This is a genomic window from Gordonia sp. UBA7599, from assembly GCA_002477755.1.
Taxonomy (GTDB): domain Bacteria; phylum Actinomycetota; class Actinomycetes; order Mycobacteriales; family Mycobacteriaceae; genus Gordonia.
Genome location: DLKD01000046.1, coordinates 1 through 55,133, shown reverse-complemented (window position 1 = coordinate 55,133; position 55,133 = coordinate 1). Strand labels below are relative to the sequence as shown.

At 65.3% G+C, this 55,133-nt stretch carries 41 protein-coding genes, 5 pseudogenes and 1 other annotated feature; of the genes and pseudogenes, 26 read left to right on the top strand and 20 right to left on the bottom strand.

Annotated elements, in window-relative coordinates; all coding sequences use genetic code 11:
- Positions 1–1,323 (top strand): annotated as a pseudogene (locus B4L26_RS06395) (DUF3367 domain-containing protein); the annotation flags it as partial.
- Here B4L26_RS06395 and B4L26_RS06390 read toward each other — a convergent pair.
- A complete protein-coding gene (locus B4L26_RS06390) occupies positions 1,280–2,566 on the bottom strand; it encodes an acyltransferase family protein (protein ID WP_409563370.1) in 1,287 nt (428 codons plus the stop codon). The pseudogene B4L26_RS06395 and the gene B4L26_RS06390 overlap by 44 nt on opposite strands.
- 56 nt (positions 2,567–2,622) lie before the next feature.
- Between B4L26_RS06390 and B4L26_RS06385 the strand changes: the two genes are divergently transcribed.
- Genes B4L26_RS06385 through vapC form a run of 3 tightly spaced genes read left to right on the top strand, consistent with a single transcriptional unit; the run spans position 2,623 to position 4,238 of the window.
- The gene (locus tag B4L26_RS06385) at positions 2,623–3,633 is read left to right on the top strand and encodes a DUF3068 domain-containing protein (protein ID WP_290717190.1); all 1,011 of its coding nucleotides are present in this window, start codon (positions 2,623–2,625) and stop codon (positions 3,631–3,633) included.
- A gap of 15 nt (positions 3,634–3,648) precedes the next feature.
- Positions 3,649–3,852 (top strand): type II toxin-antitoxin system VapB family antitoxin, encoded by a 204-nt coding sequence (locus tag B4L26_RS06380; RefSeq protein WP_290717188.1) that lies wholly within the window; start codon positions 3,649–3,651, stop codon positions 3,850–3,852.
- The gene (gene vapC, locus B4L26_RS06375) at positions 3,849–4,238 is read left to right on the top strand and encodes a type II toxin-antitoxin system VapC family toxin (RefSeq protein WP_290717186.1); all 390 of its coding nucleotides are present in this window, start codon (positions 3,849–3,851) and stop codon (positions 4,236–4,238) included. The genes B4L26_RS06380 and vapC overlap by 4 nt, the downstream gene beginning before the upstream one ends.
- 22 nt (positions 4,239–4,260) lie before the next feature.
- Here the strand turns inward: vapC and B4L26_RS06370 are convergent, their stop codons facing one another.
- Entirely contained in the window at positions 4,261–6,294 is a 2,034-nt protein-coding gene (locus tag B4L26_RS06370; RefSeq protein ID WP_290717184.1) for a TPM domain-containing protein, read from the bottom strand.
- Between the two features lie 30 nt (positions 6,295–6,324).
- Between B4L26_RS06370 and B4L26_RS06365 the strand changes: the two genes are divergently transcribed.
- Together B4L26_RS06365 and B4L26_RS06360 are read left to right on the top strand one after the other, a co-directional pair.
- Complete coding sequence (locus tag B4L26_RS06365; RefSeq protein ID WP_290717182.1) at positions 6,325–7,824, top strand: phytoene desaturase family protein; 1,500 nt, start codon at positions 6,325–6,327, stop codon at positions 7,822–7,824.
- Positions 7,825–7,893: 69 nt separating this feature from the next.
- Positions 7,894–8,367, top strand: a complete 474-nt coding sequence (locus B4L26_RS06360) for a hypothetical protein (RefSeq protein WP_290717179.1) — start codon at positions 7,894–7,896, stop codon at positions 8,365–8,367.
- 3 nt (positions 8,368–8,370) lie between these two features.
- On the opposite strand, the gene B4L26_RS06355 is transcribed toward B4L26_RS06360, so the two are convergent.
- From B4L26_RS06355 to B4L26_RS06315, 9 genes are all read right to left on the bottom strand, one after another.
- Positions 8,371–9,489, bottom strand: a complete 1,119-nt coding sequence (locus B4L26_RS06355; RefSeq protein ID WP_290717177.1) for a DUF475 domain-containing protein — start codon at positions 9,487–9,489, stop codon at positions 8,371–8,373.
- A 47-nt stretch (positions 9,490–9,536) separates the two neighbouring features.
- Positions 9,537–12,788 carry a tetratricopeptide repeat protein gene (locus tag B4L26_RS06350; protein ID WP_290717174.1) on the bottom strand — a complete coding sequence of 1,084 codons (3,252 nt, stop codon included), beginning with the start codon at positions 12,786–12,788 and terminating at the stop codon, positions 9,537–9,539.
- A gap of 88 nt (positions 12,789–12,876) precedes the next feature.
- Positions 12,877–13,788, bottom strand: a complete 912-nt coding sequence (locus tag B4L26_RS06345; protein WP_290717172.1) for a DUF6745 domain-containing protein — start codon at positions 13,786–13,788, stop codon at positions 12,877–12,879.
- 275 nt (positions 13,789–14,063) lie between these two features.
- Positions 14,064–14,483, bottom strand: a complete 420-nt coding sequence (locus B4L26_RS06340; protein WP_290717169.1) for a hypothetical protein — start codon at positions 14,481–14,483, stop codon at positions 14,064–14,066.
- A gap of 92 nt (positions 14,484–14,575) precedes the next feature.
- Positions 14,576–16,717 carry an AAA family ATPase gene (locus tag B4L26_RS06335; RefSeq protein WP_290717167.1) on the bottom strand — a complete coding sequence of 714 codons (2,142 nt, stop codon included), beginning with the start codon at positions 16,715–16,717 and terminating at the stop codon, positions 14,576–14,578.
- Between the two features lie 6 nt (positions 16,718–16,723).
- A complete protein-coding gene (locus B4L26_RS06330; protein ID WP_290717165.1) occupies positions 16,724–17,161 on the bottom strand; it encodes a T3SS (YopN, CesT) and YbjN peptide-binding chaperone 1 in 438 nt (145 codons plus the stop codon).
- 104 nt (positions 17,162–17,265) lie between these two features.
- Positions 17,266–17,679: a hypothetical protein gene (locus tag B4L26_RS06325; protein WP_290717163.1), complete on the bottom strand. Its 414-nt coding sequence runs from the start codon at positions 17,677–17,679 to the stop codon at positions 17,266–17,268.
- Positions 17,680–17,921: 242 nt separating this feature from the next.
- The gene (locus tag B4L26_RS06320; RefSeq protein WP_290717161.1) at positions 17,922–19,016 is read right to left on the bottom strand and encodes an inositol-3-phosphate synthase; all 1,095 of its coding nucleotides are present in this window, start codon (positions 19,014–19,016) and stop codon (positions 17,922–17,924) included.
- Positions 19,009–19,611: a PadR family transcriptional regulator gene (locus tag B4L26_RS06315; protein ID WP_290717158.1), complete on the bottom strand. Its 603-nt coding sequence runs from the start codon at positions 19,609–19,611 to the stop codon at positions 19,009–19,011. The genes B4L26_RS06320 and B4L26_RS06315 overlap by 8 nt, the downstream gene beginning before the upstream one ends.
- A 175-nt stretch (positions 19,612–19,786) precedes the next feature.
- Between B4L26_RS06315 and B4L26_RS06310 the strand changes: the two genes are divergently transcribed.
- The 3 genes from B4L26_RS06310 to B4L26_RS06300 all read left to right on the top strand — a co-directional run bounded on the left by B4L26_RS06310 (position 19,787) and on the right by B4L26_RS06300 (position 24,107).
- Positions 19,787–20,218, top strand: coding sequence for a DUF5318 family protein (locus B4L26_RS06310; protein WP_290717155.1), 432 nt, complete (start codon positions 19,787–19,789; stop codon positions 20,216–20,218).
- A gap of 67 nt (positions 20,219–20,285) precedes the next feature.
- Positions 20,286–22,517, top strand: a complete 2,232-nt coding sequence (locus tag B4L26_RS06305) for a transglycosylase domain-containing protein (protein ID WP_290717153.1) — start codon at positions 20,286–20,288, stop codon at positions 22,515–22,517.
- 45 nt (positions 22,518–22,562) lie between these two features.
- Positions 22,563–24,107 carry a glycosyltransferase 87 family protein gene (locus B4L26_RS06300; protein WP_290717151.1) on the top strand — a complete coding sequence of 515 codons (1,545 nt, stop codon included), beginning with the start codon at positions 22,563–22,565 and terminating at the stop codon, positions 24,105–24,107.
- Between the two features lie 79 nt (positions 24,108–24,186).
- On the opposite strand, the gene B4L26_RS06295 is transcribed toward B4L26_RS06300, so the two are convergent.
- The 3 genes from B4L26_RS06295 to B4L26_RS06285 form a co-directional block, all read right to left on the bottom strand.
- Positions 24,187–24,765 carry a GNAT family N-acetyltransferase gene (locus B4L26_RS06295; protein ID WP_290717199.1) on the bottom strand — a complete coding sequence of 193 codons (579 nt, stop codon included), beginning with the start codon at positions 24,763–24,765 and terminating at the stop codon, positions 24,187–24,189.
- 142 nt (positions 24,766–24,907) lie between these two features.
- Positions 24,908–25,297: a DUF1304 domain-containing protein gene (locus B4L26_RS06290; RefSeq protein WP_290717149.1), complete on the bottom strand. Its 390-nt coding sequence runs from the start codon at positions 25,295–25,297 to the stop codon at positions 24,908–24,910.
- 1,119 nt (positions 25,298–26,416) lie between these two features.
- Positions 26,417–27,910: a hypothetical protein gene (locus B4L26_RS06285; protein WP_290717147.1), complete on the bottom strand. Its 1,494-nt coding sequence runs from the start codon at positions 27,908–27,910 to the stop codon at positions 26,417–26,419.
- A 148-nt stretch (positions 27,911–28,058) separates the two neighbouring features.
- Between B4L26_RS06285 and rpsF the strand changes: the two genes are divergently transcribed.
- The 4 genes from rpsF to rplI all read left to right on the top strand — a co-directional run bounded on the left by rpsF (position 28,059) and on the right by rplI (position 29,716).
- Positions 28,059–28,340, top strand: a complete 282-nt coding sequence (gene rpsF, locus B4L26_RS06280; RefSeq protein WP_290717145.1) for a 30S ribosomal protein S6 — start codon at positions 28,059–28,061, stop codon at positions 28,338–28,340.
- Between the two features lie 130 nt (positions 28,341–28,470).
- Positions 28,471–28,971: a single-stranded DNA-binding protein gene (locus B4L26_RS06275; RefSeq protein ID WP_290717143.1), complete on the top strand. Its 501-nt coding sequence runs from the start codon at positions 28,471–28,473 to the stop codon at positions 28,969–28,971.
- A gap of 19 nt (positions 28,972–28,990) precedes the next feature.
- Positions 28,991–29,245 carry a 30S ribosomal protein S18 gene (gene rpsR, locus B4L26_RS06270; RefSeq protein ID WP_290717141.1) on the top strand — a complete coding sequence of 85 codons (255 nt, stop codon included), beginning with the start codon at positions 28,991–28,993 and terminating at the stop codon, positions 29,243–29,245.
- A gap of 18 nt (positions 29,246–29,263) precedes the next feature.
- On the top strand, positions 29,264–29,716 hold the full coding sequence (rplI, locus tag B4L26_RS06265; RefSeq protein ID WP_290717139.1) for a 50S ribosomal protein L9: 453 nt from the start codon (positions 29,264–29,266) through the stop codon (positions 29,714–29,716).
- Positions 29,717–29,882: 166 nt separating this feature from the next.
- Here rplI and B4L26_RS06260 read toward each other — a convergent pair whose 3' ends face one another.
- The gene (locus B4L26_RS06260; protein ID WP_290717136.1) at positions 29,883–30,446 is read right to left on the bottom strand and encodes a hypothetical protein; all 564 of its coding nucleotides are present in this window, start codon (positions 30,444–30,446) and stop codon (positions 29,883–29,885) included.
- Between the two features lie 605 nt (positions 30,447–31,051).
- Between B4L26_RS06260 and B4L26_RS06255 the strand changes: the two genes are divergently transcribed.
- The gene (locus B4L26_RS06255) at positions 31,052–34,504 is read left to right on the top strand and encodes a replicative DNA helicase (RefSeq protein ID WP_290717197.1); all 3,453 of its coding nucleotides are present in this window, start codon (positions 31,052–31,054) and stop codon (positions 34,502–34,504) included.
- Positions 34,505–34,775: 271 nt separating this feature from the next.
- On the opposite strand, the gene B4L26_RS06250 is transcribed toward B4L26_RS06255, so the two are convergent.
- On the bottom strand, positions 34,776–35,594 hold the full coding sequence (locus B4L26_RS06250) for a hypothetical protein (protein ID WP_006896694.1): 819 nt from the start codon (positions 35,592–35,594) through the stop codon (positions 34,776–34,778).
- Positions 35,595–35,790: 196 nt separating this feature from the next.
- On the opposite strand from B4L26_RS06250, the gene B4L26_RS06245 reads away from it, so the two are divergent.
- A complete protein-coding gene (locus B4L26_RS06245; RefSeq protein ID WP_306302654.1) occupies positions 35,791–36,495 on the top strand; it encodes a TnsA-like heteromeric transposase endonuclease subunit in 705 nt (234 codons plus the stop codon).
- Between the two features lie 77 nt (positions 36,496–36,572).
- Here the strand turns inward: B4L26_RS06245 and B4L26_RS06240 are convergent, their stop codons facing one another.
- Positions 36,573–36,761 (bottom strand): hypothetical protein, encoded by a 189-nt coding sequence (locus B4L26_RS06240; RefSeq protein ID WP_290717133.1) that lies wholly within the window; start codon positions 36,759–36,761, stop codon positions 36,573–36,575.
- A 111-nt stretch (positions 36,762–36,872) separates the two neighbouring features.
- Here B4L26_RS06240 and B4L26_RS06235 point away from each other — a divergent pair, with 111 nt between their 5' ends.
- The 8 genes and pseudogenes from B4L26_RS06235 to B4L26_RS06200 all read left to right on the top strand — a co-directional run bounded on the left by B4L26_RS06235 (position 36,873) and on the right by B4L26_RS06200 (position 47,000).
- Entirely contained in the window at positions 36,873–38,687 is a 1,815-nt protein-coding gene (locus tag B4L26_RS06235) for a DDE-type integrase/transposase/recombinase (protein WP_020173033.1), read from the top strand.
- 83 nt (positions 38,688–38,770) lie between these two features.
- A complete protein-coding gene (locus B4L26_RS06230; protein ID WP_223259049.1) occupies positions 38,771–39,742 on the top strand; it encodes a TniB family NTP-binding protein in 972 nt (323 codons plus the stop codon).
- A pseudogene (locus B4L26_RS06225) lies at positions 39,742–40,113 on the top strand (TniQ family protein); the annotation flags it as partial. The gene B4L26_RS06230 and the pseudogene B4L26_RS06225, both read left to right, overlap by 1 nt.
- A 480-nt stretch (positions 40,114–40,593) precedes the next feature.
- A complete protein-coding gene (locus B4L26_RS06220; protein ID WP_223291355.1) occupies positions 40,594–41,304 on the top strand; it encodes a hypothetical protein in 711 nt (236 codons plus the stop codon).
- Positions 41,305–41,367: 63 nt separating this feature from the next.
- A pseudogene (locus B4L26_RS06215) lies at positions 41,368–41,745 on the top strand (TniQ family protein); the annotation flags it as partial.
- Positions 41,746–42,291: 546 nt separating this feature from the next.
- A complete protein-coding gene (locus B4L26_RS06210; RefSeq protein ID WP_290717203.1) occupies positions 42,292–43,026 on the top strand; it encodes a hypothetical protein in 735 nt (244 codons plus the stop codon).
- A gap of 162 nt (positions 43,027–43,188) precedes the next feature.
- Positions 43,189–46,599 (top strand): helicase-related protein, encoded by a 3,411-nt coding sequence (locus B4L26_RS06205; RefSeq protein ID WP_006896687.1) that lies wholly within the window; start codon positions 43,189–43,191, stop codon positions 46,597–46,599.
- Positions 46,599–47,000 carry a hypothetical protein gene (locus tag B4L26_RS06200; RefSeq protein WP_006896686.1) on the top strand — a complete coding sequence of 134 codons (402 nt, stop codon included), beginning with the start codon at positions 46,599–46,601 and terminating at the stop codon, positions 46,998–47,000. Before B4L26_RS06205 ends, B4L26_RS06200 begins: the two co-directional genes overlap by 1 nt.
- Here B4L26_RS06200 and B4L26_RS06195 read toward each other — a convergent pair.
- Positions 46,991–48,261 (bottom strand): IS3 family transposase gene (locus tag B4L26_RS06195; RefSeq protein ID WP_290717124.1). Its coding sequence is split into 2 segments (ribosomal slippage): positions 46,991–47,976 and positions 47,976–48,261, totalling 1,272 coding nucleotides; the frame shifts between segments, so codons are not numbered across the junction. The genes B4L26_RS06200 and B4L26_RS06195 overlap by 10 nt on opposite strands.
- Positions 47,855–47,983 (bottom strand) — a sequence feature (AL1L pseudoknot). (Overlaps the previous gene by 129 nt.)
- Before the next feature lie 302 nt (positions 48,262–48,563).
- Here B4L26_RS06195 and B4L26_RS06190 point away from each other — a divergent pair.
- Together B4L26_RS06190 and B4L26_RS06185 are read left to right on the top strand one after the other, a co-directional pair.
- Positions 48,564–49,187: a TetR/AcrR family transcriptional regulator gene (locus tag B4L26_RS06190; protein WP_290717192.1), complete on the top strand. Its 624-nt coding sequence runs from the start codon at positions 48,564–48,566 to the stop codon at positions 49,185–49,187.
- Between the two features lie 121 nt (positions 49,188–49,308).
- Positions 49,309–52,350, top strand: a complete 3,042-nt coding sequence (locus B4L26_RS06185) for an RND family transporter (RefSeq protein WP_006896682.1) — start codon at positions 49,309–49,311, stop codon at positions 52,348–52,350.
- A 40-nt stretch (positions 52,351–52,390) separates the two neighbouring features.
- On the opposite strand, the gene B4L26_RS06180 is transcribed toward B4L26_RS06185, so the two are convergent.
- A protein-coding gene (locus tag B4L26_RS06180; protein ID WP_371308121.1) for an IS3 family transposase occupies positions 52,391–53,556 on the bottom strand; the annotation gives its coding sequence in 2 pieces (ribosomal slippage) (positions 52,391–53,269 and positions 53,272–53,556; 1,164 coding nt in all).
- A gap of 69 nt (positions 53,557–53,625) precedes the next feature.
- A pseudogene (locus B4L26_RS06175) lies at positions 53,626–53,892 on the bottom strand (transposase); the annotation flags it as partial.
- Between the two features lie 25 nt (positions 53,893–53,917).
- Here B4L26_RS06175 and B4L26_RS06170 point away from each other — a divergent pair.
- Positions 53,918–54,964, top strand: a pseudogene (locus B4L26_RS06170) (IS256 family transposase); the annotation flags it as partial.
- Positions 54,965–55,133: the final 169 nt, after the last annotated feature.

Sequence of the window (55,133 nt, the reverse complement as noted above, 5' to 3'; positions counted from 1 at the left end):
CTCGCGCCGGAGGCCAGTGCCGAGACAACCGCGCGGACCCCCAAGGGGGTTAAGCGCCGCAAACTGCCGCGCGATGCGAAGCAGGCCCGCCTGACGCTGAATCTCCCCGCCCCGCAGTTGGTCGAAAAACTGGTGCTGCGTGCACCGCGCGGGTACCCGGCGGCGCCCACCGAGGTGGCCGTCGACCTCGGCACCGGCGAGCAGATCCGTCGCGTCGGGCCCGACGGGGTCGTGCCGCTCGATCCCGCTGTCACCGACCGCATCGTTCTCACCGTCCGCCGCGCTGCCGATCTCATCAATGTCAACGATCTGGGCTTCGCCCGGCCTGCGCCGGTGGGCATCAGCGAGGTCGGGATCGTCCCCGCCGCTCCGATGCCCGTGCGCGACGACGCCATGCCGGTGGTGCTCGGATGCGACGCCGGGATGTCGCTGAGCGTCTCTGGGCAGGTCGTGCCGTTGCGCGCGGAGACGACGGTCGGCGCGCTGCGCGCGGGTGCCCCGGTGACCGCGGTCCCCTGCGGTCCGATCCACCTCGCGAGCGGCGAGCAGGAACTCACGGTCAATCCGAGCGGTGCCTTCTCCGTCAACCGAGTGCAGGTGCGCACCGATCGGTGGTCGAGTGCGCCGGCAAGCGAAGCGAGCCAGCGTGTATCGAGACCTACCACCCTCCGCTGGGACGCCACCCACCGCGAGGCGAAGGTCGACGCTGCACCGTCAACCCGCGTCCTCGTCATCCCCGAGAGCACCAACCCCGGATGGAAGGCCCGCCTCGACGGCACCGACCTGCAGCCGCTCACCGTCAACGGCTGGCAGCAGGGCTGGATCATCCCCGCCGGCACAAGCGGCACCGTCGCGCTCACCTATCCCCTCGACGGCCCTTACCGCTGGTCGCTCGGGTTGGGCTTGGCGGTGCTGGCCGTCGTGCTTGCGCTGGCCTTCGGAGGCGCACGATGGTCTCGATACGAATCCTCGCCTAGCGGCTTGGATCCACTCGACCACAGAAATAGCCCGACCGTTCTCGGCGCCGTCGCCTTTCTCGGCGCTTCTTGGCTGTTGGCGGGCTGGTGGGGATTGGCGTTGTCGACGGTGGTCGGCGCCGGAATGTGGCGGTGGACCACACGGAAGGACCAAGACCGTTACGGCGGCGCCCCCGTCGTCGCGGCGTTCACCCTGTTCTTCGCAGCAACGTGCGGTCTGGCCGCCGGACCGTGGAAGTCGCCGACCGGCTACAACGGCTTCGACTGGTGGGTGCAGGCCCTCGCACTGGCTGCGGTCGCCGTCACGATGTGGCGCTCGATTCTCCACCGAAACCTGTCGACCTAGCGACCGCAGGGGGAATTCCGCCCTCGGAGTGCCGCTCCTCGACAGGATTCAGGGTGCTCCCGCTCCGACCCACCGCCCAACGCCGCACCGGGTCCTCCACGAACGCGTAGCTCGCCGCCGCAATACCCACCGACAGCACGACCGTGATCACCCACACCAACACGAACGAACCACTGAACGGGATTATCCCGAACAACCCGAACACCACCGACAGCACCGCCACGTGCCAGATGAAGATGCCGTAAGACCAGCGCCCCAGCGTCGTCATCACCGACGATGCCAAGAATCGGAACGGACCATCGCCCAAAGCAAGGGGCGCCAGGATCGCGAACGCGCCGATCGCGCCGAGCAGGATCTTCGTCGCAAACCCCAGCGCGCTCAGCTCGCCCATCCCGACCGGGCCGGCCAAGGGCGTGCACGCCAAGCCGTACGCGAGCACGAACACCGCCAACATCAGCGGACGGTTCTCCGACCACCGGCACAGCGCGACCAGCGGCGCGGGCAACGGCACAACCGATGCACCGCTGCCGGCGCCGACATCACCCGAACCACTCCCGACAGCCCTCCGCCAAACCGTCAGCTCCGCCAGCAGCAACCCCGCGACGAACCACGGCAGGTGCCCGATCAACCAGTTCTGCGCCTCCACACCGTCGGGTGCGGGGATGTGTGCGGCGATCGGCCCCCACAGCAGACCAACCACTCCAAAGCCCAGCACCCCGACCACCCGCCACCGCGCACGATCCCCACGTAGCGACACCAACGACCACGCCAACACCGGTAGCAACGCGTAGAACAGCACCTCCACCGACAAGCTCCACATCTGGGTCAACCCCGCGGTCAACGACAACGGGACGAAGACCTGCGTCAGAGTCAGATTCGCCAACCACACCACCGGGTCGGACGTCCGAGCCTCCGGCAACAGCAGCAGCACCACGACGACCACCACCGTGTACGCCGGCCAGATCCGCCAGAACCGGTGCCGCACATAGCGGATCAATCCCGGCTCCGGCGCCAAGGCCCACGCGGCCAGCGCATGCGGCTGCCACAGCAGGAAGCCCGACAGTGCGAAGAACAATGCGACGGCCAGATCGAGTCGCCCGAGAACCGGCCCGACCACCGGCCACCCGACGGCCCCGGTCTGGAACGCCACGTGCGTGGTGAGCACGCCGACCGCCGCCACCGCCCGCATGCCCTCCATCTGCGGGTAGAAGCGTCGCTCTGAAGCCCTGCTCACGACTGTCATCTCGGGCGCCAATCTACCCGCGCCACCACAACACCCCGCCCGGTACGCTCACCACCGTGTCCGACTCCGCGACCAGCCGCTGGTCCACCCGCCAGCTCCTGCCCCCGACGCTGGTCTTCCTCGCGGCACTCTTTGCGACGGTCGCGATCGCTTCGCCGACGCTCCTCGCGCCCCAACTAGCGCGCGTCTCGCTGGATACCAGTCTGGTGACCACGTCGAAGTCGACGGCCCCCGCAGCCACCTTCGACCGCTGTTCCCTCGACCGTCCTACCGCCGCCGCGACGCCCCCGCGCACCCTGATCCGCAACCAGCGTGTCGTCGTCGTCCGCCCCGCCGACCGCACGACCGCGACCCTTCAGGCTGGCACCGCGATCCGTCGTGACGCTCCTGCGAGCACCGGGTGCACCGACCCGGTCCTGTCCGCCGTCGTCGACCGCGTCACCATCAGTCGTACGACCGCCGAACCCACCGGTGAATCATCAGTCCAGACCGATTCGACGCGCCCCACCACGCTCCTTCCCGACCGCTCGGGTTTCACCTACCTGTTCGGGCCGCGCCTGCGTGCCGACGACGGTCTGCGCTTCTTCGACCCGATCACCCGCCGCACCGTCGCGCTGCAGAAGCTCGGCGACGACACCGTCGAAGGCCTGTCGATCGTGCGTCTGCGCGCCGACATCCCCGACACCAATCTCGCCACGCTCCCCGCTGCCGACCCCCGCAGCCGCATCACCAAACCCGCCGTCTGGTTCGGCTGGCCCGGCGACACCCCGATCACCGCCGACGCCCATCAAGGCGGCCGCTACACCCTCTGGGTCGACAAGCGGTCGGGTCTCATCATCGACGCGGAGATCGCCGTGCGCCGCGATTACCGCGCCGCCGACCGGTCACTGCCCGACTTCGCGGCGACCTTCCGCTACGACGCCGCGACGCGCGCCTCCCTGGCCGATGCCGCTCGCTCGCAGGCCCGTCCGGCCTGGCTCGCGGGACGAATCGTGCCGCTCGTCGCGGCGCTCGTCGCCCTGGCCGCCATCGTCGGAACATTGGTAATTCAACGTCGACGCATGTAGGTGTATCGTTGGTGTATGACTCGCACCAACATCGACATCGATGAACAAGCCTGCGAGACCGTGATGCACCGCTACCACTTCGCCACCAAGAGGGAGGCAGTGAACTTCGCGCTCCGGTCCCTCGCCGACGAGCCGCTGAGCCTCGACGAGGCCCGCGACATGCGCGGTTCCGGATGGGACGGCGACCTTGACGACATGCGCGAGGGCCGCTTCGCGTGATCCTGGTCGATTCGTCGGCATGGATCGAGTTTCTTCGCGACACCGGCAGCCCGACCTGCAATCGTGTCTCGGACCTACTTGATGGCGACATCGCCGTGTGCGACGCCATCCGCATGGAGGTGCTGGCCGGCGCGCGAGACGAGACTCACCTACACAACCTCCGTCGCCTCATCGCCCGTGCGGTCGTACTCCCGACTACCCCGGCCCACTACGACGACGCCGCGGCGCTGTACCGCGGATGCCGGAGAAGCGGCGAGACTGTCGGCAAGTTGCTCGACTGCTTGATCGCGGCGCATGCGATCAGGGAAGACATCCCCGTGCTCCACGCGGACCAAGACTTTGCGGCCATCGCGCGCCACAGCAAGCTCAGCGTCGCTCAGGTGTGAGCTCGTACCGCCCGGACGGGGGCTAGAACCGCCCGCCGACACCGATCCGGCCGGAGCTTCCCGACCCGCCGAACGATCCCGGCGAACGACCGTCGTAGCTGTACCCGTCACCCCTGCGGCTAGGGAAGCCGCCGGTGTCGATGCGACCACCGCCGAGCCCACCGCCGCCTCCACGCAGGAAGCTGTCGACGAGGATGCCGCCGAGGACCGCACCGATCGCCGACGGATCGCCACCCTGTGCCGCGGGCTGCTCGGTGCGCTGCCACGACACCACGTCGGCCTGCGCGCTCATCAACGCTTGGTCGGCGAGGGCACCCGCGCGTCGGGCCTCGTCGACGGCTTCGACTGCCTCGCCCGCGGGACGCTTCTGTGCCGAGGCGAGGAGTCGTTCCGCCTCCGCCAGCCGAGTCCGCGCCTCGGTCTGCACTGCCCCGCGCCGCGTCGCGATGAAGTCGCGGGCGGCCGACACCTTTGCCGCAGCGGCCGCGGTGCCCGTCTCCCGCAATTCGACGTTGCGCTTGCGCAGGTTGGTCGCGGCGCGCCCGCTGTCGAGCGCCTCGTCGAGTGCGGTATCGGCGTCGACGAGGGTCGTGAACGATCCCAACGGATCGGTATCGGCATTGGCCGCCGCGTACTGCAGCGCAATGTGTGCGGTCTCGACCGCCGTGTCCAGGGCTGACGAGCGGTCCAACGTTCCCGCCTGCTCGATCTCGGCCGTCACCTCGTCGATCAGCGCGGGCAGTCGGGTAGCCGCCGTCGCGATGGATCCATCGGCATTGCCGATCGCGTCGAGCAATCGGCGCGCCTGTTCGACGGCCCCCTCGGCAGCACGGATCGCGGCGACCGCCGCACCTTGGCGACCCGCGGGCTTCTCGACGGCGTCGCGGCCTGCGTCGATGTTCTCCTCGGCGAAGACGATCTGCTTTTCCGCGAGCTCGACGTTGTGCGACACCGATTTCACCCGCTCCTCGCCGTGCTTGGCGATGAGCAGCGACAGTGTCGCCTCGGCGGTCTCCGTGCGCGTCTTGAGGTCGACGACGCTGCGCGTCAGGTCGTCGAGGCGCTCCGGTGCGTTGAGCAGCAGATTGCGCATCTCGTCGAAGGCCCGGACTTGACGGTCGAGCTCACCGTCGACGTCGTGGCAGGTGGTGATGATCTGCACGAGCATCGACCGGCGCTCATCGGCACTCTCGGTGATCGCATCGTCAAGGCGCTGGCGCAGCACGAACGAGTCGGCGATCCCCTTCTGCGCCGCCTCGACGGCCTTGCGGAACGGGGCGGTCTCCTGCTCACCGAACTCGTCGACGGCCAGCGCGAGCTCGTCGGTGCTGGTGCGCACGGCGTTGTCGGTGTCGGTGAGGATTTCCTTGGACCAGTCGTCGAGCACCTCGATCGACTGGGTGGACAGCTGGTCGACGGTGAGTTCGTCGGATGCGTTGCGCAGCGAGTCGAGCCGCTCCTCGGCCTCGTGCTGACGCCGGCGCCGCGAGTACAGGTAGGCCCCACCACCGACGACGGCTGCGGTGCCGCCGACTCCGGCCGCCACGTAAGTGAGCGTGTTCGACCCGTCCAGAGCACGGTCGATCCCGTTGGCGGCGGCGATCCCCGCCTGCGCCCACTCACCCTTCTTCAGGTTCGGCTCGACGTTCTTCGCAGCAATCGAATTGACCTTGTCCTGGCCCAGTCCTTCGGGGGCCGAGAGGTAGTACCGCCGCGCGTCGGTGGCGACGGCGAGCAGCACGTCGCGGTCGGTGAACTCGCTGGCGGTGATGACCTGATTCGCCCAGTCGGCGGCAGTGCGGTTGTCGAAGGTCTTCACGTAGACGACCCACAGGCTCAGCCCGCGCTCGTTGTAGAGACGGTCGATCGCGCGCTGCAGCTTGGTGCGTTCTGCGGCGTTGATGACCCCGGCGGGGTCGTGGATCTGCAGTTGCTCGGGCAGGGTCATCGGCGGCTCGGCGCGGGCCGTGCCGGCTGCGATCATGCCGATCGACAGCGACGCGAACAGGACAGCCGCCGCAGCGAACTGTCGAAGGATCAAACGCGCGTGGAGCATGGATCCAATCTAGCTGTTGCATTCGCAATAGTGGCTGATCCGGCACCGTGCGATAGTGGCGCCGTGGAGTCGTCGCAGCGCACCGACACCGGCAGGTGGGACGCCGTCGTGGTCGGTTCGGGGCCCAACGGATTGACCGCCGCGGCGATGTTGGCGCGCGCCGGGCGCAGCGTGCTGGTGCTCGAGGCCGCCGAGACCGTCGGGGGCGGGACGCGCAGCACCGAACTCTTCGAGTCCGGCGTCGTCCACGACGTGTGCTCGGCCGTGCACCCGCTGGGCCGCGTGTCGCCCGCTTTCGCCGAGCTCGACTTGGCGTCGCACGGTCTTCGCTGGGCCACTCCCGACGCCTCGCTCGTGCACGTCTTCGACGAGGAGCGCGCACTGGCGGTGTTCCGTGATCCGCTGGCGACCGATCACGCGCTGGGCGTCGACGCGAAGTCGTGGCGACGGCTGGTCGGCGTCGACGCCGACCAGCTCGGCATGCTCGTCGACGAGGTGCTGCGCCCGATCGGCGTGCCCCGCCACCCGCTGCTGATGGCCCGGTTCGGGTTTCGCGCGCTGCAGTCGGCGGACCGCTTCACACGCGCCTTCGACGAGGAAGCGACGCGCACACTGTTCGCCGGGGTCGCCGCGCATGCGATCGTGCCTCTGTCGACCGCCGCGTCGAGCGCGCCCGGATTGATGCTGCTGGCTCCGGCATCGGTGACCGGCTGGCCGATCGCCGTCGGCGGGTCGCAGTCCATCGCCGATGCACTGGTGTCGTGTCTGCTCGCGGCGGGCGGTGTGATCGAGACCGGGCGACGCATCAACTGCTTCGACGACCTCCCACCGGCCCGTCAGTACTACTTCGACACGTCTATTCGCGGCCTCGTCGCCATCCTGGGCGAACGGATCCCGCCGCGCGTCCGACGCGCCTACGAGCGTTGGCGCTACGGCCCCGGGGTCTGCAAGATCGACTTCCTGCTGTCCGAACCGATCCCGTGGCGGACACCGCTGCCGTCGCGCACCGCGACCATCCACGTCGCGCAGGACTACGCCCAGATCGCCGACGCGGAGAGCGCCGTCGCGCGCGGGCAGCATCCGGTGCGGCCGTGGCTGCTGGCCGGGGAGCCGACGCGGATCGACCCGTCACGGGCGGGGGATGCAAACCGGCACGTCGCCTGGGCGTACTGCCACGTGCCCAACGGGTCGTCGCGCGACCTGGGCGAGGAGATGATCGCCGAGTTGGAGCGCTGCGCCCCCGGTTTCCGCGACGTCATCGTCGCGTCGCAGGTCACGACCGCAGAGGAGATCGGCGAGCACGACGCGAACTTCGTCGGCGGTGACATCGGGTCGGGGGCCAACTCCCTGCGGCAACTCGTCGCACGCCCGCGCCTGTCGGCGAATCCGTTCCGCCCGAACCCGTACGCGACCGGCGTTCCCGGGGCGTACCTCTGCTCGTCGGCGACCGCCCCCGGTGGCGGCGTCCACGGCATGAGCGGCTATTGGGCGGCGAAATTCGGGCTGCGTGATCAACGCGGTCGTTTGTGACGTTCTCGTGGTAAAGATCAACCGCATAGTGACCCCTCGTTGTCAGAGCGCGGGGTTAGCGTGCGACTCATGGAGTACATGCTGCGACGCCGACCGTTCGACGAATCGCTCCTGTCGGGTTCGGTGCGGGCAATCGAGCGCATCGTCGACGAGGATGAGGCCGTCAGCGCCGTCGCTGACGCGTTACGCGACTTCGGTCTGGCCGACGATGAGGACGGTTCCGAGTTCCTGATCCTGGCGCAGGCCGACAACCGCGCACGCACGATTGGTCCATGGCTGGTCAACACCGTCCAGGCCGCGGGTTGGGACGGCGAATTCGTACTCGAGTTCATCGTCGAGGACGAGACCGGCGACCCCGACTCGTACCGCAGCGTCCGGTTGGCCCACCGCGACACCGTCGACTACGACCCCGACAACCCGAACACGTTCGACCGCAACACGGTGATGTGCCTGGCGAACTGCTTCATCCACCGGCACGATTTGACCCGCCACTTCCAGCTGGTGGAGGTCTGGAATGCGCTCCACGGTGAGGTCTTTACGTAGGGCTCAGCCCTCGACCGCCTCCAGCGCCGCGTCCTTCTTCCGGAACCGGACGCTCCACACGAACGACGCGAAGATGATGACGACGCCCGTCAGGCCGGTGACGACCTCGGGGATGTGGTGGCCGATGGACACCAGCAGCATCGCGGCGAGGGCGCCGATCGCCCAGTGCGCGCCGTGCTCGAGGTACACGTACTGGTCCAGGGTCCCGCGCCGCACCATGTAGACGGTCAGCGAACGGACGAACATCGCACCGATCAGGCCCAGGCCCAGCGCGATGATGATCGGGTCGGCGGTGATGGCGAAGGCGCCGATCACACCGTCGAAGGAGAACGACGCGTCGAGCACCTCGAGGTAGAGGAACAGCATGAACGCGGCCTTGCCGGTGGCCAGCGCGGCCGCACTCGGACCCGAGGACCCAGATGCCCCCGAGGACTCACCGTCGTCGAGCTCGTCCTCGGGTGGATCGAGGTGGAAGTAGTTCGACAGTCCGTTGACCACGAGGTAGGTCAACAGGCCGAGGACGCCGGCGATGAGGACGACATGGCGGTCGGCCGGTTGGGCGAGGAACTGCGCAGTGGCCACCAGGACGATCAGCGCGAAGATGGTCGACGCCTGGTCGAGACGCCCGGCCCGCGCGAGCGGCTTCTCGATCCAGCTGATCCAGGTGCGCTCCTTTTGGCTGAGCGCGAAGTCGAGGAACAGCATCAGTAGGAACATCCCGCCGAACGCCGCGATCTGCGGGTGGGCCGCGGTGATGATCTCCTCGTAGGTCTTACTGCCATCAGTCGGCGGGTTCAATGCCAGGCGAATCGCCTCGACCGGACCCAGCCGCGGATTGGTCGTCGCCCACACGATCAGCAGCGGGAACACCAGGCGCATACCGAAGACGGCGATCACGATGCCGACGGTGAGGAACATCCGCTGCCAGAACAGGCTCATCCGGCGCAGGATCGACGCGTTGATGACCGCGTTGTCGAACGACAGCGAGATCTCCAGGACGCCGAGGATCAGCACCAGGAGCACGGCCTGCGCGGCCCCCAGCGGCGACGTTCCGCCGTAGAAGTAGGCGGCGATGACCGCCGCGACGGAGACGACGACGGAAAGCCCGAAAATACGGATCACAAAGTCATTGTCGCAGGCAGGGAATCGGCATCCGGACCCCGACACAACTACGACTGCTCGACCACCGCACCTTCAGTCCGGGCGCGCGCTGCCGCCTCACCATCACCGAGCTCGTCGCAACGGTCGGCCAGGAACGCCAGCGAATTGGCGAGGTTGTCTCTGGCAACCTTGCGGCCCGACCCGGTCTCGTACAGGTCCCGCGCAACGGCGACGGCCTCTTCTGCGGCGTTCCGCGAGGCCTGCGCGTCCCCACGCTCAAAGTGGACGGTGGCGATGTTGTCCCAGGCCACATAGGCGTCCAATAGCCCCAGCATCGACGTCGGCTCCTGGGCGAGCCTCTCGCGCGCCAATTCCAATGACTCCCCGAACGCCTCCATGGCACCGTCGAGGTCGCCGTCCGCCTGGCGGACGACACCCACGCTGGTCAGTGCGACGACGAGCAGGCGGACAACCTCCGCCGACCCCGGCTGGGCGTCGACCATTCCGCGGACCATCGACAACTGCTCGTCGAACAGCCGCAGAGCGCCAGCCAGATCACCGGCCGCGTCGTGCATCCGACCCACGTCGTTCAGTGCAACAGCGAGCTGCAACCCTGCCGTCATCGAACCGGGGTGTGCCCGCATCTGCGCACGCGCCAAATTCAGCGACTCCTCAAATGCTCTCCGGGCACCGGCCTGATCACGCTGCGCTTCCCGCACCCGGCCCAGGCAGTTCAACCCGAACATCAGTCCGCCGGAGAATCGCGCCGTATCCGGATCGGCCTCGAGGGCCGCCCGCCGAAGTTGCACCGACTCCGCGTAGGCGTGCGCCGCGGCATCCCACTCACCACGTGCCTCCCGTACTCGCCCGACGTTGGCCCACGCAATGCCCAGTTCCAGCCCGAGCTCCGCCGAATCCGGCTCCGCAGCCACCGCCGCGCGGCGCAGGTCCAGTTGCTCGGAGAAGACCGTCAGCGCCCCCTCAAGATCGTTCAGCGCGATCCGCAAATCGCCGACGCGGCTCATCACCGAAGCGGCCTGGGCCTCGGCGCCAGAACTGCCCGATGCAACCTCGGCGCGTGCGACCGCCAATGACTCCGAGTACGCGTCGAGCGATTCCTGGAGCTCACCCACCTGATGTAGTTCGGTGCCCAGGTTGGCCAGGGCGATGGTGACCGCCTCGGCGTTGGTCGGCCCTTCACCATCACGGACGACGCCGAGCAGGGCACGACTCAGCGCCACGCGGTCGAGCGGCAGCACGTGCCGTCGATCGACGATGGTCTGGGCCCGCAACAGCAAGTCCAGCCCGTCGACGGTCAGTTCTGAACGGTCCACGCCGCCGACCATCGCGATCCCCTCGCTCGGGTGCGCATCGACCGCACGCATGAGCACCAGGCCGAGCCCGGACGGCACATGGTTCAGCGCGCGCTCCAGCACCCTGGGCAAGTCGAGGGTGCCGCCCTGCGCGGGTTCGGCCGACGCGTAGACGGCATGCCACGCGGCGTCGCACGCATCGACGTCGTCCCACGCGTCATCGGCCTCAAGGACGCCGACGATGCTGGTGTGCACGTCGGGCCCGGCGAATCCGGCCGCGCGGCGCTGCAGCGCGGCATGGGCGAAAGCGATCCGTCCGGCAGCATCGACCGTCCGCATCTGATCACCGAGAACGCGCTGTGCGACGGCAACCTTATGAGCGGCATCGGGGTCGTCGGGCATTAGTGCCGCGAGGTCACTCGGCGCGAAGCCCGACCGCACCGTCGCCAACGCCCCGAGTAAGACCGCGGCCGCGTAGTCACCGATGCGCTCGCCGACGCGTCCGAGGAACACCCCGGCCACGTCCTCGGCGTCGGCGGGCAGCGCGGTGACCCGGTCCATCAGCAGCCGCTCGATCGCGGCGGCCTGATCGGCATCGCCGGCGATCGACGCGAAGTCGTCGCCGTCGAGGTCGGCCAAGAGGTCCACGGCGAGTCGGACCCACAACGGTGAACGCGGTACCGCCCCGATGACAGTGAGCACCGGTGCCGGCAACTCCCGCCCGGACCGTCCCGCCCAGGTCTGCGCCGCCTGCACGGCGAGTTCCGACGACAGATCTCCGACGGGGACGATCTCAGCGTCGGCATCGGCGAGGACCTGCGCCTGCTCCGGGTCGGTCGTCGAGCACACCAGTCCGATGCCGGGCGGGACGACGCGCGCCGGCCACACATCGAGCCTGCTCTGATCGTCGGCCAGGAGATCGAGCGCATCGATGACGACGACCAGACGTCCGGGCAACGCAGCCGCCGCCTCGGTCAACAAGTCTCGCCACACCGCAATCGTGAGCGGATCACCGGGGTTGCGGTCCGGCGCCAGCGTCTGTCCGATCACCGACTCGAGTTGCTCGACGAGCCGCAGGACGACGTCGCGCCCGGACACCCCCGTCGTGGACGCTCCGAGCAGCGCCGACACGACCGCTACGTCCGATTGCGCGCGCAGCTGCTCCTCGACACCGCACAGGATCGTCGACTTACCGGTTCCCGACTCCCCGACCACGACGAGTCGACCACCGTCGACGGCGCGCTCGACGAGATCAGCAATCAGCTCCTCACGGCCGATCGCCAGGCGGTGGTCGTCGCGGAACAGGAGCTCCTGCCCCGACCACCCCGACCCCGACTCGGCGATCACCTGCTCGGCGCGTCGGCGCACCGGTCCGGCCAACGTCTCGACCATCAGGTCCTCGAACGAGACCGACTCACCCCCGACGACAACGACATCCAGCGCCACCGTCTGGCCATCGGCTGCGGCCTCGTAACGGATCGTCGACACACGCTTCGACGCTGCTTTCGCAGCGACCTCCGCGCGGAACGCGACGACCCGGTCACGATCCGGATCAACCCATTCATCCGGCGCCTCACCGATGAGGTCCCGGAATACGACGAGGTGCTCACCGTCGGGAGCCGAGTCCCACAGCATCCCGAACCCGAACTCCAGCTCGGTGACCGACAGCCCCTCGACGCGCTGCGACGCCGGCACTCCGGCCTGATCGGCCACCCACCGCGCATGCACGCCGTCGGGGATGTAGCCGACGCGCTCACCGACCAGCCCGACGAACAGCGGCCGCGCCCGCGCGACCTGCTGCAGGCACACGTCGACGACGCGACGCGCGGCTTCCTCCTCGTCGACGCCGGTGGTGTCGACGCCCCACCGCAGGTCGATGATCTCCACGCGGCAGCCCAGGTCCTTCAGTTGCTCGTCGAGCCGTTCGCGCACACCGGCGGCCAGCACGTCACGCTCCCCGTGAAAATCACGGAACGTCGACGACACGAAGACCGGGACGACAGCCACGAAACCCCCAACGACGAAACCGGACCAATCGGTTCAGATTACGGAGTCGGTGTATCCAGGCCCCGAGCCGGCGTATCGAGACCCGGGCCTAGCGCCGCACCTGCAGCTGGCGGTACACGCTGGCGGGCACGCCGTAGGTTTCGGCGATCGCTGCGACCGGATCGTCAACGTTGCCCGCAACGAGGACGCCGTATCGCCGTCTAGTGCCATCACGCTCGTCGGAACCATTGGTGCACAGGCACACCCGCAGCCCCCTGGGGAAATTGGGGTCGTGCATCTTCTCGGGCAGTTCGTAGAGCTGCAGGGTGTGCGGATCGTTGCCCGGGTCGGGCACCTCGGCGATCAACGTCGCATCAGCCTCGGCCAGGAACCGCTCCCACCCCATCTGCTCAGCGGCACAGCGCCGCACCTCGACGTTGCGCTCGGCCAGAATGCGCGCCACCGACCACGGTTGACCGTGGACCATGTCCGGCGGAACCAGCGTCCCGTGCGACGCATAGACCACAAAGCTGTCGGCGAACATCAACGCCGGACCGTCCTCACAATGCAACCGCCCCACCGCATCGCGCGCTATCCCGGTGGGCCGCTCCGCCAGAACGACAGCGTCCTCCATCGGCCACCAGAACCCCACCGCGGCAGTCACCGCCGCCACCGCGCGCAACCGATCGGCACCTGCGGCACCGTCAAGCGTCAGCTGATCAGTGTCAGCCGCACCGTCAAACGCCAGCTGACACGTCAGCCGCGCGATCCACTGACCGTCCTGCCAAGCGCTCAACTCACCGGGCACCTCCGGCGACATCGCATCCGCGCTGTCGGGAAAAGCGGCGCCGAGCCATCCGCTGCGCTGGTCCCACATCAGTCTGTCGAGTTCAAAGCCCAACGTCGGGCTCACCCGCGCCTCCAATGCCTGCCACACCCGCACGTCTTGCTCAGCCGGTGGGCGCCCCCTCGCCGGAGACGCCAGCAGAAACCGGTCACGCAAGTCAAACCGCAACTGCATGCGCATATCGTGCTGGAGGTGTTGCCGTCCCACCCCCAAACCCGTGGCCCGCAAAGCGCCATCCAGTGGAGATTGCGCCCACTCGACAGTCGTCGGCGGATCGAAGCCGAACGCCCGATAAACCCGCTCGACGAGATACTCCACATCCGCGCGATCACACCGATCGGTCGACAGGGCGCGCCTACCCCAGAACTCGCCGATCCGACCGGCATAGTCACGCTGCCCAGCAGTCAACTCACCGTCCGGGCCAAACCGGCTCAGATCCTCCACTGCACTCAATCCGCGACCGGCCGCCCGAACTCACCCTGACGACGGAACGCAAACGTCCCCTCACCCACCAAAAGCCCACCGTGCTCCTCGTGACTCAGAAACACCTCCGACCCCGCCGGCACCGTCAACACACCCACCAGCAACCCATCAAAGAACTCGTCAGAGAACTCGTCTCGGTCATCGGCCCGCCAAAACGCCGGCCCGTTCGGATGCAACGAATGCGTATTCGGCGACACCTCCGATTCGACGAGGACCACCGTCGACGGCATCGCCTGAGTCGCAGGCTCCTCGTCGTCGACCCGTACGACGAGGACATCGCCCTGCGCACCCGCGACCGTCACCAATGGGATCTCCGCATCACGATCCAGATGTTCCAGCACCCGCTTACCTGTCAGCTCCACCATGTCGGCAATCGTCTTAGGCATCCGTCATCCTTCCGTCGCGAGGAAACCCACAGTAGCGACGAACCCGGACATCGCCGCCAGGCTCAACCGGGGTTCATCCCTTTGGGCCCAAGTCACGCCTCGCTAATGACGACCTCACCGTCGCGGACGCTGGCGCGGACCGACGAGACACCGCGCTCGGAGAACCTCACCAGCTCACCGAGGAGGCGCCGCTCGATGTTGCGCTGCAGATGCCGCGCACCGTAGGCCGGGTCGTAGCCGGTCGTGGCGAGCCATTCGATGACATCGTCGTCGACGGTGACCGTCCAGCCTCGGCTGGCGAGCATCGCGACCGCGCCGTCGACCTCCACCCGCGCGATCTCGGTGATCGACTCCGGCGAGAGCGCCTCGAACTGGGCCACCTCGTCGATCCGGTTCAGCAGCTCCGGCGGCATCGTGTCCTTCAACGCATCCAGCGCCAACGCGCGTGAACGCTCCGCACCCGCGGACACTCCGAACCCGATGGGCTTCGAATTCGATTCCCGCACACCGATGTTGCTCGTCATTACGACCACCGCATCGCGGAAGTCCGCGGTCACGCCACGGCTGTCGCTCAGACGCCCGGCGTCGAAGACCTGGAGGAAGACGTTCCACACGACGGGGTGCGCCTTCTCGATCTCGTCGAGCAGCACCACACACCGCGGCAGGTTCGCCACCTTGGTGGTCAACCAGTCGTCGGGGGTATCGGAGCCGACATACCCGGGCATCGGCCCGGTCAGCCGGCTCACGCCCCAACTGTCGGAGTACTCCGACATGTCCAGCCGGATCAGCGCATCCTCGCCGCCGTACTCCACCCGCGCGATTTCGCGGGCGAGTTCGGTCTTGCCCACACCGGTCGGTCCGACGAAGAGGAACACGCCGTTGGGCCGCTCGGGCCGCAAATCCAGGTTGGACCTAGTCAGCGCCAACCGTCTGGTGACGGCCTCGATCGCGGAATCCTGACCCTTCACCCGCGCCTTCATAACCGCCGACATCTCTTCGACGCGACTGCGCAGCGCCGGCGCTGATCCATCGCGATGCAAGTCCAGCATCGTCGCGGTATCGCGGCCCTCCACCGCCGCCCGGGCCAACGCCAAATCCAATCGCCGCGCGGCCAACCCCGGATGCACGACCTTCTCCGTGCGCGCTGGTGGCGCCGCCACCGCCACCAGCAACTCGGCGTCGGGAGTGACGCCCTCATACCGCGCGGTGACCTGCTCGACGGCCCGATCGATCGCCGACTTCGCCGACGTCTCGTCGAGCGTCCGCAACGGCACAAGGTGCCCGAAATCGGCTACGTACGTCTCGAACCGCCCAATACTCGACTGCTCCAACAGCACGACGACCCGTGCCTTCGTGCAGTCACTGGCCCCGCGCAACGCGCGCAGCATCTCGACCAGCGGATGTTGGTCGCGCAGCATGGCACGACGATCAAGATCGTCGACGACGATCACCGAGTCCTCCGGCGCCTGCCGCAGCAGGCGGTAGAGATCGTCGGGGCTCAAGTCCTGGTCCTGCGGCACCTCGAACACAGCCAGGTCAATGCCTGCGGCTTCTAGCACCAGCGGCAACCCGCGGATGAAACTCGTCCGCCCCGAACCGCGCTCACCGGTCACGACGATCGGCCCCGCCGACTCCGCCAACAGCAGTGCGGCCACCTCCCGGTGCTCGGCCTCGCGGCCGACGATCGCCTCGGCTTTCACGCGCTTGGCCAGGCCGAGAATCTGCTCGCGGTCGCGGGCGGGCTTCTCGCCTTCGGGGACCGACGAGGAGGCCGTCCCTCCGTGCTCGACAGCGGACCCTCCTGCCGGGGTTCCATCCGCGACACCGGCATCCTGCTCCGCCGAATCCGTCCCGGCGACGTCCTCGACCGCACCGGCGGCACCGGAACCGCCGCCGGTAGTCGGTACGACTGCCGGCGAGGCCCCCTTGGTGAGCACGACGGACGGGCCATCAGGCGCTGCGGAGATGAGTTCCTTCAGCTTGGCGAGGATCTCCACGTGCGACCCCGCGTCGAGCACCTCGCGCACGCCGGCCTCGTCGCCGATGAACTCGGCGTCGCCGAGCCGCTTCTCGATGGGACGCAGCCCCTCGTCGCCGAACTCCTCGTCGAACTCGGTTGGCCACCGCCGCGCCAACACGACCGCGAGATGCAGATAGCCGGGGCTCTCACCGCCCCAGCGCTTCACCTCCGACCGAGTCGCATCGACGATGAGTTCGGTGTCGCTGCCTGCCACGGGCGATCAGCCTTCTTCGTGGAAGCGCTCGCCGCCGAACTCCGCCTTGAGCTCGTCGTCGACGTCGTCGGCGACATTGGCCAGGAGCAGCACCGTCTCGACGAGTTCTGCCTCGTCGAGGTAGTCGCCCAGCAGGTTGTGCTCCAACGCGACCATCACCATGGTGGGGTCCTCGACTGCCCGCAGATAGATCGTTCCGAATACGTACTGCCCGGCCAGGAACGCGATCCGCTCGTAGAGCTCGGGCGAGCGGCGGACGTCGAAGAGCACCGGGATCTCGATCTTCACCAGGGTGTGGGTCTCGCGCCATTCGGAGACGTCGACGAAAACGCGCGCCGAGCCGTTGCGCACGCTGAACCCGCCCTGTTTGGTCAGTGTGACGTTATTCAGATTCCCGACGAGGATCTGCTGGATCTTGTTCTTGACGGCGTCGACGTTGGCCATGTGTCTGCTCCGATAGTGGTGGGGACGTGGGATGGTGCCCGAAATATATCGGCGCCCACCGACATCCGCAGCCCCTTAGATTCGGAAGCCCAGATCAAAGAGCCTCAGAACGAGAAGCAGAGCCCGAACGCCACGAGGCCGTTGGAGACGGAAACCGTGATGGGCTTGCTGTAGACCATCCGCCCGCGCGTCGGCTGCACCGCCATCAGCGTGCGACGACCCGGCTGGGTCGGCGTCCACACCAGGATCGCGGTGTCGGCGGAGGGGATGGCCGTGGCGACCGTCGGTCGGTACTGCGAGCCGGGGGTGCTCTCCACCAGCCGGACCGGAGTCGTCGCGTCGTCGACCTTCACGCGGACCTCGTAGTGGCACCCGACGGTGTAGTTCGAGAACGACGACGGTGCGGCAATGTCGACACTCGAGCGGACGGTCGCACCGGCTTGCGGGGCGACAGGTGCGGCAAGGGTCGCGGCGGCAAGGCAGGCCGCCGCGCCGACCACGGCGGTAGTCATCTTCACCGTCGAACACTCCTTATAAGTCCACGAGAGCGGATTCCACCTACAGGATGCGCCACAAATACCGGCACATACCCGCGAAATCACTGTGAGGTCGCTGTGCATGTGGGTCCGCCCTGAACCCTGCCAAATAGCCAAGCTCAGAGGGAGGTGCTCCCTCAGGCCCTCCATATTCGGCCGATGTCCGTGACCCCAACGCCAAGAGCCCCCACCCGGACGGGCAGGGGCTCCTGGAGTAACCGTTCTTACTCGGCGCCGATGATGAACGCCTCGAGCTGAGCGCGCGCGACGTCGTCGGCGATCTGCTCCGGCGGGCTCTTCATCAGGTAGGCCGAGGCCGGCAGGATCGGGCCGCCCAGGCCACGGTCCTTGGCGATCTTCGCGGCGCGCACGGCGTCGATGATGATGCCGGCCGAGTTCGGCGAGTCCCACACCTCGAGCTTGTACTCCAGGTTCAGCGGCACGTCACCGAAGGCACGACCCTCGAGGCGGACGTAAGCCCACTTGCGGTCGTCGAGCCACGCGACGTAGTCCGACGGGCCGATGTGGACGTTCTTGTCGTAGACCTTGCCGGCCAGCGAGCCGTTCAGGTTGCTGGTGACGGCCTGGGTCTTGGAGACCTTCTTGGACTCAAGGCGCTCACGCTCGAGCATGTTCTTGAAGTCCATGTTGCCGCCGACGTTGAGCTGGTAGGTGCGGTCGAGGGCGACGCCGCGATCCTCGAACAGCTTGGCCATCACGCGGTGGGTGATGGTCGCGCCGACCTGGCTCTTGATGTCGTCACCGACAATCGGCACACCGGCGTCGGCGAACTTCTTCGCCCACACGGGATCCGACGCGATGAAGACCGGCAGGGCGTTGACGAAGGCGACGCCCGCGTCGATGGCGCACTGCGCGTAGAACTTGTCAGCCTCTTCCGAGCCCACCGGCAGGTAGGAGACGAGCACGTCGACGTCGGCATCCTTGAGCGCCGCGACGACGTCCACACCGGTGCCGTCGGCCTCGGTGATGGTCTCCTTGTAGTACTTGCCGAGACCGTCGAGGGTGTGACCGCGCTGCACGGGCACGTTCAGCGGCGGCACGTCGCAGATCTTGATGGTGTTGTTCTCCGACGAGTTGATCGCCTCGGAGAGGTCGAAGCCGACCTTCTTGGCGTCGACGTCGAAAGCGGCGACGAACTCGACGTCGCGCACGTGGTACTGACCGAACTTGACGTGCATGAGGCCGGGAACGGTCCCGTTCTCATCCGCGTCGCGGTAGTACTCGACTCCCTGGACCAAGGATGAAGCGCAGTTTCCCACGCCCACAATGGCCACACGAACCTTATTGGGCTCACCCATGGTCGGGCTCTCCTTTTCTTCTCGACGTCGACGCCTTGCGCGCCCCCGTCGTCGTCTTCGTTGGGGTTTCATCCGCGTCAGAGGCTTCTGCCGCGATGAGTTCGTTGAGCCAGCGGACTTCGCGTTCGCTGGATTCCAGGCTCAGCTCGTGGAGCTGTCGGCTGTAGCGGTCATCGGCGCGACCGGTCCGGCCGAGCATTTCGCGCAGCCCTTCCCGTCGTTCCTCGACCTGCCGCCGGCGACCCTCGAGAATGCGCATCCGCGCCACAGCCGGGGTGCGACTGAAGAACGCGAGGTGCACACCGAAGCCGTCGTCGGTGTAGTTCTGCGGACCGGTGTCGGCGACGAGCTCGTTGAAGCGAGCCCGACCGGCCTCGGTCAGCACATAGACCCGACGACCACGACGCACCTTGATGCCATCGGGACTCGTGTCTTCGACGATCAATCCATCGGCCTGCATCCGGCGCAGCGTGGGGTAGAGCGAGCCGTACGAGAACGCACGGAACGCACCCAGCAGTCCGGTGAGCCGCTTGCGCAGCTCGTAGCCGTGCATCGGCGATTCGAGCAGGAGGCCGAGAATTGCCAGTTCGAGCAAAACCGCCTCCTTGTCTCTAGAACACACGTCGAGCGTGTGATCGGGCCTATCACAGTGAGCCATCAGATCGATGCTGTGTCTAAATGTATCGCACCGATATATAGAACCGCCAGCCGGGTGGCCGAGATCACTGACCTGCGCAGCGCGCACAGACCACGCGAGTACTCTCTGACCCATGGCGGCCCCCAGTCACGACACCCCCGCGTGGGACGAGGCTGCGCCCCGGCAGGTCGTCGACTACGCCCTCCGACGACGAGCCCGCCTCGCCGAGGTCAACTCCGGCCGCGTCGGCATCGGCGAGGTCTGCGACGCCAATCCGTACCTGCTCAGGGCCGCGGCATTCCACGGCGCACCGTCGGACATCACGTGCCCGATCTGCCGCAAGGAAACGCTCACGATGGTGTCGTGGGTGTTCGGCGATCGCCTGGGGCAGGCCTCGGGATCGGCGCGCTCGGCCGCCGAGATCGAACTCCTCGCCCATAAACACGCGGAGTTTTCCGTGCACGTCGTCGAGGTCTGCCGGACCTGCCACTGGAACCATTTGGTGCGCTCCTACGTTTCCGGCCTGAAATCGTCGCCGTCGCGAACGCGTAAAATGGCGAAGTGATCCTCGCGCCGACCGCATACTGTCGTGAACCCGACAGCGCGCGGCGCGGCACGCGGAAAGGCAATGTATGAGCAGCGCTAACGAGCCCCCCAAGCGCACAACCCCCAGTTCGGGCACTACTTCCGGATCGGCTGCGAGCAAGTCGCTGGCAACCGCCAAAGAGAAGGCGACCGCCGCCAAACAGAAGCGGATCGCCTGGGGAGTCGGCTTTGTCGGCGCCTTCATCCCGGTGATCGCCGTCATCGGAATCCTGGCGTTCCTGATCACCTACGTGTTCGCACACGTGCCCGCATCGGGTGAGATCAAACACAACCAGGTCGCCAACATCCTCTACGCCGACGGCAGCGTCATGACCAAGGTCATCCCGCCGGAGGGCAACCGCACCGACGTCAAGATCACCGACATCCCGATCTCACTTCAAGAAGCCGTCATCGCTGCCGAGGACCGCGAGTTCCGCAGCAACTCCGGCTTCTCCATCCGCGGCCTGTCCCGCGCCGTCGTCGGCAAGCTCACCGGCCGCGAGGACGCCGGCGGCGGGTCGACGATCACCCAGCAGTATGTGAAGAACGCCCTCGTCGGCGATGAGCACTCGTACAAGCGGAAGTTCGTCGAGTTGGCCATGGCCACCAAGATGAGCAACGAGTGGACCAAAGACGACATCATGGCCGCCTACCTGAACACGATCTACTTCGGTCGTGGCGCGTACGGCGTGGCCGCCGCCTCACAGGCCTACTTCCGCAAAGACGTCCGCAAGCTGACCACCGAGGAGTCGGCGGTCCTCGCGGCGTCGATCCGCTCGCCAGCAAACTACGACCCCCAGACCAACCCCGAGCTGGCACGCCAGCGCTGGGACTACGTCCTGGACGGCATGGTCTCGATCGGCGCGATCACGCAGGCCGAACGCGACACGATGAAGTACCCCAAGGTGGTCAAGTACACCGAGGGCGGCGCCCAGCAGGACGACGGTCCGATGGGGCTGGTCAAGCGCCAGGTCCTCGCCGAGCTCGGCACCCTCAACATCACCGAGCAGCAGGTCCGCACCGACGGCCTCAAGATCACCACCACGATCAAGAAGCAGAACCAGAAGGCGCTCGTCGACGCGGCCAAGAGCAAGCTCGCCGACTATCCCAAGACCACGCGCACCGGCATCGTGTCGATCGACCCGTCGACCGGCGGCATCTCGGGCTACTACGGCGGCACTGACGGCCAGGGTTGGGACTACGCGAGCGCCGGCCTGCAGACCGGTTCGTCGTTCAAGGTGTTCGCGCTGGTCGCCGCGCTCGAACAGGACATCCCACTGTCGAAGATCTACAGCTCCTCTGAATACGAGGGCTCCGGTGGGCTCGTCGTGAAGAACTCCGACGGTGAGTCGTGCGGGTCGTGCAACCTGGCGACGGCGATGAAGATGTCGCTCAACACCGTCTACTACCGGCTCATGATGGACCTGCGCGGCCAGGCTCAGGCCGTCGCCGACGCCGCACACAAGGCCGGTATCGCCGAGAGCTTCGGCGACATCGCGCACACGCTGCAGGAATCCAACGGCGGCGTCGAGGGCGGCGTCGTCCTGGGCCAGTACGTGTCCCGCGTCCTCGACATGGCGTCGGCGTACGCGACGCTCGCCGCGTCGGGCATCTACCGCCAGCCGCACTTCGTGACGAAGGTCGAGACCAACGACGGCACCGTCCTCTTCAACCGCAAGCCCGATCCCGGCAAGCGCGTCTTCGCCGCGAAGGTGGCCGACAACGTGACTGCGGCGCTCGAGCCGATCGCCGGGTACTCCAACGGCAACAGCCTCTACGACCCCACCTACGGGTACCGCCCGTCGGCCGCGAAGACCGGTACCGCCCAGCTCGGCGACACCGGCCAGAACAAGGACGCCTGGATGGTCGGGTACACCCCGCAGCTGTCGACGGCAGTCTGGGTCGGCACCGACAAGGGCACCGCGCTGAAGAACTCGTGGGGCGGCCCGGTGTACGGCTCAGGTGTGCCCGCGCAGATCTGGAAGGCGTCGATGGACGGCGCGCTCGAGGGCCAGCCGATCAAGCAGTTCCCGACCCCCGAAGCCGTCGGAGGTCAGGCCGGCGTGCCCTACGAGGCGCCACCGCCGCCGCCCGCGACCAAGTCGCGCTCCCGTGATCGCGACCGCCCGCGTCTGCCGGGCGAAGGTGAGGACGGCAATATCACCGTCGCACCGGGTATCACCATCCCCGCGCCCGGCGGCCGTCCACAACAGCGTGGGCGCCCGCAACCGAACCGTCCGCAGCAGCGCGGTCGGCCGGGTCCGCGCTGGGGCTTCTGACGCGTGGAGTCCCCCGCGCCGCTGGCGCCCGACCATGATCGGTCTGTGCGACGTTGGGCTCCGTCGCTGCACGATCCGCTCGTAGCACCGGCAGCAGGGCGGATCGGCGGTCCGCTCGGCGCGCACGCCGCAGTCGGTCGCGCACGGTTCTCCGCGTTACGCGTGCTCTTCGTCTTGGCGTTGTTGGCGCTGGCGGTCGGGTGGTCGGGCAAGACGGCGTGCCTGCAGGAGACCCCGGACAAGGCGGGGTCATCAGCGGCGGTCTCGTCGACGCGGGTCTCCTCGTCGCACCCCTCGGCCGACGATGGCAAGCACCTCAACTGGGCCAACCAGCGCGAGTGGTACTCGCTGTGCTTCACCCGCATCCCGCCGACGTACACGCGCAAGCATCTCGGTGACGGCGTGCCGTTCTGGACGTCGTGGAGCGAGACGGTCGACGGTAAGACGGTCGTTCGCCGGATGGACGACCCGGTCGGGTCGAGCATGGTCGCCTACGCCGCGGCCCGCGCGACGGCGGGTTGGCAGGAGCTGCACGAGCGGTGGGGCATTCCGTCGGCGATCAGTCCGGTCGTGTTCTTCAACGTCATGGCGGTGGTGCTGGCCCTGTGCTGGCTGGTGACCATCTGGGCGTTGGTCAAGCTCGCCGGGGATCGACGCTGGTTCGTGTGGGTGGCCGCACTGTCTCCAGTGGTTTTCGTCCACGCGTTCACCACGTTCGACCTCCTTACCGTCGCGCTGGTGATGACCGGCCTGCTCGCGTGGGACCGTCGACGGTCGTGGCTTGCGGGCGTGCTGTTGGGGCTGTCCGTGACGACGGCGTCCTGGCCGTTGCTCGTCATTTTCGCCATCCTCATCGACGCCGTGGTCGGTGCGCGGCGAGGTCGACTGGACCCCGACGGTGGTCGAGTGAATCCCGAGTTTGCGAGGGATTTGTATCGAGACCCCACCCCGCGCGACACGATCCCGCGCCTGATGGTCGCGGCGATGGTGACCTGGCTGGTCGTGAACGTGCCCGTGATGATCGGCGCTCCCGACGGGTGGGTTCAGTATTGGCGTACCTGGTCGGCGCGGGGGCCCGAGCCCGACAGCATCTACGGCGCCATCGCCTCGCTGACGAAGCTGAATGTGAACGTCACCGTGGTGAACGTGGTCAGCCTGGTGTTGTCGACAGCGATCGTCGTAGCGGTAGTAGTCACCGTGTCTCGCGCACCCCGGCGGATGAACGTGTACGCCATCGCCTTCCTGCTGATCTCCGCAGTGCTGATGGTCGCGAAAGTCTGGCCCCCGCAGTCCGCGCTGTGGTTGATCCCGCTGGCCGTGCTCAGTGTGCGTTCGAGTCGGGTGCTGATGGCCTGGATGGTCGTGGAGGCGCTGGCGTGGGTGCCGCGCGCGGGTGTGTATTTGGCCCCCGAGCACCACTGGTTGCCGCCACAGGTCTACTCGCTGGCCGTGGTCGTGCGTCTGATCGCGCTGGCGGGCGTGTGCCTGCACATCGTGTGGGAGCACTACGACCCGGTGGATGACGCCGCTGCCCCAGCGCTGGACGATTCCCCCAACGCATCTGGCCACTCACCAGCGACCGTGACCTGATCACCCCGAATCCTGACAACTAGCGCGCCGCAAAGGGAGATCCTCCCTTTGCGGTCCGACCCTCGACAGGTTTCAGTGGCTAGTCGATCCTCGCCAACAACCCCGCCTTCACTTCGGGCCAGGCGTCATCGGTGACTGCGTACTGCGCGGTGGTGCGCCACCCGTCACCGAACCTCCGGTGTTTGCGCAGCAAGCCCTCGAACTGCGCGCCCAGTTTGGCGATCGCTGCGCGCGACTGTGCGTTGTCCTCGTGCGTGTGCCACACGACGCGGACAGCGCCACACTTCTCAAAGGCATGTTGGAGCAATAGGTACTTGCAGGTCGGATTGACCACAGTCCCCTGCACCGAGTCGGTGTAGAAGGTGTACCCGATCGCGGTGGCCATGTTGGCCCGGTCGATTTCGTAGTAGCTGGTCGATCCGACGATTCGGTCGCCGTCGAGAACCGCGAACGCGGTCCGCGTCCCGGCCGCGCGAGCATCCAGTGCGGTACTGATGAAGTCCCGCGCTGACGCGATATCTGTCGGGACGCCCGGCGCCCACTTGAACAGCGCGGGATCGTCGACCAAACCGCCCAACGCCTCGGCATCGGCCATCTCCAGCGGCCGCAGCCGCACATTTCCGTATTCGAGAGTCGGTGCCCCCAACCACTGATCGATCACGACTCAACGCTACGACGTCGCGGCGTCCGCACTCGAGCGAGGTCACGCCTAGAGGGCGCAAATGACCCTACGAGCGACGTCAGACCGATAGGGCTGACAACCAGCGGCTCCGGCTCCGGCTCCGGCGGCTCCGGCGAGATCACACGAGCAAGCCGAGGACGAGCAGCACTATAGCGACCAACGGCAATGCACCCTGGTTGACTGCCGGTTTCCGGCGCGACGGCCCCGACAGGCCCAACACGAGCGCCGCCCCGAGCATCGCCCCGACCCCGGCGAGCGCCAGCGTCACGCCGACCGCTCGGTGATCGGTTGTCCAGACGATCACCGCGCCCACGACGACCATCACGGCCAGGAACAAGTTGTAGAAGCCCTGGTTGTAGGCCATCTCGCGGGTCGCTTCGGCTTCTTCCTTGCTGGTACCGAACACCGACCGCGCCGCTGGCGCCGTCCACGCGATCGACTCCAAATAGAAGATGTACACATGCAGCGCGGCGGCCCCGAGCGCCACGACCAATCCAGCGGTCAGCATGCGGCCAGTATGCGCCCTGAAACCTGACAACTGGGGACGGTCCGAGGGAGGATCTCCCTTTTCGTCCCAGCCATCTGCAGATTCCAGGTCACACCCAACGACACCCGACGGAACCGTCCGACCCCCGACTGCGTCCAAGGGAGCATGGATGTAAGCATCTGGCGCACCGCCGAACTGCTCGCGCGCGGCCTCACCGAATGGCAAATCCGGAAAGCCGTCCGCAGAGGACAGCTCGAACGCCTCCGACAGGGGTGGTACGCGTCGCCACTCCCGTCCCACCGGCGACCACCCAAACCGGGCCATCCCGCCCCTGGGTCCAACCTCGGTGATCCCGCCCATCGACTCGCCGTCGCCGAGGAGGCGGCGCGTATCGCCATTCGGTACGGCGGCGTTCTGAGTTGCGTATCCGCACTCGCAGCCCACGGGGTGTGGATAGCCCCACGCCACCGAAGGGGACGGGTGGTCCACTATCGGCTCGGTCGCCATCAGGAGAATTCGCGAGTTCGCAAATGCCGAGGCTGGGGACCCACACCGCCGGCACATCATGCGATCGATTCGATTCCCGTCGCGCTCGCGTGCGCAAGCAGATGCTTGCCTGAGGATGAGTGGATCGCCGCGGTAGACAGTGTCTACAACCAAAAGCTCCTCAACGAGCGAGAACTCCGCGAGTCATGGGGCTTCGTTCCGCCGCGAACTGAAAAGATGCTGGCCAAGTGCGACGCCGAAGCTCAATCCGGCACCGAATCGATCGCCCGTGTCCGGCTCCGCGCTGCCGGGTACCGGGTCACGCCGCAAGCCCACATACCTGGGCTCGGACACGTCGATCTACTCGTTGGGGACCGCTTCATATTCGAATGCGATTCGGAGACCCACCACAGCAGCGAGGAACAACTCGCCGAAGACGCACGCCGTGATGGGGTCGCACTTCAACTCGGGTACATCCCACGCCGCTACCGTCTCAAACGCATCCTCAACGAATGGCCGAGCGTCCTAGCCGAGATCCGCGCTTTCACCAGCAAAGATCGGCATCGCCGCCGAGGAGCCGATCCCACGCCGACCTGAATGGCCACCGAAACCTGTCGACAGCTGCGATAGAAAGGGAAATGCTCCCTCCGCAGGTCAACCAGACGCAGGTATCGGGGCCTTCACACCGGGCACACGCGCAACGTCGGGCACGCGGAAGCCAAACGACGCGAACGGCTCTCGCGGCGCAGCCTTGACGAACGCGAAGATCAGATAGACCAGCAGTACAGCGTGCACCCACACCCCGAAGTTCACGCCCCCGATGACCCACCACTTCATCGGCGGGTGCGACGGATCGTTGATGATGCCGAACAGCCGGAAGATCGTCAGGTCCAGCGACAGGTCCGCCAGCAGGTACGCGACGATCACCGGCCACCGGATCTTCAGCAGCGCGAAGAACGGCAGGATCCACAGCGTGTACTGCGGTGAATGCACCTTGTGGAACACCATGAACCCGGCGAGCATCGCACCGCACACCCCGATCCACGGGTACACGCCCAGTGTCACCTTGTCAGGGCTGTACACCCGCCAACCGAGCCACAAGGCGAGGACGAACGACCCGACGATGAGTAGCGGCGACGCGACGCCGACAAAGGAGTTCAAACCGTCCGACGTCCCCCAATGCCCGGGGATTCCGCCCGTCAGGTGCCGCCATCCCCAGTACCAGATCGAGTTGGTATCGACGTCGGCCTTGCGCTTGCCCTGGAACGACAGCGCTGCCCGCCACCCCTCCCAACCCAGCACCATGAACGGCCCTTGGGTGGCGACGACCGTCGCCGTCGCGGCGCCGGCGGTGTACCAGAAGCCACGCCAGTCCAAATCCGCCGGCACGTCCTTCGGCGAGCGGAACCGGCTGACGAATCCGCCCCCGCGCGTCAGCACGTACAGCGCCAGCGGCAGAACGAAGAAGCCCGGATACATCTTCAGGCTGAAGCCGATACCAAAGAGGATGGCCGCCCACACCGCCGCGGTGCGCAGCGACAGGCGCGGATTGCCATCGGCGTCGAGGGACGCACCATAGGCGACGACGGCGATGCCGCCGACGCAGGTCGCGACGACCGGGAGCTCCCAGTTGTGGAAGGCGTAGAGCACCAGCGGCGGAGTCGCTGCCCACAACAACGCCCACCAGCGCACCAGGTACACGAGCAGCAGCGTGACGACGATGCCGAACGGCGCAAGGATGATCACCGAGTGGATGAAGAATGCGCGGTCGGTGTGCGCGCCGATTGCCCCGAGCCACATCAGCATCCCCGACAGCACGGGGTACTCGACAGACCCGCCGACGAGGTGGCCATTCTCGGTGATCGCCCCGCTCAGATACGGGAAGACGTGATTGTTGATCTCGCGCCCGGTCCAGAGGTTCATCATGTCCGAGTAGCAGGGAATCACTGCGTGGGGATCGCCGATCGGCCAACGCCGCGACCGCCCCTCCGCATTGAACGGCGCACCGCCACACACGACCTTCGCCGAATAACTCCACGCCATCGCGAGGCAGGTGAACAGGACCGATACCACCGATGCAAGGACTGCTTCGCCGCGGCGAGTGCGGTCCAGCGGGCCCAGCACGACGTCGGAGGCGGCGGCAGACATGCGCTATACGTTATCCGCCAACCACCGCGCGACCACGATTTCGCAGGTCAACCGGTCCTCATGTATCTTGGAGCGGTTGCCGACGCAGGCGACCCTCCTGCCGCGGACAGTCCGCGGCCGATTAGCCCATAGGAGGTGATGTGGTCTTATGCGTCACTACGAACTGATGGTGATCCTCGATCCGAGCTTGGACGAGCGCACCGTCGCCCCCTCCCTGGATACCTTCCTCAACGTCGTCCGTAAGGATGGCGGCACCGTGGACGGTGTCGACATCTGGGGCAAGCGCCGTCTTGCCTACGAGATCGAGAAGAACAGCGAAGGCATCTACGCCGTCATCGATCTGAACGCCGAGCCGGACACGGTCAACGAGCTCGACCGTCAGCTGAAGCTGAACGAGTCGGTGCTTCGGACCAAGGTCCTGCGCAAGTGAGCGTGCGCGACTTCGCGTAATGCTCGCGGATGTCGGTGCCTCTCCCTAGGCTGGGCGATGACCCAGACCGGGAACGGCACGTCGAACTCGCGCCGCCCATCCGAAACACCACACCTCGAGGGATAAGCACATGGCTGGAGAAACGGTAATCACCGTCGTCGGGAATCTGACGGCCGACCCCGAACTGCGTTTCACGCCGTCCGGTGCCGCGGTCGCCAACTTCACGGTGGCGTCGACGCCGCGCACCTTCGACCGTCAGACCAACGAATGGAAAGACGGCGAGGCGCTGTTCCTGCGGTGCAACATCTGGCGCGAGGCCGCCGAGAACGTCACGGAGTCGCTCGTCAAGGGCACCCGCGTCATCGTTTCCGGCCGCCTCAAGCAGCGCTCTTTCGAGACCCGTGAGGGTGAGAAGCGGACGGTGTACGAGCTCGACGTCGATGAGATCGGCCCTTCGCTGCGGTATGCGACCGCCAAGGTCACGCGCGCTTCGCGCGGTGGCGGCGGTGGCGGCTTCGGTGCGGGCGGCGGCAGCCGTCCGACGTCGAGCCAGCCCGTGGCGAACGAGGACCCGTGGGGCAGTGCGCCCCCGGCGGGTTCCGGCGGTGCCGGCGACGAACCACCTTTCTGAGATCTATCTGGAGTAATTCATGGCAAAACAAAAGGGTCGGAAGCCCCGCATCGAAAAGGTCGTCAAGGCCAAGGCGTGCAGCTTCTGCAAGGACAAGGGCCAGGTCATCGACTACAAGGACACCGCGCTTCTGCGTCGGTTCCTGTCGGACCGCGGCAAGATTCGGTCGCGTCGGGTGACTGGTAACTGCGTGCAGCACCAGCGCGACGTCGCGATCGCCGTCAAGAACTCGCGCGAGGTGGCGCTGTTGCCGTTCACCTCGTCGGGCCGATAAGCGGAAGGGATCAGACTCATGAAGCTCATCCTGACTGCTGCTGTCGAGAACCTCGGTGTCGCCGGCGACACCGTCGAGGTCAAGGACGGCTATGGCCGCAACTACCTGCTGCCCCGCGGCCTGGCGATCGTCGCCACCCGTGGTGCCGAGAAGCAGGTCGAGGGCATCAAGCGGGCCCAGCAGGCCCGCGAGGTGCGCGACGTGGAGCACGCCAACGAGCTGAAGCAAGCCCTCGAGGGCCTCGCGTCGGTGTCCCTGGGTGTGCGCACGCACGACTCGGGCAAGCTGTTCGGCTCGGTGACCGTCAATGACGTCGTCGGTGCCATCAAGAACGCTGGCGGGCCCGCCGTCGACAAGCGCAACGTGGAACTGCCCAAGGGCCACATCAAAGCCACCGGCACCTACCCGGTGATCGTGAAGCTGCACCCGAACGTCGCCGCCAACTTCGAGTTGGCCGTCGTCGCGGAGTAAGCCACACGCAAACGAAGCCGCCGCCCGGTTGATCCCGGGCGGCGGTTTCGTTTTGTCTGGGCTCGGTCGGCGCGAAACCGGGCTCGGTCGGCGCGAATCCGGGCTCGGTCGGCGATGGTGGTCGAGTGCCGTCGAGCCGCTAGGCGAGACGGCGTATCGAGACCCGCTACCGCAGGCTCGGCGGCAGCAGATGCGACGGCGGGTTCGCGTCGCGCACATCGCGGGGCGCATAGAACTTGTGCCACTTGGGGCTGATGACGAATCCGCGGCCAGCAGTCCACATGCAGGACACGACGGCGGGACGCGGACGCGCACAGGTGACGTCGTAGATGTGGATGCTGCGCTTCACCGGCAGCACGGGAGCCCGGAAGTACGCCTCGGGGACGAGGCTGATGGTCGGTGCGGCCAATCCCGCGGGCGTGACCCACCACGGGCCCTGGTGGTTGTTGAGCAGGACGCCCTGCATTCCGGGCGGGGCGGTGGCCGGACGGCCCTTGCAGGCGACGCGGCCCGGACGCGATCCGATGGAGCAATAGAACTCGCCGGCGCGGAAGAAGGCCCGGCCGTTGTTGTCGTAGTTGTACGAGACGTAGCGGTTGGCGTCGACGGCGGGATAGGCGGCGAAGTCGAGTTCGGGTGGGGTCGCGGCCGTGGCCAATCCCGGCGCGAGAGCAAGCGCAGACCCGACGGCGACGACGGCTGTCATCGCGCGCAGCAGTACCTTCTTCATGCGGATTCTCCCCTTGTGTTGTCGAGTGACATTCCACCACGGAACGTCCAGGCCCGGGACACCTGGGGATAATTCCCAGCGACCGTCCAGGGACCCGCACCGCAGACACCGACTGTTGTGATGCCGTTCACATTATCGACGCCTACGCGAGGTTGAGGGTTTGCTTGAGAGTTGTTTCGGCGCGTTGCGCACGACACGCCGAACAGGACAAAAGTCACCTGCTGTGGACAACGAAAACCATTCATAACCAGGGGAAACAATCCGATATCTCGTGTCACCAGATAGTTTTCCCCCGATTTGTCCACAGTCCTTCACGGTGAATGCGCAACAATCCACAAGTTCTCCACAAACTGTCCACAGGGTGCTGTTTGAGCGTTTCCCGAATCGCCCTTACCCTTCCCAAAGTTGAATCGCTAGGCCCTTCGACGACGCGGAGGCGGGACGGCACCGAGAACGCCGCGGGAACCTCCCGAAGCCGCCGTTGTCAGGGGTCTGCCGTATCAAGGACATGAAGGCGGGCCGACGCGGCCCAAACGCGGGGACTGGATGACATCCAGGAAGGGGGTGGGCGTGTGTCTGTGACCGAGGACCAGGGTCACGAACCGATGCCCGACGACCTGCCGAACGAGGAGTTCGGTCGGCAGCCGCCCCAAGACCAAGCCGCAGAGCAGTCCGTCCTCGGCGGGATGATGCTCTCCAAGGACGCCATCGCCGACGTGCTGGAGAAGATCCGGCCCGGCGACTTCTACTTGCCGTCGCACCAGGCGGTCTACGACGCGATCCTCGACCTGTTCAACAAGGGCGAACCTGCAGACGCGGTCACCGTCGGCGCCGAGTTGGAGCGCCGCGGCCAACTGAAGCGCGTCGGTGGCGCCCCCTATCTGCACACGCTCATCTCGACGGTGCCGACCGCGGCCAACGCCGGGTTCTACGCGGAGATCGTGGCGGAGAAGGCGATCCTGCGACGGCTGGTGGAGGCCGGCACGCGGATCGTGCAGTTCGGCTATGCCGGCGGCGAGGGCCAAGACATCGCCGAGGTCGTCGACCGCGCACAGGCCGAGGTGTACGACGTCACCGAGCGGCGCACCTCCGAGGACTATCTCCCGCTCGAGGAGCTGCTCCAGCCGACGATGGACGAGCTGGATTCGATTGCTTCGCGCGGCGGAATCTCCTTGGGCGTGCCGACGGGTTTCGCCGACCTCGACAAGCTGACCAACGGGCTGCACCCGGGGCAGATGATCATCGTCGCGGCGCGTCCCGGCGTCGGAAAAGCGCTCGCGCTCGACACCCCGCTGCCGACACCGAGCGGCTGGACCACGATGGGCAACGTCGCCGTCGGCGACCTCCTCATCGGCGCCGACGGGAAGCCGACGAAGGTAGTCGCCAGCACCGACGTGCTCACCGAGCGGACTTGCTACGCCGTGCGCTTCGACGACGGCGGCGTGCTCGTCGCCGACGCTGAGCACCAGTGGCAGTCGCAGATCGACGACCATGTCGTCGTCGCGACGACCGAACAGCTGCGGCCTTTCGTCGGCTGCGCGTCCGTGCGCAACGCCGAACCGCTCGAGTTGCCCCGACGGCGCTTCGCCTACGGCCCGTACACGGTGGGCGCGCTGGCCGGAATGGCCTTCGACGACCCTGAGATCGGCATGCGCATCGACGCCGAGGGCGAGGTCGACGTCCTCACGCTGATGGCCGACCTGGGCGGACAGGTGCCGGTGGAGTACCTGCGCGGCTCGATCGCTCAGCGTCGGGCGCTGCTGGCCGGCATTCTCGATGCGCGCGCAATCGTCGAGGACGACGGGCGGATCACCGTCGCCGCCGCGACGCGGCACATGACCTTTATCGTCGGGGACCTCGTCGCCGGACTCGGTTACACGTATCGACGGCTGGCGTCGGGATGGCTGAGCGTCGAGGCCGACGACGACGTGTTCACCGTCCACCACAAGGCGGTCCGGCATAAGGAGCTGCGGCGGCCGACCCATTCGCGGCGGATCGTCGCGATCACGCCGGTGCCGAGCGTGCCGGTGCGCTGCGTGCAGGTCGACAATCCCGACCACCTGTACCTGGCCGGCGAGGCGATGGTGCCGACCCACAATTCGACGCTGGCCCTGGACTTCCTGCGATCGTGCTCGATCCACCACGGACTCACCGGTGCGATGTTCTCGTTGGAAATGAGCAAGAACGAAATCGTCATGCGCCTGCTGTCGGCAGAAGCGAAGGTGAAGCTCGCGGACATGCGCGCCGGCTCGATGAGCGACGACGACTGGACGCGCCTGGCCCGCCGGATGGGCGAGATCTCCGAGGCGCCACTGTTCATCGACGACTCCCCGAACCTGACGATGATGGAGATCCGCGCCAAGGCCCGTCGGCTCAAGCAGCGCCATGACCTGAAGATGGTCGTCGTGGACTACATGCAGCTGATGACGTCGGGCAAGAAGGTCGAATCGCGCCAGCAAGAGGTGTCGGAGTTCTCCCGCTCGTTGAAGCTGTTGGCCAAGGAGCTCGAGGTCCCGGTCATCGCGATCTCCCAGCTCAACCGTGGCCCGGAACAGCGCACCGACAAACGCCCGCAGGTCTCGGACCTGCGCGAGTCGGGCTGCCTCCCGGCGTCGACGCGCATCCTCCGTGCCGATACCGGCGCACAAGTGACACTGGGCGAGCTGATGGAATCGGGCGAGCAACCGCTGGTGTGGTCGCTCGATGAGCGCATGCGGATGGTGGCACGCCCGATGGTGAAGGTCTTTCCCAGCGGGCGCAAGGAAGTGTTCCGCCTACGCTTGGCATCCGGCCGCATTGTGGAGGCAACGGGCAACCACCCGTTCATGACGGTCGACGGTTGGATCGCACTGGAGGACCTCAAGGTCGGCGACCGCGTCGCCGCCCCACGCTCGGTACCCGAGCCAGCTGAGACCAAGGAGATGGCCAACGACGAGTTGGTCATGCTCGCGCACATGATCGGTGACGGCTCGTGCGTGAAGCGTCAGCCATTGCGGTATGCCAGCGTCGACGAAGCAAACCTCAGTGCCGTGACCATTGCCGCGAAGGCGTGGGGAGTCGAGGCTGTCCGCGACGACTACGAAGCAGCACGGGTGACGACACTCCGGCTACCGGCGCCGTACCACCTCACACACGGCAAGCGGAACCCTATCGCCAAGTGGCTCGATGAACTCGGATTGTTCGGGCTGCGCAGCTACGAGAAGTTCGTTCCCGAGCCCGTCTTCATGACGCCCAACAGCCAGGTGGCACTGTTCCTACATCACCTCTGGGCCACCGATGGTTCGGTCCGCTGGGACGCGAAGCTGAAGCAGGCTCGGATCTACTACGCCACCACCTCGCGACGCCTTGCTGACGACGTTTGCCAACTCTTGGCCCGTCACGGCATCTATGGTCGCGTCATCAGGACGGCAAAGTCGGGCTATCGCCCGTGCTGGAATGTGCAAGTCAGTGGCCTCGACAATCAGATGACTTTCCTCACCGAGATCGGCGTCCATGGCGACCGTGGTGTGAAAGCAGCCGAGTGTCTGGTCAATCTCGCTGGCGTCGTCTCCAACACCAACACCGACACTGTCCCTGCCGAGGTCTGGACCAAGGTCCGCGAGCTTCTCGCCGATCGAGGTATGACTCATCGTCAGTTCGCTGCGGCGATGGGTTCACGATTCTGCGGTTCCACCATGTGGAAGCACTCGCCCAGCCGCAGCCGATTGGCGCGTGTTGCCCAGATTCTCGATGATTCCGACATCGAGATGCTTGCGACAAACGACGTCTACTGGGACCGCATCGTCGAGGTCACGAGTATCGGCGAGCAAGACGTCTTCGACGGGACGGTCCCGGGTACCCACAACTTCGTTGCCGACGGCGTCTCCGTCCACAACAGTTTGGAGCAGGATGCGGACATGGTCATCCTGCTGCACCGACCCGATGCGATCGAGCGCGACGACCCCCGCGCCGGCGAGGCCGACATCATCGTCGGCAAGCACCGCAACGGTCCGACACAGACGATCACCGTCGCGCACCAGCTCCATTTGAGCCGGTTCGTCGACATGGCCCGCGACTAGACACCCTTGTCGAGATGCAGCGAAGATTAGCAAGGTGGTCCCGCTTGTTTAACAAGCCTGATCACGGCGTAAGAATCGCCCTGACTAGGGCAAACATGGTCAGGCGAGCGTTGCCCGTAGCCCGCGTTTCGGTATGATTTCCTGCTAATTTTGCCGGGGAATCTATTCCTGGAAATCGCCGAGTGCGCGGGTGAAACCGGGCGACGAAGGGGCTGAAGTGACCGGCGGCTGGCGGCAGGCTATCGGCGATTGGCTTGTGGGATGAGCTCGTCTAATTCGCAGATGACGTTGGTGCTGGTTTTGGGGATGTGCTCGGCGGATTCGACGCTTGCTCGGTGACTCCGTGACCGGGCTTGGTCAGCGGAAGGGTTGCGAGGTGCTTCTGGAGCCGCTTCGACATCGGCATGAACGTGACGAAGGTCAGGCTTCCCGAGACAACCGCGCCTACCAGCGGCACGACCTTGGCTGCGCTCTTGGCGAAGACCTGCTTGGTCATCTGAATGCCCAGGAGCCCTGCAACCTTCTTGACCACCGGATATATCGCACCCTTGGTGAGAGCCTTCTGCGGCAGCTTCCTGGCCACTTCACTTGCGATCAACTTCGAGACTTGCGCCACGCCGGCCTGGGCCGCGTTCACGCCAAACATCACGCCGATGAACAGCGTGAGCATGCTTTCGGTCGCGGAGTCCATTCCGTCGGCGCTGTCGTCGAAGAGCTCCGGCCAGCTGTAGATGTAGGCGAGCTTCTGGACGACGCGAAGAAGGTGCCCATAGTACTGCGCGATATCAGCCGGGACCGTGCCGATCGCTGCGAGGCCTCCAGGGATGCCGGCTGCCGTGGAAAGTGTCGTCACCTTGCCGGTCTCGAACTTGATCACGCTGTTGGCGATCTTGTCGATCACTTGAGGTGTTACGCCTGCTTCGGCCGGTGTTGTGGCGATAGCGAGTTTGATCTGCTCGTCGGTGCAGTATCGCTTCAGCTCTCTGCGGAGGAAGGCCTCCCGGTTGATCTGCACACCCGGCAGCTGAGCCGATGCCTGCAGCGTCTGCTCGAACTTCGTCGACGGAGCGACCTGATTGCCTTTGGCCATGGGAGCAACCTATCGCAGCCTTCCGACACGGACCGCTGATGGGGCGAAGGAGACGTCGGCCTATCACCCGAAATGCCTCGCTGACCGATTGTCGACTTGCTCCCTTAGTAGCCCTTCGACCTCGATTTCTTGCTAGATTTGGTGCTAATTCCTGCGGAAGCGGAGGTGTCACTTGACCGAGAGTTCCCGCGCGGCGGTGACGTGGCGGTTCCGATTCGCTGGCGACAAGGTGTCCCGCGTGTTGAACTGGCGGTCCGACGGTCCGCCGGATCTCGCACGTGTAGTTCCGATTCGCAAGCCTCGATCCTCGGAACGTCACCGGCACATACCTGTCACTGCGTATTCACTGACCATGCGCGACCACCTAGAACTCGAGTCGGGCCTCGAGCATGACCTCTTGCGACGCCTGGACCGGCTCAACGATATCGTCGCGCTGATACCGCAACCGTGTCAGCTGAAGCGGGGCGGATCGTCCTCGGCGAAAAACACGCCCGACTTACTCAGCCTTGACGACACCGGGGCGGTAACGCTCTGGAATGCACGCCTGCCGCACAAGATGGACGACAAATTCAAGCTTCAGGTCGCAATGGTCGAGGCCGCCTGCGCGAATGTGGGATGGCGTCACGAGGTATTCAACGGACTCGACCGCGTAGAACGCCTAAACCTTCTGTGGCTGCACGGCTACCGCCGAAGGCCTTCCTGGTATGACCAGGTGGCTGGCGAGATCGGGAAGGAAGCAAGTAACGACGCCGCGACTCTGGGCTCCCTATTTCGTCTGGATACCGGAAACGGGGAGGCCATCGCCGTGGTCTGGCACATGGTCTGGTCCGGTGAGCTGGATACCAACCTCTCGAAGCGATTGACGATGGAAACGCCAGTGCGCGCGGGACTGGTGGCGTAGTGGACACAAGTCGCACAGTGGTTGAGGTCGGTGGCCGACTTCTGACTGAGTGGGGAACCGGTCTGGTGACAGCGGTATCAGCGGCCGGCGTAGACCTCCGCACCAGCGTCGGCGATTCCTTGCACGTCGATTGGCCCGAACTCGCAGAGGTGCGAGTCGTGGTCGATGGCGATGTAGCGCCAATCAGACCGGCGCTCCGCCCGTACTGGGATGGCCTGTCTGAGGAAACGCGCCGAGCCGCCCTCGACAAACTTGAAATCGTGCATGAGATACTGACCGGCTACCGGGACGGTCACGCCGAACTCGCGCGCGATGGCGAACCGCGCCCACCCTTCGGCGAAGGCTTCGGCGTCTCCGAGGCGGCGCGCTGTCGCGCGATGGCGGTCGCGTTGCAGCAAGAAGCTGTGGGAGATCGTGCCCTACAACGCCGCATCGCGAACGGTGAGATCAAGCGATCGGCTCCGGTCGACAGCACCATCCGCAACTGGGTGCGTGCATGGAAACGCGACGGACTACTCGGGCTCCTCGATGCCAGATCCCTGCGTCGCGAACAGACGTGGGAGCGAATCGATGAGCGCTATCGGACTGTTGCTGAGTTGGTCTTCGCCACCCTGGACGGAGATCGGGCGGACGCCAACATCAGCGAGCTTGATCGGCGGATCAAGGTTGAGCTCAAGCGTGCAGGGCACGTGGATGTCTCCACGCCGCAGCGTCTGACGGCAGAGTATCTCGCGCACCTCAAACGGGGCGCGGGCGCAACAACCCGCACCCAGAGAAGCCGGTCGCTACAGCGCGTGTCGGGCAAAGAGCACTTCCCCGCAATCAGGCCTGGGCAAATAGTCGCCATCGACGCCACGAGGGCGGACAACCTCGTATACGACCCGCTTCTCGGGCGACCCTTCAGCGTCGAAATCCTCACTGCAATCGACGTCGCCACCAGAGTGGTCCTCGCACTGCGCGTGGTGCCGAAGAGCGCCGATGGAATCGATGCCGGGCTACTTCTCTACGACATCTGCCGCCCGTTCTCGATGATGGTGGAGGGCACCACCATCAGTCACTGGCGCTGGGCCGGTTTGCCCCAAGTCGTCGACGCTTCTGATGTCGCGGTCAACGTTGGGCGCAGAAGTGTTGCACCCGATTTCACTACGCTTCAAGGAGAGCACCACATCCCTGGCGTCATGCCGGACGCGATCCGCGCCGACCACGGTTCGATCTTCGTGTCCGATCACTTCCGCGCGATTCTGCGCGACTTCGGGATTGACTTGTTGCTCAGTCGCGGGAAGAAGCCAACGGACAACCCCCACGTTGAACGCTGGCACGAGACGCTACAACGGGCCGTTCAACAGCTCCCCGGCTACAAAGGTCGCAATACCTCGGAGCGCGGTCGATTGGTCGCCGAGGAGGCATTGGTCACGGCCGCCGAACTGGAAGAACACCTTCGGCGATTCGTCGCCTTGGACTACCACCGGTCGTGGCACACAGGCTTGGTTATCGGTGGTGAGCCCACCGCTCGCACCAGTCCTTTGGAGCTCTGGGACATCATGCTCGACGTCACCGGCCGTATCGACGTACCGCAGCGTGCAGACATGATCTATCAGATGCTTCCGGTCAAGTGGGGCACAGTCGGAGTCGCAGGTGTCGAGTTTGCTGAGATGGTCTACGACGGCAAGCTGCTCGATGATTTTCGGAATGTCGCACGGGGCCAGTTCAGGGACGACGACAACAAGGTTCCCTTTCTTGTCGACCCGCACGACTTGTCGAGCATCTGGTTCCCGCACCCCGAGACCGGCCGTGTACGCCCCGTTGCGTGGCGAGGATCTTTCTTCACTGACGCGCCGATGACCGATACGATCGTTCAGGCTGTTAGGCGGCGCGTCCGCGAACGCGGCGGCAACCACATTCTGAGTCGGGGCTCAGCGCAGCGGCAGATCCTCGACGAGCTCACGGAACTCACCTCTGGGCCCGTTCCAACTGACTGGACTGCCAAACTGTCAGCCGCGCACCGCAGAGTTGAACAATCGCGCAAAGACCACGAAGAAGCTCAGGCAGCCCAAGGTGCAACCCGCGACGAAGCCACTCAGTCGGGCGGCAACGAAGCACGCACCAAGACGCCCCATACCGATTCACCCCAGGACGACGTTCCCTTGGACATCCTCGACGTCCCGTGGCCGACGATGCGGGCCGACTCCTGATGGACTCTCTCGCTTGGCATTTGGCTTGCACCAAAACGGAGTTGCCAGAACCACCTCTGTACACGTCGGCTGGTTGGGACAGGATGACATCCGAGGACCGCTCGCGGGCGGTCGATGCGCTGCGTCAATGGATGAATGGACTCTACGTCGAAACGGCCGAGACCCGCGCAGTCGCAGACCGACTCACTGAGATCGTGCAGGAGAATTCTGAAACGGGCCCCGGTGCGAAGGCAATAGCGTCGGTCACAGGCGCAAGCACGCTCGGGAAGAGCACGGCGGTCCGCCGCTGGGCCACAAGGAAATACGTGGAATGGATCGTAGGCGCACCGAAAGGCCCTGCAGAACTGCCCACGTGGAACCCTCAGCCAACGATCGACGCAGACCTATGCCCCGTCGTTTGGGTCAACCTGCAATCTGGCTCGATGGTCAAAGGATTCAACTCCCAAGTCCTTGACTTCTTCCGCTTATCCGCCAGCGGCGCCGCCCACCAGACGTCAACCGCCGCGGTCAGGGCATTGGCACGCCACGGCGTGCGCACCCTTCTCATCGACGACTTCCATCTACTGCGTACCAACTGGAAGGGCGGCCGGGAGGTCCTCGATCACGTGAAGTACATGAACACCGAGCTCGGCGAATTCAACGCCAGCTTAATTCTGGTTGGGACAGACCTCGAATCCAGTGAAGCCATGAGCGATGCCCAGCTTATCGGCCGCCTCCAGCCAATGAGCTTCAGTCCTTACGGAATCGAGACTTCGGAGGAGCAACACGCGTGGCAGCAACTGCTCTACGGGCTGGAAGGTTATCTCCTTCCGCATCTCCCTCGGGCAAGCGAAGGGCTTCTCACTTCACAGCTCGCGGGGCCCATCTGGAAGCGATCTCAGGGCTACGTCGGTGACGCGACACGCCTCCTCCGCATTGCGACACTTGCAGCGATCGCCGACGGCACGCACACGATCAACCCAGAACACCTGAAGGAAGTCCGCCTCAGTAAACGAGCGCACGCAGCAGAGGCGGAAATCGATCTTCGGCGCCGCAGCAAGCAGAGCAGGGTGTGATGTCACCGGCAGACAACGGAAGGGGGCTATCCATGCGAGAGCCTCGTATCGGCTATCTGCCTGCTCGACCGATTCCAGCCGACGATGAATCGCTGGAGTCCTTCGTATTGCGCGCGGCGACGGCGAATTGCACCACCGTCACCAAGATCCTTGGTCGAAGTCAGTTATCGCGATCAGCGTCTGACTACGAGCCGATTCTGCGGCACCTGGCCACGCTGACGCGCCAGCCATTCTCGCGCATTTCGGCGATGACCCTTGATGACTGCCATAGTCGAGTGCTCGCGAAGGAAGGCTGGCTGGCAAGTGAGTGGGGTCAGCATTGCCGTTGCGCCCCAAACGGAGTGGCACGGCGAGAGTGGGCTTTGGCTCTGTCTCCGGTCTGCTTCTACTGCGGGCACCTCATCGGGATGCCCGGTAGTGGCACTGCGCAGTTGACCAGAGTTCCCAATCGGATTCTGTCGGTCTGCAAGGAGGTCTCGTCCGCTGCACACAGATCTACGACTGACTTCGATGCACTCGACCGACTTGAGTGTCTCCGTGCGGAACTACCCTCGGTGGCTCGTCGGCTCAGTCGAGGATCTGCACACTGGATCCCAGCTGATGCTCAGTTGGTGACCACTGCGACGGCAGATCTTGCGACGAGTCACGAGTCCGAGGAAGAGCTACCGCGATCTCCTGCCGTTCGTGCACTGGCCATCGCAATGGCCTGGGAAGAACAGCGAACGTGGCTGACACCACGAGTATCTCCACATCCACGTCCCACTCCTGTCCGACCAGAGAATTCTGAAATACCCGATTCGCAGGTCTTCACTCGACGGGTACTCCGCACAGGCGCGAAGACTGTCAAGACCATGCGGTTACCGAAGAGCTCAGTCCGCCATCCACGCGGCGAAGATCTGATGCGGCTGGCGCTTGGCCATACGCAATTGACGCTTGACCACATCCCAGGGATCTACCGGCAAGAAGGCGAACCGTTCGTGCTCGACCCCGCCCAGTGGTTGTGGCGTTCCAGAGTCGCGCTACTTCTCAGTCAATGTGTTCGGTTGCGCGATCATTGGAGCCTTGCCGACGAGCCGACCTACCGTCTGACGAAAGCTGGTAGCTACTCGATTTGCATAGGGGCGTGGCCGAAATGGACTCCGATCTTCCACCGCGAGAGCGACATTGCCCATGCGATGAATCTGGCGCGAGCTCTATGCCTCGACGAGCTCGTCAACTACCGTGAGCGCCGCGACGCGTTAAGACGGATTGAAGCCGCCCCGCCGGACCTGGTCGGCACCCTGCCCGCAGCCGCCCGGAACTTCGATGGCTGCGCCCGGCTCGCCGCATCTTGGATGTGGTTCGATGCAACCTGTGATAGCCCGCGTACATGGCCAGACGCCGAACACCTGAAAGCATTTGACGCTGCGCTCAACCCCGAAGGCCGTCTCATCCTCCGCAGTGCCGCCGAAGCGATCTGCGTCGCCGACGAAGATCTTGTGCGTCAGGTTGGGAGTGGAGACTTCGGTGTGGTGGATTCGGACCGAGTCTCAGAAGAGGACCGGACTCGTGTGGGCGCGTGACTTCCAGTCGCTCGCCCACTGCGGGCGCTACCAAACCGCGACGGCGATGGAGCCTCTGAGCTAATGCTCCCCGCTCGAGTTGCAATCGATCCACGCGAGTCGCTTGATTCGTACCTCGAGCGGATTGCACTTGTGAACGATCTGACGACCAAGAGTCTTGTCCGCATGCTCAAGGAGAACCGGGACGGATCGTCGGTCTCGACGGCTTTCATGCTGGTCCGGCCTAGCGATGAGCTCGTCGGCCGAATAGTGGATCTCACTGGGCTGGGGGCATCGGCCGTCGAGAATTCGACCTTGTTGCGTTACGACGGAGGCGCGCCACTCAACCTCGACGGCTTCGACCCGCTCGATCGGGCGAGCTACCGCGCCATCGTTTGCCAGGGGTGGTTCCCGCAGCATGGGACGCAACTATGCCCACTCTGCCTATCGCACGACGGAATCTGGCAGCTGTCGTGGAAGCTACCGGTGTCGACAGTGTGTCCCGACCACGGCGTCTACCTGGTCGCTGAGTGTTCAAGATGTAGCCGGCGCTTTCGAACGCGACACCACAGTCCGCTGCGTCCTCGGCTCGATGAACACCAGCCGTGCGGGAATCCGCTCGGATTCTCGGCTCCCTGCCGACACTCCATCCTGAGAGAGAAACCGACGGCTGCATCCGAAGGTGCAATTCGGACCGCAACACGGGTTACGGCCGCTATCCAAGGCGAAGAAACGAGCGTTCTCGATGGCGCTCTCGCGCCCCCCGCGTACCTCGCAGAAGTCCGAAACTTAACCACTCTTCTACTTCACCTCGCATTCCGGTCTCGCGCAAGGGGTTTCGTCGAATGGGCCGGAGATCTCCAAGCCGAAGCCGCTGGTCGCACAACTGAGCTTCGAGGGCCTCGGTGGGGTATTCAGCCGCCGACAAGTGCAGTCACCCGCGGTGAAGCACTGGCGGAGGCGGATGGGATTCTGTCCAGTCCGGAGAGTGCGGACGCCGTCGCACGGTTGGCCGAGTGGTTCGATCTGATCCCGGACGTCCCGGGCGGCCCGAGAGGATGGATCGTCAATCGCGCGGCAAAGAGTCCGGTGTTGAGCTGGCTGGTGGTCCAGGTGCTTTCAGCCCGCCGCCATGTCGGCCTGCAGATCGATCATCACGACGCGTTGATCGATCTGCCGCTGTCTGCGATCCCTCAACTCCTCGATGAGCACACCTACCGTCGTCATTTCGCTGGGATGCTGACAACGCAGGAAAGCACGGGGCGGCTGTACGCCTCCCTGTGTATTGCGCGCGCACAACGGCCAGGGTCGACGTGGTCCACTGCTGCAGCGAGTATCGAACTCGACCCGGACATTGGCAGACGGACATCGCGAGCGGCGAGCACGCGACTGGCCGCGAGTCCTTCAGAGATCGCGGCAGCCGCCAGCGCGGCAGCGAGGGAACTATCGCGTCGACGGGATTTTCGGGCGCTCGAGCGACGAGTCATCGAGCTCGCGAGTACGCCCGACACGTGGTTCACCGATTGGGCGCGGTCGGCGAGTCCGAGGAGGCGCGCGGCCGCACTCCCGTACGCGGTGACATGGATGTGGTGCGAGGTTGCTCAGGGGGGGTTGGACACCAGCCCGGCGTGGCCGCCGCCGGTGACCCGACAATCGAAGGCGGCTTATCGGGTGTTTCGTGACACGCTTCCGGAGGAGTTGGGGCGAGCATTGCGCGAACTCGCCGATGGGAACTCGAGGTGACGGGCGTCGGGCGGCACCTCAGCGAAGTCTTCGACAGCTTCTCAGCAAGCGTTCGAAGGCCTGGCAATGCCACTCGGCTTGGTCTCGTTGAATTCCTGGCGATGGCGAACCTGTCAGTATCGGCGGGTAGCGTTCGAGGGCTGGCAATGAGGAGGTCCACGCGTGCAGCTTGAAGAGTTGAAGCCCGGTCTGCGAGTCGAGGGTCTCATTCCCGCAGAGGTGATCACTGTCATCGCTGCTCAATGGCATGGCACGGACGCACTCGCACTCACTTACCAGAACGGCTCAGGTGGACTTGGCCAACAGGTTGTGTTCCGCAAGGACCAGGACAACCTCAGCGTCGCCACCAGCGGTAGCCGCGCGTTTGACGCCACCGCCAGCGACTTCAAGCTCGTCGCCGAGGCCCAACGTATCTCGCTGGCCGGCCTTTTCGATCCAATGCTGGCCGTCGCCACGAGCGACGTGCAGCCGCTGCCGCACCAGATTCGCGCGGTGTACGGCGAACTCCTACCGCGGACCCCGCTTCGGTTCCTTCTCGCCGACGACCCCGGTGCCGGCAAGACGATCATGGCCGGCCTCTACATCAAGGAGCTGCTGCTCCGCGACGACGTCAAGCAGTGCCTGATCATCGCTCCCGGTGGACTGGTCGAGCAGTGGCAGGACGAACTGTTCTTCAAGTTTGGGCTGCGGTTCGACCTGCTGACCAACCAGCTCATCGATGCCAACATCAACCTCAACGTCTTCGAAACGAACCCACTCGTGATCGCACGCATGGATCAGCTCTCCCGCAACGAGGCACTCCAGGCCCAACTGAAGGAGACGGAGTGGGATCTGATCATCGTCGACGAGGCACACAGAATGGGAGCGCACTACTTCGGCGGGAAGCTGGAGAAGACCAAACGCTTCCTGCTGGGGGAGCTGCTCGGCCAAATTACCCGCCACCTCCTGCTGATGACCGCGACTCCACACTCGGGCAAGGAAGAGGACTTTCAGCTCTTCCTCACTTTGCTCGACCGCGATCGGTTCGAGGGCAAGCAGAAGAAGTCTGTCGACGTCACCGGAATCATGCGGCGCATGGTCAAGGAAGACCTGCTGACGTTCGAAGGTAAGAAGCTCTTCCCTGAACGCATCGCCGAAACTGTGCCCTACGAGTTGACCGAGCGGGAGAAGGGCCTCTACGAGGACGTCACTCGCTACGTCCGCGAGGGCATGAACCGTGCCGACAGGCTTGGCGGCAAGCGTAAGAACACTGTCGGATTCGCCCTGACTGTCCTTCAGCGCAGACTCGCCTCCAGCCCTGAGGCGATCTACAAGAGCCTCGTCCGCCGCACCGAACGGCTGGAGCGCAAGAAGACCGAGATCCTCAACGGCACCTACAAGGAACCCGACGACGTCATCGGCTCGGGCGACTTCGACGAAGATGAATACAACGCCGAAGAACTGGAGCAGCTTGAGGAAGACGTGATGGACGCGGCCACCGCCGCCCAGACCGTCGAGGAGCTCAACGCAGAACTTGTCGAACTCGCCGATCTGATTGCGACCGCCAAGAAGGTCCGCGAGGCTGGCACCGACCGCAAGTGGACCGAACTCTCCACGATCCTCCAGGACAATGCGCTGGTCACCGATTCGAACGGTTGGCCACGGAAGTTCATCATCTTCACCGAGCACCGCGACACCCTTGACTATCTCCAGTCCAAGATCGGCTCTTTGCTCGGCAAGCCCGACTCGGTCAAGGCGATCCACGGTGGCGTCCGCAGAGGTGAGCGGCGCGTGATCACCGAGGAGTTCACCAAGAACCGCGACGTCCAAATCCTCATCGCAACCGACGCCGCTGGAGAGGGGCTTAACCTTCAGGCCGCGCACCTGATGGTCAACTACGACCTGCCGTGGAACCCCAACCGCATCGAGCAACGCTTCGGCCGCATCCACCGCATCGGCCAAGAAGAGGTCTGCCGACTCTGGAACCTCGTAGCCTCCAACACCCGCGAGGGTGAAGTCTTCACCCGCCTGCTGGAGAAGCTCGACCAGATGCGTCAGACATACGGTGGCAAAGTCTTCGACGTCCTCGGCGAGGCGTTCACCGAGACCCCGCTGCGCAACCTCCTGCTCGATGCCATCCAGCACGGCGAGCGCCCCGACGTCAAGGCTAAAATGCATGAGGTCATCGACGCGTCGGTCGGGGATGGACTCAAGGATCTCCTCGACGAACGGGCATTGGCGTCGGAGAACCTGGCCGAGGCCGACCTGCATGCACTGCGCGCGGCAATGGACGAAGCACGCGCCCGCCGCCTTCAACCGCACTACATCGAGATGGCATTCAAGGCCGCCTTCGCCCGCCTCGGCGGCCGCATCGTGAGGCGCGAACAGGGTCGCTACGAGATCGCGAACGTGCCCCAGCAAATACGCGCCGCAGGCACAGGGCCGATCGCAACCAAGTACGACCGAGTCACGTTCGATCTTGGCAAGGTCCACGCCGACGAACTCAGCCGCGCCGACCTTCTCGCCCCGGATCATCCGCTGCACGACGCGGTCATGGACGAGTCCGTGCGACAGTTCGGTGGTTCCCTCAACCGAGGCACGATCTTGGTTTCCTCGACGCTGGAGGAGACACACCTGCTCGTCGGCGTGATCGAAGAGGTCGCCGACGCGACCGGAGAGTCCGTCGCACGCCGCTTCGGCTACGCATACGTCGACAGCTTCGGCACCGTGACGCCTGCCGGCCCCGCGCCCTACCTGGACTGCGTGGCGGCACCCGAGAACGCTGTCACCGATACAGCCCGCACCCTCCCGTGGCTGGCAGGTGCTGAAGACAAAACCACGAGCTGGATTATCGCCAACCAACTCCCCGACTACCTCGACGACGTTCAGCCGAGGCGCCTCGCGGAGTTGAGTAAGGCACGTGACCTGGTCATCAAGCGGCTCGAAGGTGAACGCGACCGCCTCATCCTCGATGCCGCCGTCGCGGCGGAAAAGGAACGCGCCGGTGAGAAACCGAAAGAATCATCGGAGAGCCTGAATCGTAAAGCCGTCGAACTCGACGCCCGTCTACGCAAGAGGCTCGCACTGCTTGACCACCAGCAGCTTATGTCGACCAAGCCACCACGCATCGTCACCGCAGCACTGGTGCTCCCCGTCGGGATACTGGAGACCGACCTACCCGCGACCGCGCCCATCCACGCGAAGGAGACCAAAGAGGTCGAACGCCGCGGTGTCGACTTGGTGATGGCCCGTGAACGTGAACTCGGACGCAAGCCCGTCGAGCAGGCCTTCAACAATCCCGGTTTCGACATCCTCTCCACAGACGCCAAAGGCGACACCTACCGCATCGAGGTCAAAGCGCGTATCGAAGGAGCGACCGACTTCTTCGTCACCCACAACGAGGTGATGGTTGGTAAGAACGCCGCCCCGCGTTACCGCCTCGCTCTCGTCCGCGTCGACCCGCGTGGCGCCCAGCACGACGAGGTCCGCTACCTCGACAACCCATTCGCCACCACCGACCTCGGTGACTTCAACGCCACCGGCATCCGAGGCGATTGGTCCAAGCAGTGGGCAAAAGGGAAGGCGCCGTTTTGATGGCATCCAAGTCCTCCCGAAAACGGCGGAACAAGAAGCGCCGCCAGGACGCTACTAAAGCCGGGCACGCCGACCAACACGTTCAGGTAGTGCTGGAGCGCGCCTTCGATACTGCTGGGTTGCTTTCAGACGTCTCGAAAGCGACCGACCCTGCAGCGGAGGTTGAGCGGCGCATCGATGATGCGGCGACGCAGTTCGTCGAGGGGTTCGCTGGCTACGACCCTCTGGGAACGCTTGAGGCCATTCGCATGATGACGTTGCCGTTCGCCCCGGCGGGCGTCTCGCCGCCCGCCAGCGCGCAGAGCGGCCCCGCTGTCGCAGAGGTCTTGGCCGTTGTGCTCCGGTGTGCGGAGTCAGAGATGGATTCCGGTGTCGAACCCAAGCGGGTCGATCAAGACTGAATCGCCCCGGGTTTGTCAGAGGCTCGCAAGTGCCGCGTCGGCGGGTACCGGTGCGGGTGGTTGTGCTGATAGGTGTCCTCGAGCTCGATGGGCGGGATCATGCCGATCTCGCCGTGCAATCGCCGGTGATTGAACCAGTCGATGTATTCCGCGGTCGCGATCTCGAGGTCGTCGATATTCTTCCAGGGCCCGCGGTTGCGGACCAGCTCGGCCTTGAACAGCGAGTTGAAGGCCTCGGCCAGGGCATTGTCGTATGAGTCGCCGGTGGAACCGACCGAGGCGGCCGCGCCAGCCTCGGCAAGACGCTCGGTGTAGCGGATGGCGACGTATTGAACGCCCTTGTCGCTGTGGTGCGTGAGCCCGGTGACCGACTGGCCTGCGCGATCGCGGGTCCAGATGCCCATCTCCAACGCGTCCAGCGCAAGGTCGGTCCGTAGCGACTTCGAGAGCTGCCAGCCGACCACGCGGCGAGAGAACACGTCGATGACGAACGCGGCATACACCCAGCCGACGAAGGTGCGGCAGTAGGTGATGTCCGCGACCCACAACTGGTTCGGAGCGGTTGCAGTGAAGTCGCGATCGACCAGGTCAGGCCGACTATCCGGGCCGCGACCGGAGATCGTGGTGCGCGGGCCCTTGGCTCGGCTAATCCCTCGTAACCCCGCAACGCGCATGAGCCGCTCGACCGTGCAGCGCGCGACGACGACGCCTTCGCGACGCAGTTGGGCGTGGACCTTCTTCGCCCCGTAGACGCCAAAGTTCGCCGAGTGGACGCGGTGGATCTCGATCAGCAGTTCCTCGTCGCGCAGTGCTCGCTTCGAGGGTGGTCGGGTCTTGAACGCGTAGTACGTGCTCGGCGCGATCTGCGTGCCCGCTGCGGTCAGCGTCCGACAGATCGGCTCGACGCCGAACTCATGCTTGTACTGGTCGATGTATTCCACGATCAACGCTGTGGGCGGTCGAGCTCCGCCGCGAAAAAAGCCGAGGCCGACCTCAGGATCGAGTTCGCCCTGCGCAGCTCACGCACTTCCTTCTCCAGCTCGACCAGGCGCTGGGACTCGCTGGTCGTGGTCCCGGGACGGTGCCCCTCGTCGACCTCGGCCTGCACAACCCAGTTCCTCAAAGTCTCGGGATTGATCCCCAGTTGCTCGCCCACACGGCGGAACGTGCCCGACCTCGTCGATGGATCGCGCCGTGACTGAACAGCCATCCTCGTGACTCTCTCCCGAAGCTCGTCGGGGTACTTCCTCGGTGCTGCCATGCTCCTCATCCTCCCGTGGATTCAGAGCCTCCACCAGACCCGGGGCGATTCACCCTTCAGCAGTACCCACCCCAGCCCTGCCGCCAAGCCCCGAATTGATCTACCAACCCTTCGCCGAAGGTACCCCGGAGGCGGGCACCGTGGCGCCGACCTTCCTGCCGGGTCGGGGTGTCGAACAGGTGAATTGCACGACTAGCCCGGCGGACACTCCTCGACTTTCGCTATTATCAGTAGCACTTCGTGCGAACCAAGATCGCCAGGCGCCCGAGAGCAGTCTCGGGGATGGGAGTGTGGGTGCGGTGATGGCGGCCAGGCGCGGCGCGGGTCCTCGGTCCAAGGACGTGATGGATGACAAAGACCCGCGTTTGGTTCGTTCACGCAACCGGTTGGTTGATGCGGCATCTGCCCTGTTGAAGACCGGCGGGGTTGATGCAGTCACGGTCGGGGCGGTCTCCCGGATGTCGCGGGTGGCTCGAACGACGTTTTACCGGCATTTCGACGGCACCACCGATTTGTTGGCTGCGGCGTTCGAACGATTGTTGCCCCACGCCGACGTCCCTGACGCGCACGGACCAATCCGCGACAGTTTGGGGCGGTTGGTCCGTGCTCAGGCTGCGTTGATCGAGCAGGCGCCACTGCAATTGACCGCCTTGGCGTGGCTGGCGATGGTGCCGGAGGAGCCCGGGGAGCAGCAGAACACCCTCGCGCCGCTGCGCGCTCGTGTCATCGCGCAGTACCGGGAACCGTTCGATCAGGTGTTGCAGAGCGCCGCCGCCCAGAAGGAACTCGACGAGTTCGATCCCGGCGTGGCCATCACCCAGCTCGTGGGCCCGCTGGTCTTCGCGCGGCTGTCCGGCCTTCGCTCGATGAGTGGCGCGGACTGCGAACAGCTTGTCGACGACTTTCTCGCCGCCCACCGCCGCTGATCCGATAGTCCCGCGTCGCCGAACAATACATTCCTTTCGCTACATGCTGTAGCGTAGTGATACCGATTGATTCATTTGTCGAAGGGTGTGCGATGCCAACGCAGCGATGGATGCGTGAGCAGTGGTGAAGCTTCGGCGATCGACCGGTCGCGGTGAGTACAGCCGGTCGCTGGGGCAGGTGGGACGCTTCGTCTTGTCGCACAAAGCGCTGGTAGCGGGCGTCTGGGTGGCTGTTGCCGTGGTGTTGGCTGTGCTGTTTCCCCAGTTGGAAACAGTTGTGCGCCAGCAATCGGTGGACCCAATTCCTAAGGGCGTGCCGTCGTTTCAGGCGCTCGATCGCATGGGCGAGGCGTTCGACGAAAAGGGCGCGAAGACCACGGTGTTCGTGGCAATGGAAGATCCGGCCGGACTCACCGAGCCCGCCCGCCAACGCTATGACGACCTCGTGGTCCGGCTCCGCGCCGACCGCGATGATGTGCAGGCCGTACGCGACCTGCTCGCCGACCCGATCACTGCCCGACAAGCGCTCAGCGAAGACGGCAAAGCCTGGTACTTGCCCGTCGGGGTCAGCGGCAGCCTCGGCGGGCCGACGGCGGCCCACGCTGTGGAATCGATCCGCGAGACCGCAGCAGAGGTCTTTACCGGCACCAGCACGACAGTCCACGTGACCGGACCAACAGCGACCTTCAGCGACCAAATCGTCACCGCTGAAAAGGATCTGGTGGTCATCACCATCGCCACCGTCGTGCTGATCGCCATAATCTTGCTGATCGTCTATCGGTCGGTGTTCACTGCGTTGCTACCGCTTCTGGTCATCGGTATCAGTCTCGCCGTAGCCCGCGGAGTCATGTCTGCGTTAGGCGAACTGGGCATGCCAGTCTCGCAATTCACCGTTGCGTTCATGACCGTCATCTTGCTCGGCGCCGGTGTGGACTATTCGGTCTTTGTGATCAGCAGATACCACGAAAGGCTGCGCCAAGGCGCCGCCGCGTCCGACGCTCTCATCGATGCCACCGCCACCATCGGACGGGTGATCCTTGCGTCGGCAAGCACTGTTGCTCTCGCGTTCTTAGCCATGGTCTTCGGGCAGCTCAGCGTCTTCGCCACCCTCGGCCCCGCCTGCGCAGTGGCGATCCTCATCGGATTCCTCGCCACCGTCACGTTGTTGCCGCCAGTGCTGCTGTGGGCTGCGCGATGGGGGTGGGGTGCCCCGCGCAAAGACCTCACGCGGCGCTACTGGAACCGCATCGCGGTCCTCGTCGTACGCCGCCCGGCGCCGTTGCTGGCCGTCAGCCTCGTCGGATTGACGATCCTGAGCGTCACCGCGCTGGGCATTCAGATCACCTACGACGACCGAGACGGTCAACCCACAACCACCGACAGCAACGAAGGTTACGCACTGCTCAACCGGCACTTCCCGCAAGACATCACCATCGCGGAATTTGTCGTCGTGGATTCGCCCACCGATCTGAGAACAACCAACGGACTTGCCGACCTTGATCAGATGGCAGCTCGGATTGCGCAGATCCCCGGCGTCACCCGTGTGGTCGGTGTCACTCGCCCGACCGGAGCCAAACTCGAACAAGCCCAACTCTCCTGGCAGAACGGGCAGATCGGCGATCGGGTGGCCGGCTCAGTGGGTGAGGGCCAAGCCCGCAAAGGTGACCTCGAACAATTGCGTTCTGGTGCAGACCAACTCGCCGACGGCCTCGAACAACTCGACATACAGATCCGCACCAATCTCACCCCACTGGCTGGCATTCTTAACCAAGTCACCACCATCGGGGCCGAAATAGGTCAATACCAACCACTTCTACAAACACTGACCGCCGCCGCACCCCAACTCGACCAAGCCGCGCAGAACGCCCCTCAGCTAGCAGCCCTGGCCGAACAGTCATCAGCCGCCATAGCCACAATCACCTCAGTGCTCCCGTTACTGGATAACTCAGCGCTGTGCACTCAACTACCCCAATGCAGCACCCTGCGCCAACAAGCCCGCGATCTCGCCGCACTCCGCGACAGCGGGTTCTTCACCCAGATCACGACACTGTCCACCCAGCTCGCGCAGATGGACACCCCCCTCACCGCGGTCACCAACCAACTCAACGCCACCGTCGCCACCCTCGAGACCACGCTGGGAACCATCGGGGCCCAAGACCTGCCAACCAAACTCGCCCAACTGCAGACCGGGGTCTCCCAACTCGCCGCCGGCTCGCGAACACTCGCCGAAGGCGTATCTGCACTCGTCGACAGCAACCTTCAACAACTCGCCGGCATGGCCACGCTCGCCGCCCAACTACAGACCACCGCGCGCGAAACCCGCGGCTCGGACTCGGCCACCGGCTTCTACTTACCCAAAGATGCTTTCGCTGACCAGCAATTCGCCGACGTTGCGCGCCAATTCATCTCCCCGGACGGACACACCGTGCGCTACGCCGTCCAGACAAGCTTCGACCCCTACAGCGCGGACGCCATGCGCCTGGCCAGCACCATCGCCACCGTCGCCAACGACGCAAAACCCAACACCACCCTGACCGACTCCACCGTCTCCGTCGCCGGCTTCCCCGCTATCAACGCCGACCTGCAACGACTGCTCACCAACGACTTCCGCCTCCTGGCCCTGGCCACCCTGGCCATCGTCGGCATCATCCTGATCATCCTGCTGCGCTCACTGGTCGCACCCATCTACCTACTCGGCACCGTCGTACTCAACTACACCGCAGCATTGGGCATAGGCGTCCTGATCTTTCAGCACATACTCCACACCGACATCGCTTGGCCTGTGCCCCTATTAGCGTTCATCGTCCTGGTAGCCGTCGGCGCCGACTACAACATGCTGCTGGTCTCACGATTGCGCGAAGAATCACATCACAACGTCCGAGTCGGAGTGCTCCGCACCGTCACCAACACCGGCTCAGTTATCACCTCAGCAGGCCTCATCTTCGCCGCCAGCATGTTCGGCCTCATCGCCGGTTCCATCGGCATCATGACCCAAGTCGGACTCATCATCGGCGTAGGCCTTCTCATCGACACCTTCATCGTCCGCACCATCGTGGTACCAGCCATCGCCACACTCCTCGGCAACGCAAGCTGGTGGCCCCAAAAGCCAACGACCCCTCCCACCCAACGCCGCCACCGACCCCACCCCGCAAAGCAAACATAAAGCCGGGGGACTGCTGCACGACCAGGTGACAGTTTCGGTGTCATGCCGCTGAGGCGGCTGTGTTGATGATCGTCTCGTATTCGATCGGGGTCAACCGGCCGAGGCGGGCCTGACGACGGCGTCGGTGGTAGGTCCGTTCGATCCAGGTGACGATCGCGATCCGCAACTGCTCGCGGGTGCTCCAGCGGTGCCGGTCCAGGACGTCCTTCTGGAGGAGCGCGAAGAACGATTCCATCGCTGCGTTGTCGCCGGCGGCACCGACTCTGCCCATGGACCCAACCAGGCCGTGTCGGTTGAGCGCGGACACGAACTTCCGCGACCGGAATTGAGAGCCCCTGTCCGAATGGACAATACAACCCGAAACATCGTCCTCTCGGCGGGCAACAGCGTTGTCCAGAGCGGTCACGGCGAGACGGGACTTCATCCTGGAGTCGATGCTGTAGCCGACGATCCGCCCCGAGCAGGCGTCTTTGATCGCGCAGAGGTAGAGCTTGCCCTCGTCGGTCCAATGCTCGGTGATATCAGTGAGCCACACTTGGTCCGGTGTGTCGGCGGTGAAGTCGCGTTCGACCAGGTCGTCGTGCACAGGCGGGCCCGGCTTCTTACCGTTCTTCCCACGTTTCTTGCCGAAGCTCGACCACCACTGGTTGGCCGAGCAGATCCGCCATGCCGTCCGCCCGCTCATCGGCTGACCAGCAGCTTCGGCTTCATCGGCGAGGAAGCGGTACCCGAATTCCGGGTCATCACGATGCGCGTCGAACAGGGCGTTCGCCCGCTCCGCTTCGACCCAGTCTGCCGCGGTGACCGCGTCCCTGAGCCACCGGTAGTAGGGCTGTCTGGAGAGCTTGAGTACCCGGCACGTCACCGTGACGGGGATTCCGTCGGCGGCGAGCTCTTTCACGAGCGGGTAGAGCCTTTTCCCGGAAGGTTCGCCTGCGACAGATATGCCGCAGCCCGTCGCAGGACCTCGTTCTCCTGCTCCAACAACCGATTCCGCTTCCGAAGCTCTCTCAGTTCGGCAGATTCGGTCGACGTTGTTCCAGGCTTGTGTCCGTCGTCGATGGCGACGCGGCGCATCCACTTGGCCAGGGTCATCTCATGGATCCCGAAGTCTTTCGCGACCTGCGCGAGTGTCACGCCAGGTTCACGGTCTCGGGCTACCCGGACCACATCGTCGCGGAACTCCTGCGGATAAGGCTTAGGCACGATAGTCATCCTTCCAGGCCCACCCTCGGGCAAGCCAGATCAGATGTCACCTATACGTGCAGCAGTCCCGTTAGCCCGCTTCAATTCAGTGTTCTCGCGTCTGAGTCGCTTGAGTTCGGCCGATTCCTCAGTCGTTGTTCCCGGCCGCTGGCCAGCATCGACCTCGGCCCGACGACACCACTTGCGGACCGTTTCTGGCGTACCTATCCCGAGTAGCTCAGCGACCTTGCCCATCGCTGCCCACTCCGAGTCATCCTCAGCCCGAATCTCAGCGACCATCCGGATCGCCCGCTCACGCATCTCGGCCGGGTACCTCTTCGTCCCACTTCCTGACATGACTCCATCCTTCCCAACGAACAGAGTCTCCGGACACGCCGGGGCGATTCACGATGAGGATGGGCGCCGGCTGGTGGTGCGTAACGGCTACCACAACCCGCGGGAGGTGATGACCGCCGCCGGTGCGGTTCCGGTGCGGGCACCAAGGGTCAACGACAAACGGGTCGACCCTGAAACTGGTGAACGCCAACGGTTCTCGTCGGGGATCATCCCGGCCTGGGCACGTAAAAGCCCCGAGGTCAGCGCGGTGTTGCCGCTGCTGTACCTGCACGGGTTGTCGTCGGGAGATTTTGGGCCGGCGCTGGAGCAGTTTCTTGGCTCGGGTGCGGGGTTATCGGCGGCCACGATCACTCGACTGGCCAGCCAGTGGCAGAAGGAAGCGGCCGCCTTCGACGACCGCGACATCACCAGCGATTATGTCTACCTCTGGGTCGACGGCATCCACCTCAAAGTCCGGCTCGAGCAGGAGAAGCTGTGTCTGCTGGTGATGATCGGCGTGCGTGCCGACGGCCGTAAAGAGCTCGTCGCCCTGGCCGATGGGTACCGCGAATCCACCGAATCATGGGCCGATCTATTGCGGTCGTGCCGACGCCGCGGCATGGCGGCCCCGAACCTGGCCGTCGGGGACGGGGCGCTGGGGTTCTGGGCTGCGCTGCGCGAGGTGTTCCCGGACACCCGAGAGCAGCGGTGCTGGTTTCATAAACAGGGCAATGTGCTTGCCGCACTGCCCAAGTCGGCCCATCCGAATGCGATCAAAGCGATGCAGGAGATCTACAACGCCGAGGACATCGGCTACGCCCGTAAGGCCATCGCCGCCTTCGAGAAGACCTACGGGGCGAAGTATCCCAAAGCGGTCGCCAAGATCGTCGACGACGCTGATGTGCTGCTGGAGTTCTACCACTACCCGGCCGAGCACTGGACCCACCTGCGCACGACCAACCCGATCGAGTTGACCTTCGCCACCGTGCGGTTACGGACCAAGGTGACCAAGGGACCCGGCTCCCGAGCCGCGGGACTGGCGATGGCCTACAAGCTCATCGAAGCCGCACAAGTGAAATGGCGAGCCGTCAACGTGAAGCGCCCTGGGTTCCGTTCCGAGTCTCAGCAAGGAGAATCGGAGTATGCCCAAGAAGTTCAGTCCAGAGCTGCGTGAGCGTGCCGTGCGCATGGTCTACGACCGCCAAGCCCGCGAGGGCGGCCCTCGCGCAGCATCGATCCGTGCCGTCGCGCCGCAGCTCGGT

Bases quoted from the DNA above. Each gene is read 5' to 3' on its own strand.
- B4L26_RS06285 (WP_290717147.1), bottom strand. From the start codon at position 27,910: ATGTCTGCCGCCGCCTCCGACGTCGTGCTGGGCCCGCTGGACCGCACT.
- B4L26_RS06230 (WP_223259049.1), top strand. From the start codon at position 38,771: ATGACATCCGAGGACCGCTCGCGGGCGGTCGATGCGCTGCGTCAATGG.
- B4L26_RS06305 (WP_290717153.1), top strand. From the start codon at position 20,286: ATGAGCAGCGCTAACGAGCCCCCCAAGCGCACAACCCCCAGTTCGGGC.
- B4L26_RS06330 (WP_290717165.1), bottom strand. From the start codon at position 17,161: ATGGCCAACGTCGACGCCGTCAAGAACAAGATCCAGCAGATCCTCGTC.
- B4L26_RS06250 (WP_006896694.1), bottom strand. From the start codon at position 35,594: ATGGCCAAAGGCAATCAGGTCGCTCCGTCGACGAAGTTCGAGCAGACG.
- B4L26_RS06255 (WP_290717197.1), top strand. From the start codon at position 31,052: ATGCCCGACGACCTGCCGAACGAGGAGTTCGGTCGGCAGCCGCCCCAA.
- B4L26_RS06320 (WP_290717161.1), bottom strand. From the start codon at position 19,016: ATGGGTGAGCCCAATAAGGTTCGTGTGGCCATTGTGGGCGTGGGAAAC.
- rpsR (WP_290717141.1), top strand. From the start codon at position 28,991: ATGGCAAAACAAAAGGGTCGGAAGCCCCGCATCGAAAAGGTCGTCAAG.
- B4L26_RS06390 (WP_409563370.1), bottom strand. From the start codon at position 2,566: ATGACAGTCGTGAGCAGGGCTTCAGAGCGACGCTTCTACCCGCAGATG.
- B4L26_RS06360 (WP_290717179.1), top strand. From the start codon at position 7,894: ATGGAGTACATGCTGCGACGCCGACCGTTCGACGAATCGCTCCTGTCG.
- B4L26_RS06220 (WP_223291355.1), top strand. From the start codon at position 40,594: ATGCGGTTACCGAAGAGCTCAGTCCGCCATCCACGCGGCGAAGATCTG.
- B4L26_RS06235 (WP_020173033.1), top strand. From the start codon at position 36,873: ATGGCGGTCGCGTTGCAGCAAGAAGCTGTGGGAGATCGTGCCCTACAA.
- rplI (WP_290717139.1), top strand. From the start codon at position 29,264: ATGAAGCTCATCCTGACTGCTGCTGTCGAGAACCTCGGTGTCGCCGGC.
- B4L26_RS06275 (WP_290717143.1), top strand. From the start codon at position 28,471: ATGGCTGGAGAAACGGTAATCACCGTCGTCGGGAATCTGACGGCCGAC.
- B4L26_RS06200 (WP_006896686.1), top strand. From the start codon at position 46,599: ATGGCATCCAAGTCCTCCCGAAAACGGCGGAACAAGAAGCGCCGCCAG.
- B4L26_RS06290 (WP_290717149.1), bottom strand. From the start codon at position 25,297: ATGCTGACCGCTGGATTGGTCGTGGCGCTCGGGGCCGCCGCGCTGCAT.
- B4L26_RS06310 (WP_290717155.1), top strand. From the start codon at position 19,787: ATGGCGGCCCCCAGTCACGACACCCCCGCGTGGGACGAGGCTGCGCCC.
- B4L26_RS06260 (WP_290717136.1), bottom strand. From the start codon at position 30,446: ATGAAGAAGGTACTGCTGCGCGCGATGACAGCCGTCGTCGCCGTCGGG.
- B4L26_RS06190 (WP_290717192.1), top strand. From the start codon at position 48,564: ATGGCGGCCAGGCGCGGCGCGGGTCCTCGGTCCAAGGACGTGATGGAT.
- B4L26_RS06370 (WP_290717184.1), bottom strand. From the start codon at position 6,294: ATGCTCCACGCGCGTTTGATCCTTCGACAGTTCGCTGCGGCGGCTGTC.
- B4L26_RS06345 (WP_290717172.1), bottom strand. From the start codon at position 13,788: ATGCAGTTGCGGTTTGACTTGCGTGACCGGTTTCTGCTGGCGTCTCCG.
- B4L26_RS06380 (WP_290717188.1), top strand. From the start codon at position 3,649: ATGACTCGCACCAACATCGACATCGATGAACAAGCCTGCGAGACCGTG.
- B4L26_RS06240 (WP_290717133.1), bottom strand. From the start codon at position 36,761: ATGCACGATTTCAAGTTTGTCGAGGGCGGCTCGGCGCGTTTCCTCAGA.
- B4L26_RS06340 (WP_290717169.1), bottom strand. From the start codon at position 14,483: ATGCCTAAGACGATTGCCGACATGGTGGAGCTGACAGGTAAGCGGGTG.
- rpsF (WP_290717145.1), top strand. From the start codon at position 28,059: ATGCGTCACTACGAACTGATGGTGATCCTCGATCCGAGCTTGGACGAG.